The organism is Acetobacter sicerae (assembly GCF_011516765.1).
GTDB classification, from domain to species: Bacteria; Pseudomonadota; Alphaproteobacteria; order Acetobacterales; family Acetobacteraceae; genus Acetobacter; species Acetobacter sicerae.
Genome location: NZ_JAAABN010000013.1, coordinates 1 through 57,671 on the forward strand (window position 1 = coordinate 1; position 57,671 = coordinate 57,671).

45 protein-coding genes and 1 pseudogene (1 of these 46 running past the window's edge) are annotated in these 57,671 nt (G+C 59.1%); 24 read left to right on the forward strand and 22 right to left on the reverse strand.

Going from position 1 to position 57,671, the window contains the following annotated elements:
- A pseudogene (locus GVI59_RS13430) lies at nt 1-101 on the forward strand (IS5-like element ISMex42 family transposase); the annotation flags it as partial.
- A gap of 93 nt (nt 102-194) precedes the next feature.
- Here the strand turns inward: GVI59_RS13430 and GVI59_RS13435 are convergent.
- Nucleotides 195-4,400, reverse strand: coding sequence for a translocation/assembly module TamB domain-containing protein (locus GVI59_RS13435; protein ID WP_173574721.1), 4,206 nt, complete (start codon nt 4,398-4,400; stop codon nt 195-197).
- On the reverse strand, nt 4,400-6,454 hold the full coding sequence (locus GVI59_RS13440; RefSeq protein ID WP_173574722.1) for an autotransporter assembly complex protein TamA: 2,055 nt from the start codon (nt 6,452-6,454) through the stop codon (nt 4,400-4,402). The genes GVI59_RS13435 and GVI59_RS13440 overlap by 1 nt, the downstream gene beginning before the upstream one ends.
- 173 nt (nt 6,455-6,627) lie before the next feature.
- Between GVI59_RS13440 and GVI59_RS13445 the strand changes: the two genes are divergently transcribed.
- The 5 genes from GVI59_RS13445 to GVI59_RS13465 all read left to right on the forward strand — a co-directional run bounded on the left by GVI59_RS13445 (nt 6,628) and on the right by GVI59_RS13465 (nt 11,955).
- Nucleotides 6,628-7,686: a lysophospholipid acyltransferase family protein gene (locus GVI59_RS13445; protein ID WP_173574723.1), complete on the forward strand. Its 1,059-nt coding sequence runs from the start codon at nt 6,628-6,630 to the stop codon at nt 7,684-7,686.
- Between the two features lie 280 nt (nt 7,687-7,966).
- Nucleotides 7,967-9,307 carry a tRNA (N6-isopentenyl adenosine(37)-C2)-methylthiotransferase MiaB gene (gene miaB / locus GVI59_RS13450; RefSeq protein ID WP_194299145.1) on the forward strand — a complete coding sequence of 447 codons (1,341 nt, stop codon included), beginning with the start codon at nt 7,967-7,969 and terminating at the stop codon, nt 9,305-9,307.
- A gap of 68 nt (nt 9,308-9,375) precedes the next feature.
- Nucleotides 9,376-10,455, forward strand: a complete 1,080-nt coding sequence (locus tag GVI59_RS13455) for a PhoH family protein (protein WP_173574773.1) — start codon at nt 9,376-9,378, stop codon at nt 10,453-10,455.
- On the forward strand, nt 10,436-11,029 hold the full coding sequence (ybeY, locus tag GVI59_RS13460) for an rRNA maturation RNase YbeY (protein WP_173574725.1): 594 nt from the start codon (nt 10,436-10,438) through the stop codon (nt 11,027-11,029). Before GVI59_RS13455 ends, ybeY begins: the two co-directional genes overlap by 20 nt.
- Nucleotides 11,026-11,955, forward strand: a complete 930-nt coding sequence (locus GVI59_RS13465; protein WP_173574726.1) for a hemolysin family protein — start codon at nt 11,026-11,028, stop codon at nt 11,953-11,955. Before ybeY ends, GVI59_RS13465 begins: the two co-directional genes overlap by 4 nt.
- 96 nt (nt 11,956-12,051) lie before the next feature.
- Here the strand turns inward: GVI59_RS13465 and GVI59_RS13470 are convergent, their stop codons facing one another.
- The 3 genes from GVI59_RS13470 to GVI59_RS13480 all read right to left on the reverse strand — a co-directional run bounded on the left by GVI59_RS13470 (nt 12,052) and on the right by GVI59_RS13480 (nt 14,089).
- Entirely contained in the window at nt 12,052-12,714 is a 663-nt protein-coding gene (locus GVI59_RS13470; RefSeq protein ID WP_173574727.1) for a hypothetical protein, read from the reverse strand.
- Nucleotides 12,715-12,852: 138 nt separating this feature from the next.
- The gene (locus GVI59_RS13475) at nt 12,853-13,197 is read right to left on the reverse strand and encodes a hypothetical protein (protein WP_173574774.1); all 345 of its coding nucleotides are present in this window, start codon (nt 13,195-13,197) and stop codon (nt 12,853-12,855) included.
- Between the two features lie 310 nt (nt 13,198-13,507).
- Entirely contained in the window at nt 13,508-14,089 is a 582-nt protein-coding gene (locus GVI59_RS13480) for an SbtR family transcriptional regulator (protein WP_173574728.1), read from the reverse strand.
- 119 nt (nt 14,090-14,208) lie between these two features.
- On the opposite strand from GVI59_RS13480, the gene GVI59_RS13485 reads away from it, so the two are divergent.
- Nucleotides 14,209-15,189 (forward strand): SDR family NAD(P)-dependent oxidoreductase, encoded by a 981-nt coding sequence (locus GVI59_RS13485; RefSeq protein ID WP_173574729.1) that lies wholly within the window; start codon nt 14,209-14,211, stop codon nt 15,187-15,189.
- 559 nt (nt 15,190-15,748) lie between these two features.
- On the opposite strand, the gene GVI59_RS13490 is transcribed toward GVI59_RS13485, so the two are convergent.
- A complete protein-coding gene (locus GVI59_RS13490) occupies nt 15,749-16,999 on the reverse strand; it encodes an MFS transporter (protein WP_173574730.1) in 1,251 nt (416 codons plus the stop codon).
- 367 nt (nt 17,000-17,366) lie between these two features.
- Complete coding sequence (locus GVI59_RS13495; RefSeq protein WP_173574731.1) at nt 17,367-18,149, reverse strand: SDR family NAD(P)-dependent oxidoreductase; 783 nt, start codon at nt 18,147-18,149, stop codon at nt 17,367-17,369.
- A 341-nt stretch (nt 18,150-18,490) separates the two neighbouring features.
- Here GVI59_RS13495 and GVI59_RS13500 point away from each other — a divergent pair, with 341 nt between their 5' ends.
- Nucleotides 18,491-19,519: an SDR family oxidoreductase gene (locus GVI59_RS13500; protein ID WP_173574732.1), complete on the forward strand. Its 1,029-nt coding sequence runs from the start codon at nt 18,491-18,493 to the stop codon at nt 19,517-19,519.
- A 264-nt stretch (nt 19,520-19,783) separates the two neighbouring features.
- A complete protein-coding gene (locus GVI59_RS13505; protein ID WP_173574733.1) occupies nt 19,784-20,524 on the forward strand; it encodes a DUF72 domain-containing protein in 741 nt (246 codons plus the stop codon).
- A gap of 482 nt (nt 20,525-21,006) precedes the next feature.
- Here the strand turns inward: GVI59_RS13505 and gyrB are convergent, their stop codons facing one another.
- The 6 genes from gyrB to mutM form a co-directional block, all read right to left on the reverse strand.
- Nucleotides 21,007-23,448, reverse strand: a complete 2,442-nt coding sequence (gene gyrB / locus GVI59_RS13510; RefSeq protein ID WP_173574734.1) for a DNA topoisomerase (ATP-hydrolyzing) subunit B — start codon at nt 23,446-23,448, stop codon at nt 21,007-21,009.
- A 138-nt stretch (nt 23,449-23,586) separates the two neighbouring features.
- Nucleotides 23,587-24,723 carry a DNA replication/repair protein RecF gene (gene recF, locus GVI59_RS13515; protein ID WP_173574735.1) on the reverse strand — a complete coding sequence of 379 codons (1,137 nt, stop codon included), beginning with the start codon at nt 24,721-24,723 and terminating at the stop codon, nt 23,587-23,589.
- 31 nt (nt 24,724-24,754) lie between these two features.
- Nucleotides 24,755-25,879 (reverse strand): DNA polymerase III subunit beta, encoded by a 1,125-nt coding sequence (gene dnaN, locus GVI59_RS13520; RefSeq protein ID WP_010666414.1) that lies wholly within the window; start codon nt 25,877-25,879, stop codon nt 24,755-24,757.
- Between the two features lie 153 nt (nt 25,880-26,032).
- Entirely contained in the window at nt 26,033-27,439 is a 1,407-nt protein-coding gene (gene dnaA, locus GVI59_RS13525; protein WP_173574775.1) for a chromosomal replication initiator protein DnaA, read from the reverse strand.
- Nucleotides 27,440-27,980: 541 nt separating this feature from the next.
- Entirely contained in the window at nt 27,981-28,250 is a 270-nt protein-coding gene (gene rpsT / locus GVI59_RS13530) for a 30S ribosomal protein S20 (RefSeq protein ID WP_173574736.1), read from the reverse strand.
- A gap of 102 nt (nt 28,251-28,352) precedes the next feature.
- Complete coding sequence (gene mutM, locus GVI59_RS13535) at nt 28,353-29,288, reverse strand: bifunctional DNA-formamidopyrimidine glycosylase/DNA-(apurinic or apyrimidinic site) lyase (RefSeq protein ID WP_173574776.1); 936 nt, start codon at nt 29,286-29,288, stop codon at nt 28,353-28,355.
- A 28-nt stretch (nt 29,289-29,316) separates the two neighbouring features.
- Between mutM and GVI59_RS13540 the strand changes: the two genes are divergently transcribed.
- The 5 genes from GVI59_RS13540 (at nt 29,317) to GVI59_RS13560 (ending at nt 35,309) form a co-directional block, all read left to right on the forward strand.
- Nucleotides 29,317-30,135, forward strand: a complete 819-nt coding sequence (locus GVI59_RS13540) for a class I SAM-dependent methyltransferase (RefSeq protein WP_173574737.1) — start codon at nt 29,317-29,319, stop codon at nt 30,133-30,135.
- 3 nt (nt 30,136-30,138) lie between these two features.
- On the forward strand, nt 30,139-31,548 hold the full coding sequence (locus GVI59_RS13545; RefSeq protein WP_173574738.1) for a bifunctional phosphopantothenoylcysteine decarboxylase/phosphopantothenate synthase: 1,410 nt from the start codon (nt 30,139-30,141) through the stop codon (nt 31,546-31,548).
- Nucleotides 31,549-31,588: 40 nt separating this feature from the next.
- Nucleotides 31,589-32,053 carry a dUTP diphosphatase gene (dut, locus tag GVI59_RS13550; protein WP_173574739.1) on the forward strand — a complete coding sequence of 155 codons (465 nt, stop codon included), beginning with the start codon at nt 31,589-31,591 and terminating at the stop codon, nt 32,051-32,053.
- Nucleotides 32,054-32,113: 60 nt separating this feature from the next.
- Nucleotides 32,114-33,838, forward strand: coding sequence for an ABC transporter permease subunit (locus tag GVI59_RS13555; protein ID WP_173574740.1), 1,725 nt, complete (start codon nt 32,114-32,116; stop codon nt 33,836-33,838).
- Nucleotides 33,839-33,935: 97 nt separating this feature from the next.
- Nucleotides 33,936-35,309: an ABC transporter ATP-binding protein gene (locus tag GVI59_RS13560; RefSeq protein ID WP_173574741.1), complete on the forward strand. Its 1,374-nt coding sequence runs from the start codon at nt 33,936-33,938 to the stop codon at nt 35,307-35,309.
- Between the two features lie 118 nt (nt 35,310-35,427).
- Here the strand turns inward: GVI59_RS13560 and GVI59_RS13565 are convergent, their stop codons facing one another.
- The 4 genes from GVI59_RS13565 to GVI59_RS13580 all read right to left on the reverse strand — a co-directional run bounded on the left by GVI59_RS13565 (nt 35,428) and on the right by GVI59_RS13580 (nt 42,464).
- The gene (locus tag GVI59_RS13565) at nt 35,428-36,219 is read right to left on the reverse strand and encodes a class I SAM-dependent methyltransferase (RefSeq protein ID WP_173574742.1); all 792 of its coding nucleotides are present in this window, start codon (nt 36,217-36,219) and stop codon (nt 35,428-35,430) included.
- Between the two features lie 63 nt (nt 36,220-36,282).
- Complete coding sequence (locus GVI59_RS13570) at nt 36,283-39,027, reverse strand: M16 family metallopeptidase (protein WP_173574743.1); 2,745 nt, start codon at nt 39,025-39,027, stop codon at nt 36,283-36,285.
- 130 nt (nt 39,028-39,157) lie between these two features.
- On the reverse strand, nt 39,158-39,997 hold the full coding sequence (locus tag GVI59_RS13575; protein WP_173574744.1) for an SDR family NAD(P)-dependent oxidoreductase: 840 nt from the start codon (nt 39,995-39,997) through the stop codon (nt 39,158-39,160).
- A gap of 46 nt (nt 39,998-40,043) precedes the next feature.
- Nucleotides 40,044-42,464: a mechanosensitive ion channel family protein gene (locus GVI59_RS13580; RefSeq protein ID WP_242013109.1), complete on the reverse strand. Its 2,421-nt coding sequence runs from the start codon at nt 42,462-42,464 to the stop codon at nt 40,044-40,046.
- A 232-nt stretch (nt 42,465-42,696) separates the two neighbouring features.
- Between GVI59_RS13580 and GVI59_RS13585 the strand changes: the two genes are divergently transcribed.
- Nucleotides 42,697-44,640 carry an OPT family oligopeptide transporter gene (locus GVI59_RS13585; RefSeq protein ID WP_173574778.1) on the forward strand — a complete coding sequence of 648 codons (1,944 nt, stop codon included), beginning with the start codon at nt 42,697-42,699 and terminating at the stop codon, nt 44,638-44,640.
- Nucleotides 44,641-44,662: 22 nt separating this feature from the next.
- On the opposite strand, the gene GVI59_RS13590 is transcribed toward GVI59_RS13585, so the two are convergent.
- Nucleotides 44,663-45,214: a TadE/TadG family type IV pilus assembly protein gene (locus GVI59_RS13590; protein ID WP_338422104.1), complete on the reverse strand. Its 552-nt coding sequence runs from the start codon at nt 45,212-45,214 to the stop codon at nt 44,663-44,665.
- Entirely contained in the window at nt 45,211-45,687 is a 477-nt protein-coding gene (locus GVI59_RS13595) for a TadE/TadG family type IV pilus assembly protein (protein WP_338422105.1), read from the reverse strand. Before GVI59_RS13595 ends, GVI59_RS13590 begins: the two co-directional genes overlap by 4 nt.
- A gap of 262 nt (nt 45,688-45,949) precedes the next feature.
- Between GVI59_RS13595 and GVI59_RS13600 the strand changes: the two genes are divergently transcribed.
- The 3 genes from GVI59_RS13600 to GVI59_RS13610 all read left to right on the forward strand — a co-directional run bounded on the left by GVI59_RS13600 (nt 45,950) and on the right by GVI59_RS13610 (nt 49,162).
- The gene (locus tag GVI59_RS13600; RefSeq protein ID WP_242013110.1) at nt 45,950-48,388 is read left to right on the forward strand and encodes a heavy metal translocating P-type ATPase; all 2,439 of its coding nucleotides are present in this window, start codon (nt 45,950-45,952) and stop codon (nt 48,386-48,388) included.
- Between the two features lie 76 nt (nt 48,389-48,464).
- Nucleotides 48,465-48,674: a heavy-metal-associated domain-containing protein gene (locus tag GVI59_RS13605; protein ID WP_173574746.1), complete on the forward strand. Its 210-nt coding sequence runs from the start codon at nt 48,465-48,467 to the stop codon at nt 48,672-48,674.
- Between the two features lie 167 nt (nt 48,675-48,841).
- Entirely contained in the window at nt 48,842-49,162 is a 321-nt protein-coding gene (locus GVI59_RS13610) for a hypothetical protein (protein ID WP_242013115.1), read from the forward strand.
- A 6-nt stretch (nt 49,163-49,168) separates the two neighbouring features.
- Here the strand turns inward: GVI59_RS13610 and GVI59_RS13615 are convergent, their stop codons facing one another.
- The gene (locus GVI59_RS13615) at nt 49,169-49,714 is read right to left on the reverse strand and encodes an HNH endonuclease (protein ID WP_173574782.1); all 546 of its coding nucleotides are present in this window, start codon (nt 49,712-49,714) and stop codon (nt 49,169-49,171) included.
- Nucleotides 49,715-49,932: 218 nt separating this feature from the next.
- Here GVI59_RS13615 and gluQRS point away from each other — a divergent pair, with 218 nt between their 5' ends.
- From gluQRS to GVI59_RS13635, 4 genes are all read left to right on the forward strand, one after another.
- Complete coding sequence (gluQRS, locus tag GVI59_RS13620) at nt 49,933-50,811, forward strand: tRNA glutamyl-Q(34) synthetase GluQRS (RefSeq protein WP_173574747.1); 879 nt, start codon at nt 49,933-49,935, stop codon at nt 50,809-50,811.
- Nucleotides 50,812-50,916: 105 nt separating this feature from the next.
- On the forward strand, nt 50,917-52,224 hold the full coding sequence (locus GVI59_RS13625; protein ID WP_173574748.1) for a glycoside hydrolase family 68 protein: 1,308 nt from the start codon (nt 50,917-50,919) through the stop codon (nt 52,222-52,224).
- A 265-nt stretch (nt 52,225-52,489) separates the two neighbouring features.
- On the forward strand, nt 52,490-53,692 hold the full coding sequence (locus tag GVI59_RS13630; RefSeq protein ID WP_173574749.1) for a pyridoxal phosphate-dependent aminotransferase: 1,203 nt from the start codon (nt 52,490-52,492) through the stop codon (nt 53,690-53,692).
- Between the two features lie 17 nt (nt 53,693-53,709).
- A complete protein-coding gene (locus GVI59_RS13635) occupies nt 53,710-54,930 on the forward strand; it encodes a pyridoxal phosphate-dependent aminotransferase (protein WP_173574750.1) in 1,221 nt (406 codons plus the stop codon).
- 71 nt (nt 54,931-55,001) lie between these two features.
- Here GVI59_RS13635 and GVI59_RS13640 read toward each other — a convergent pair whose 3' ends face one another.
- Complete coding sequence (locus tag GVI59_RS13640; protein ID WP_173574751.1) at nt 55,002-55,814, reverse strand: helix-turn-helix domain-containing protein; 813 nt, start codon at nt 55,812-55,814, stop codon at nt 55,002-55,004.
- Between the two features lie 93 nt (nt 55,815-55,907).
- On the opposite strand from GVI59_RS13640, the gene GVI59_RS13645 reads away from it, so the two are divergent.
- Nucleotides 55,908-56,303, forward strand: coding sequence for a nuclear transport factor 2 family protein (locus GVI59_RS13645; RefSeq protein ID WP_173574752.1), 396 nt, complete (start codon nt 55,908-55,910; stop codon nt 56,301-56,303).
- 117 nt (nt 56,304-56,420) lie between these two features.
- Here GVI59_RS13645 and GVI59_RS13650 read toward each other — a convergent pair whose 3' ends face one another.
- The gene (locus tag GVI59_RS13650; RefSeq protein WP_173574753.1) at nt 56,421-57,263 is read right to left on the reverse strand and encodes a 2OG-Fe(II) oxygenase; all 843 of its coding nucleotides are present in this window, start codon (nt 57,261-57,263) and stop codon (nt 56,421-56,423) included.
- Between the two features lie 189 nt (nt 57,264-57,452).
- Here GVI59_RS13650 and GVI59_RS13655 point away from each other — a divergent pair, with 189 nt between their 5' ends.
- Nucleotides 57,453-57,671: the start of a M3 family oligoendopeptidase gene (locus GVI59_RS13655; RefSeq protein ID WP_173574754.1), read on the forward strand. It continues 1,464 nt past the right edge of the window; only the first 219 of its 1,683 coding nucleotides appear in the window; the start codon lies at nt 57,453-57,455; the stop codon falls past the right edge of the window.

A 57,671-nucleotide genomic window follows, 5' to 3' on the forward strand; every position in this document is an offset into this window, starting at 1 on the left:
TCAAGGAGTGGCGGGCTGTCGCGACCCGATATGAGAAAACCGCCGCATCCTTCCTCTCCGTCATCCTCATCGCTGCTACAGCAGACTATATCAAGACCTAACAGGCCCTAGCGTCTTTCATGCGAATGTCAGCTTTCCGATTATTCTTTCCGACAGCCAACATTCCGTTCTTCCTCCAAAAAGCACCCTCCCCCTCAATACCGATACTGCCACAACACGCCCACGCTGCTTCCCGGATCGTTTTCCGGCGTGGTGAAGCCCGTCACGTTTCCGCCGGTGCCGACCGTTGTGTTGAGTTTCAGGTGCTTGGTCAGATCGACCTGCACCTGCGCCTGAGTGCCGCTACCGGAGGTCGCCTGCTTCGCGCCGACATAGACGCCTTTCATCACATACTTGCCTGCTTCGACACTGGCCCCGCCGTTGCCGACACCTGAACCGCCGCCGATGGCCAGACGATCCAGACCGAGGGTTTTGCGGACGGTCCCAAGCGGATCAAAACCAGCGCCGCCCGCAATGGTCGCCAGAGCCGCGCCAAGTTCCGCCATCTGCGTGGTGGACAGTGAATGCGAGTCCGTTCCGAACAGAAGCATTGCCAGAACCTGATCCTGTGGCAGGGACGGAATGGATTCAAACGTGATCTTCGGGTCGCTGGCGTAACCACCCACTTTCAGCATGGCCGTCTGGCCGCTGACACTGCGTTCCGCGACAAAGTCCAGCGTCGGATCGAGTTTGTGGGTCACGCCCGTGCCGTCAAACCCGACACGGCCTTTTGTAAAGTTCAGCGTGATACCGCCAAGACTGAACAGACCGCGCTTCATGTTGAAGCCGCCTTCCACAACAGGCTGGGCCGCCGTGCCCTTCACGCTCAGAAGTCCGGCCATTTCGGCGTCCAGACCATGACCACGCACGAAGAACTCACCCGGCGAGGTGAGTTTCAGATCCAGCCCGATGACCCGTTCAGCAACCTTGTTTTCAGCCTCCGGCGGTTTGTCGCCGGGTCGGATAACATTCAGCGTCGCGACAGAACTCGGCATGGAATTGGGAATATTGACTTCCACATGAGGCAGCCTGATGCCGCCCACCACATCAATGCGGGTATCAGCCTGTCCTTTAACAGTGATATCCGCATCCATGATCGCGGTCAGCAGATCGCTGGCGACGGGCTGCGCCTTGCTTGCGGTCAGATGCAGATCGACCGGCATGCCGGGTGAGAACACGCCGACCGTTCCGGTGAGAGCCAGAGAGCCTTTTCCGGCCTGAGCGGTGAAGGACTGGATGACCAGCCGGTCATTCTCAGCCAGAACGGACGCCTCGATATCCGAAAGATGCAGACCCTGCGAGAAATCCTGGATATCGCCCTTGTGCAACGTCAGTGAACCGCGCGCCGCTGGACGTGCTGCGGTCCCACCTACGGTCATGTCGAAATTGACCATCCCCAGCGCCTGTCGTCCGCTTGCGCCCAGCATGGCGTTGGCGAGGGACAGATCCAGATTGCCGCGTGTATGCAGATTGATCAGTCCGGTTCTGGATGTCGGAACGGTTCCGTCCGCCGAAAGATTGACCTTCGGACCGGCGCTGGCATGTGCGTTCAGGCGGGCCGTCGCTCCTGCCAGATCGGCTGTGGCGGCAATCTCGGCAGGTGGCAGTGAGGCCGCGTCACCGGACATCATCCTCAGGCCGTGACCATCGAGACGCACATTGCCACGGGGGGCAGCGAGCGTGCCCGTCACCTTGGCGTCAGCGGACAGGGAGCCGGTTGCGTGCAATGTCGGCGCAAAGGGTTTGGCCAGTGCAGGCGTCACATTCCTGATCGTGGCCGTCAGATTCAGCGCGGGCTTGGCTGTGCCGGCAATGTCGATGCTGGCCGGAGCCACGCCGGGTGGCGCGACCGTGGCGCGAAGCCGGTCAACACCCAGCGTCTTGCCGTAGGAAACCCTGACGGGCGCTTCAAGTTTCAGGGATTCGCCCTTGGCGTTGGCTGTCAGACGGCTGACCCGCACAGTCTGTTCCGGAATATCGGCTACGGCGGCGAGATCGAGAGCGGCTGGAGCGCCATACAATTCGGAAAACTTACCGTTCGCATCGACGACAATCGCGTTCTGCGGTCCCTTGACCGTCGCCCGCAGACCGCCCGCAATGGAAGGCGCCGCAACCCTGTCGAGTTGCAGGGACAGGTCCGCACTGGGCGCGCCTTCAGGATCGTTGACGAACCCGGTCAGCTTCAGCGCGCCGATACGGTAAGGAGACATCGCCACATCGCCGGTGACGTTGATCGCGGCTTTCAGCGGACTGCTGTCGGTGGCCGCCGTGCTTTTCAGCGAGGCGGCAAGCGTGCCGCTGACAGGCTGGCCTATCAGGTTCTTCAGATCCGCCAGTCTGGCGACCTTCAGGTCAAATGTGCCGAGCGGGATCTTGCGTTTGGACGGCAGTTCCAGCGCACCATCCCCATGCACGCTGTTCCAGTCCAGTTTGGCGATCTTCAGGGTCCGGTTGCCGTCCCTGTCCTGCGTTGCGGCCAGATCGACGTTCAGCGGCGCTTTATCGAGCGTGCCCCCCGCCGTCAGGTGCGCTGTCGGCGCGGAGGGCAGATGGTCGGCGTCAAGGTCAAGTGTAATCGGACCACGTGGCATCGTGGCCGTGCCGAAGTCACTGGCGAGATGCGCCTTCGCCGAAAGATCATCCGTTGGACCGGAGGCGTCGAGATCAAGTCTGGCCGTGCCGCGCAGCATCTTCGCCGCTGCGGACAGGTCTGTCAGCGACAGGCTGGCCTGTGCGGCATCCAGCGTGGTCCTGCTATCCTTTGTATTCGCTGTGGCGTTGGCCGTGAGATGCAGCTTACGGCCATCAAGCGTGAATGTGTCGAGATGAATGGTCTGCCCGTCATCCTTCCTGGTGAGGGTCGCGTGCGCCGCCAGCTTGCCGGTCGGACCGATCAGACCGACCGCCTGTTCAAGTCCTTTAAGTGCTGCGATATTGCCGGTCAGAGCCACCGTCGTCGTGTCCCCGGAGGCTTCCGGCAACGCGAAGTTGGCTGCAAGATCGGCGTGACCTTCCAGCTTCTGCCCGCCAGCCGCCGCGAGAGGAGCCAGATCAGGCAGGTTGAGGGTCGCATTCCCTCTGATGGCGGGCTTCGTATCGGACTGTGCGTTGAGCTGAAGCAGCGGATGCGTCAGCGCCAGCACAACCGGAGCTGTCGGACTGTTGGGGGCGTATGTGGCGTCCAGCTGCAAGGGCGCACTGGCCAGCAGGGTGGGAGAACTGCCCGGAATGCGCAGTCCGGACGCCGCCGCATGCAGATGCAGCTGATCGAGAGTTTCACCCTGCCCCATCCCGTCGAAGTTCACATCAAGGGCTCCGACCTGCGCGCCGCCAGCCGCAAGCTGCTTCACCGTCAGCGTTCCGGTTCCGGCGGGGGCGGTATAGGGACCACTCAGTTTCGCAGCCAGAGCAATGGACTGCCAACCGATGCTGTCGCTGAGCGACATGGCGGGCGCGTTGAGAGCAGCGGCGACATCAGCCGTATTGGCGACGAGGTTGAGTTTGCCTTTCACCGTGCTGGTGATGCTCCCCGCCTGCGCGCCGAAATCGAGAGCGGCTGCGTCCGTGGGACCAGCCAGATGCAGGGTCAGAGAGACCGGCGTGACCTCCGGCATCTTGCTCAGTCCCGCAACGATGCCGTCCTTGCCGTCCTGAGCGGTCAGATCGAGCGTCAACGCGCGCGCCTGTGTCTTTGCCGCGACCTTCAAGGCTCCGTCTGCATCAAGACGTTTCAGATCGACCAGAATATCGGCCCTCGGAAGATCCTTGAGGGACAGTCCATTGATCAGCGCATCGAGTTCCGGAGCCGCTGCATGACCTTGCAGGGAGAAGGCCGCCGCCAGTCCTGCGACAGGCGCGCCCACCTCGATCCGTCTGGCGTCCACCGCCTTGATGTCGATCCCGAGGCCGGTTTTGGTCGGACCGCTGGAGGGCGTCGCGGGTTTGGAGCTGTCACTGACTGGCAGACGCGGCAGGGCCAGCCGGTCGCAGCTGAGCAGATCGACATGCACCGTGCGGCCGACCATACGGAGCGGCGACCAGTCGAGACGCAGATTTTCGATGGTGAGCCAGACGCCTTTTGTATCACGCAGCTCGATATGCGCGATTTTCAGCGCGTCTGGAAAGCGTCCGCTCAAACCCGTCACGACAACCGTATTACCGGTCAGTGACGCTGCTTCCCGTTCGATGAAGTGACGCCCCGGATCAATATTCGCACCGACAAGAACAACGCCGACAACCAGCGCGGCGAGACCTGCGACGGAGGCGGCGGCGATCCCGCTTCCTCTGGCGATGCGGCGACCAAGGGAACGACGCGGCTTAGGTGGGTTTTTCGGGGGAGTATCAGGTGTCGTTTCGGACATCAGAAGGTTTCTCCCAGACCGATATAGAGTTCCCACTTGTCGCCGCGTGGCTGACGGTTAAGCGGCACGGCGATGTCGAGACGCACGGGTCCGATGGGCGTGAAATACCGTGCCCCCGCACCCGCTCCAACGCGCACGGTGCCGGTAAAGGGCGCGCTTCCCGATCCCACCTGCCCGGCGTCCATAAAGGCCGCAGCCCCCCAGCTTTTGAAAAAACGCTGCCGGAACTCGACTGTTCCGGCATCCAGCGACGTGCCGCCGATTGCATATTTGGAGTTGGGGAACTGCGGTCCTACGCCCTGATACCGGAAACCACGAATGGTCGCCGTGCCACCGCCATACAGCCGCTGATCGGGGGGAATATCGTAGGTGGAAGCCCCCTGCACGCTGCCGACAATTCCTCTAAACGCAAAGACGCTTCGACCCGGTTGTGTGAGGCCCAGTCGCGCAAGATCGAAATAGGTCGAGGCGTTGGCCTGAAGCAGGGCGAAGAAGCTGGTGCCGTGATCGAAGGAAGCGGATGGTGTTGCGCTCAGGGAGATGCGCACGCCATGCGTTGCCGGATCAAGAGGAGAAGGCAGGTCGGTACTGTCATAGTTGGCGCTGATGGGCGCAAAGATAAGCGAATAGTCACGGGTATCACCGAACTGCTCGATCTTTTCCTGTTCCGCCGCCAGTCCGTAGGAAAGATTCCAGCGCTTGCTGAGCTCCCGGACGATACCGCCTCGTAAAATGATGGCTGTCTGGCGATAGGAATAGAAAAGCTGCCGGATTCCTTCGACCCTGAAACTGGCGTTCTGACGACGGCCGGGAAAATCCGGTTTGAAGAGATCGGCATACACATCATAGCCGAACCCCTGCTGGGCCGTGCCGCCGACACCCGTGACCAGAGCCGTCAGTTTCAGACGTTCAGCATTGCCGAAGAGGTTGTGATGCGTCCATGACGCACCAACGCGGCCACCAAGGTCCGTCGAATAGCCGGCCTCGGCTCCGACCGTGTGACGTTTGGCTTCCTTGAAACTGAAGGCCAGCGGCATGCTGCCATCAGGGGCCAGCTTGGGCGCATCCTTCACGCCCACCGTGGAGAAGATTCCAAGAGAAGCCAGATCCTGCCTTGAATCTTCAATTCTGGAAGGCTGGTAGAGCTGTCCCGGCGCAATCGTCAGACGTCTGCGGACAAATCTGGGATTGGTGTAGTCGAGCCCGTTCAGGGTGATCTTTCCGATATCGGCTTTTGGTCCGATGGTGACGGGATACATCAGATCGAGCGTTCTGGAGGTCGGCTGCAGCCATGCGGTCGGCACGTCGACCCTGGCCAGCGGATGCCCTTCCTCCCTGAGCGTATCATTCAGCTGGTTCGCGGCCTGCAACACATCGGTGGCGACCGCAGGCGCGCCAGTCTTCATCCCGAACGCCTTCTGCTCGCTTTCAGAGAGAGACACCGGCTTCTTGGTTTCCGGTTCGACGAGCTTCACGGAACCGACATGATAGAGCGGCCCGGCCTTTGCGGTGATCCTGATGGAAAGGGCCTGTCCTGACGGCATGGAGGCCAGCCAGAGCGGCAGACCGATATCCTGCCCGTCCATGGACATCTGCGGCGGCACCTGAGCGCCCTTCGGGCGGTCCACCGTGATGGTGATCTTGCCGTCATAAAAGCCGAAGCTCTCGAGCGCCGTATTTAGGCGACTGTATTCATTCCTGATTCGCCCCGCGAGGGCGAACGGTCCGACAGCATGCGTTTTCTGGAGACTCAGCAGATCGGACGAAGACGTCAGAGCGGCGTCGATATCACTATTGCCCGTCGGTTCGATCTTCGTCGTATAGGAAACCGTCGGGCCGATCGGCTCCGGCGTCTTTTCCTTCTGCTTCTTGCTGTCCCCGCTGGCTGCAAGGGTGGGTTGCGCCACGTTCAGAAGGACCACGAAAGCAGACGCCACCGTCCACCATGACCTGTCATCACGCAACCAGCGGCGGCGTGCAACTCTGGGCTCTCCGTGTCCGCACTTCTTCTTGTGCGCATGGGAGACTGGCGGAGAGGCTGCGAAGGCGGACATCAAACCCTTAATGACAAGATTTTCCCCAATCGACGAGGTGCATCCAGCCCTTTTTATAATGATCTATGTCGTTTTTTTGGTCCGATTGTCATCCGTTGTCGAAATTCGTGATTTGAGGGTATGGAAAGGGATGCACCCATCACTCCTTCTTTCCCTCCCGGACGGAGAGGTATATGCGCGCCTCCGCTAACCCCTCCTCTTCCCTGTCCCACATGAAAAGACGCGGCGCCCCGTTCCGGATCGACGCCGACGAGCTCGACCGGATCGATGCGAAAGAGCGGGAGCAGGCGCAACGCAGCCTTTTCCGGCGTATCCGCGGCGTGAGCAGACTCCTCGCCATCACGGTATGGGTTCCTCTCTCCGTCGGGTTCGAGGCTGTGCTTCTGCTTGTCCCCGGCAACGCCAAGATCCGCTGGACACGGGTGATCTGGGGCGTCCTGTGCCGACTGCTGTCCCTGAAGATCAACGTCATCGGACGTCGGGCGGGCGGAGTCACGGGACCGAAGTCGCGGGTCCGCGGAGAGCGGCCGATCATCTACATCTCCAACCATTCAAGCTGGATCGACGTGCCGGTTCTCGGCACCGTCCTGCCCTCCGTTTTTGTGGCCAAGGGCGACATCGAGCACTGGCCCATCATGGGGCTGATTTCAAAGATCGGCCGCACCATTTTCGTCAGTCGCCAGCGCAACACGACAGGCCGCGAGCGTGATGAAATGACCTCCCGTCTGGCGAATGGCGACAATCTCGTGCTGTTTCCGGAAGGCACGTCCTCCGACGGATCACGCGTTCTTCCATTCATGTCGGCCTTTTTCGCCATTGCGAAGCCGCCCCGCCTGCGGGAGCCGGAAGCGTCCCAGATGCTCCCGGACTTTCCGCCCGGCATGACGCCTCTGATCCAGCCTGTGTCACTCGTCTATGACAGACTCGATGGATTTCGCATCGGCAAGGCCCGTCGCACCGTGTTTTCCTGGTATGGCGACATGGATCTCGGCCCTCACGTCTGGCAACTGGTGAAGCGGAAATCCATGCGCGCCACCGTGCTGCTGCACCCCCCTCTCGACCCCGATGATTTCCCGAGTCGGAAGGCGCTGGCGCAGGCGACATGGCGCGCCGTAACAAACGGCGCCGCCCGTCTCCGCCAGAATGACGAGCCCGATCCGCCGGAATGGCAGGTGCGGCTCAGGGGACCGGCCAATTCATCACGGAACCGTGAAAACAAAAGGTTTTCTTGACAAACCCTTTGTATCTTTCGCCTGATGGGAACTGAAGGTCTGGCCAAGTCACATTGGTCGCAACCCCAGCGTGAAGAGAGGTCCATGGCTTGATTGCCTTTCGCACTTCTTCTGCTTCTTCGTCCTTTGCCTCCGGCGTCATGAGCTTCTGCCCTTGACCCGGACGCCCGCAATCAGGATTCCTCCCCTCCGTCGCACGGAATGGTCCGGCGGCGTGCCGGAACGAGCCTGAACTGTGACGACTGATCTCCCCACCCGCTCCAACACCCGTGGCCTGCATATGATCACGTGGGGTTGCCAGATGAACGTGTACGATAGCGCCCGCATGACGGATGTCCTGCGCCCGCTTGGCTATGCGCCGGTGGATGACCCCGCGCAGGCGGACATGATCATTCTCAACACCTGTCATATCCGTGACCGCGCCGCCGAGAAGGTATTTTCCGAACTCGGGCGGCTGCGTCACATCAAGGAAGAGCGCAGCACGGAAGGCCGGCAGACCGTTCTGGCCGTGGCGGGCTGTGTCGCGCAGGCGGAAGGTGAGCAGATCCTCAAGCGCGCGCCCTATGTGGACATCGTGCTCGGACCGCAGACCTATCACCGCCTGCCGGAGATGGTGGCCCGCGCCGCTCGCGCCGGTGGGTCCGTGATCGACACGGACTTCCCTGCCGAGCAGAAGTTCGACTTTCTTCCTGATAGCGAAGCGCCCCAGACGGCAGGCAATGTCACAGCCTTCCTCACGGTGCAGGAGGGCTGTGACAAGTTCTGCTCGTTCTGCGTGGTGCCTTACACACGCGGTGCGGAAGCCAGCCGTCCCGTCGCCTCCGTTCTGGCGGAAGCGCGACGCATGGTCGCCAGCGGCGTGCGCGAGCTGACCCTGCTCGGGCAGAACGTCAACGCCTATCATGGCGAAGGTCCGGACGGCGGCACATGGAGCCTCGCCCGACTGGCTTATGCGCTGGCGGAGATTCCGGGACTGGAGCGTATCCGCTACATGACCTCCCACCCACGCGACATGGGCGATGACCTGATCATGGCCCATCGTGATCTGCCCGCGCTGATGCCGTTCCTGCATCTGCCCGTGCAGGCGGGGTCGGATAAAATCCTCAAGGCGATGAACCGGGGACATACGGCGGACGAATATCGCCACCTTGTGGATCGTCTGCGGGCCGTGCGTCCGGATCTGGCCCTGTCCTCCGATTTCATCGTCGGGCATCCGGGTGAGACCGACGAGGACTTCGAGGCGACCATGCAGCTGATCCGCGATGTCGGGTTCGCGCTGGCCTACTCGTTCAAATACTCGATCCGGCCGGGAACGCCTGCGGCAGGTGCGCCGTTGCAGGTAGCGGAAGCCGTCAAGGACGAGCGTCTTCAGGCATTGCAGGCGCTGCTGCGCGAACAACAGGATTCCTTCAACGAGGCTGTTGTCGATGTCGTAGCCCCAGTGCTGTTTACAGGTCGGGGCCGCAAGCCGGGCCAGATGGTCGGCCGGTCCCCATGGCTTCAGCCGGTTCATGTCGATGGACCGGATGATCTGGTCGGCAGGACTCTTCCTGTCCTGATCACAGAACGACGCAGCAATTCGCTGGTCGGAACGCTTGTCGAGGAGTGTATGCCCGCTTGACCCAGCCCATCGCACCCGGAACCTCCCAGCCCCGTCACAAGGGCTCCTCCCCTTCTCCAGCGAGGGACATGTCGCGCACGACAACCCTTCAGTTCGGAGATAACGCCCTTCTGGCGCAGCTGGTCGGTGATCACGACCGGCATCTGCGTCACATGGCGGAAGCTCTGGGAGTGCGCATTGCCTGCAAGGGCAACCGGATTGCGATTGTAGGTGAACCGGGTCGCACGGCGCTCGCCCACTCCGCGCTGACGACCCTCTACCGCAAGCTGGAACGCGGCACGCCGATCAACACGGATGAGATCGACGCCGCCATCCGTCTCTCCGACATTCACGCCGCCCTGCGCGATCAGGTTCCCGGACAAGCACCGGAGGCTGCCACCGAAGTCGAGACGAAGCCGAGCAACGGTCCTCGGCTGATGATCAATGATCTCCCGGCCATCCGGACCCGCCGGGGCGCCATCGAGCCGCGCTCACCGGGTCAGGCCGCCTATATGGAGATGCTGGCCCGCAACGAGATGGTGTTCGGTGTCGGCCCTGCCGGAACCGGCAAGACATATCTTGCGGTCGCGCAGGCAGTCGCCATGTTGCAGTCCGGTCAGGTGGACCGGATCATCCTGTCACGGCCCGCTGTCGAAGCGGGTGAGCGGCTGGGCTTCCTGCCCGGCGACCTGAAAGAAAAGATCGACCCCTATCTGCGCCCGCTCTACGACGCGCTGCATGACATGATGCCCGGCGATCAGGTGACCCGGCGCATGGCGACCGGCGATATCGAGGTCGCGCCCCTCGCCTTCATGCGTGGCCGCACGCTGGCCCATGCCTATGTGATTCTCGATGAGGCGCAGAACACGACGCCCGCGCAGATGAAGATGTTCCTGACCCGTATGGGTAATGGCACACGCATGGTCGTGACTGGTGATCTCAGTCAGGTTGATCTGCCGTCCGGCACGACTTCCGGCCTGCAGGACGCGCTCGATACGCTGGAAGGCGTGCAGGGTATCGCCATCAATCGCTTTGACGCGAGAGACGTTGTGCGGCACAGACTGGTCGCGCGCATTGTTGATGCGTATGATGACAAGAAGACGGTGGAACGGGAGACCTCCCGCAACCAGAGATTCCGCCGGGAGCACAATGGAACCGCCAAGTACTGACAGCTGCGCTCTCCAGAGCGCGGCAGACGGCGAGCCCTCCCCTTTCGGGGCCGGGCTCTTCCCCTTCCCTCCCACCCAGTGGGAGGAGGACACCGGAACAGATGACAATGGTCCCGAGATCATTGTCGAGGACACGGGGTGGCGGGCTGCCGTCCCCCATGTAGAGCGTCTGGTGCGACGCGCCAGCGACGCCAGTCTCGTCTGGATGGAGCGCCGTTTTTCCGGAGTAGCCCTTGTGCTTCCGGAAACGATCGTCCTGTCCTCGGACAGGGTCGTGAAGAAGCTCAATGCGCGTCATCGCGGCCGCAACAAGCCGACCAATGTCCTGACATTCGAGCCGCCGCCCGGTTATCCCGGTGGTGAAATCATCCTTGCTCTGGGTGTTGTGTGCAGGGAAGCCAAGGCTGCCAGAAAACCTGTTGCGCATCATCTGGCGCATCTGATCGCGCACGGTGTCCTTCATCTCAGCGGGCATGATCACCATGAAGCCGGAGATGCGCGACGCATGGAGATGGAGGAAGCCCGCGTTCTGGCAATGATGGGCCTTCCCAACCCGTGGAAATCCCGGACATGAGCGACACAGACCATTCCAACGGCGTGAACGGGTCGCAGAAGACCCGAAAAGGGCTGTTTTCCCTTTTCGGCCGAAAGAAAGAACAGGGCGTCCGGCACTCCATTGCCGCACTGGTGCAGGAAGCGGCTGATGCTGGCGAAGGCGGTGATGAAGCGCCTGAACTGGACCGTCAGGAACGGGCGCTGATCGCCAATGTGCTGCGCCTGCGCGAAACCAGCGCTGATGACGTGATGGTGCCGCGCGCGGACATTGTGGCGATGCCCGTCGATATCAGTCTCGACGACGCACTGGCGATGATGCGGCGTGAGAACCACTCGCGTATGCCGGTCTATCGCGGGCAGCTCGACGATATTGTCGGCATGATCCACGTGAAGGATCTGATCGCCTATGTCGGCACGAGTGAGGCGTTCAATCTTGAAACGCTGCTACGTCAGCCGCTGATGATCGCGCCGCAGATGCCGGTGCTTGATCTGTTGCTGATGATGCGGCAACGACAGGTCCATCTGGCGCTTGTGATCGACGAGTATGGCGGGATCGATGGCGTTGTCACTATTGAAGATCTGGTCGAAACGATTGTCGGAGACATTTCCGACGAACATGACGAACCCACGGTCGCGTTGATTGTCGAACGGCCTGACGGCTCTTTTGACGTGGACGCCCGTTGCCCGGTGGAGACGTTCGAGGAACAGATCGGCCCGATCCTGACGGAAACCGAGCGGGAAGCGGAGATCGAAACCATTGGTGGTCTGGTCTTCCGGCTTGCAGGTCATGTTCCGACACGCGGTGAAGTTTTCAACCATGAAAGCGGTTTCGTTTTCCGCGTTCTGGATGCTGACGCCCGTCATATCCGCAAGGTTCGCGTCAGAAAACCGGCTGAAATTCAGACGCCTTCCGCCAGCACGGGAGCAGGCAGCAGCGAAAGCTGACACAGGAAACGCAGGGACGGACGAGAACCTCATCAAGAGGCTTTCATCCGTCCCCGCAGGATTTCTTTTTCCGAAAGCTGATGCCTTCAGGCTTCCTCAATACAGGAGGTAGCCGCTGATTTCCGCTTCGGGCTCAAGGTAATACGGCACGAAAAATTCCGGATACCCCTCGGAATAGACATGATCAATGCCGCTGGGGGGCACCGCTGGTTTTACACCATGACTGGCGAGGCAACTGTAGAGCGTGCTGCGAAGCTGGTCGGAAGACAGTCCCGTCTGCTTCGTTCCCTGAAACAGATCTTCCGCATAAGGCATGCAGGGAGCAGGCGTATGGGCCAGCTTGTTTGCAATCTGCTTTTTCTTGTAGGCCGCGATATCGGCGTCAGACGCCCAGATTTTCAGCGTATTTGGTGAGGAAGGCTGGAACCACAGATCTCGCCAGCCGATAGGCCCACCGTGGAAACGCGTTACGGCGATACCCGGCTCTTTCGTGCCATCTGCCCGCACGAGAGTGCCGTGGCACGCCAGAACCTGATAATGAGAGCCGAAGAGATGCCCTTTGATGGCGCCATCGGTAAAGGCCGTTGCCGGACTTGCCGGTTTGTTGGTCACTACATCAGGCATTGCTGTTGGCGCATTGGCAATCGCGACGATTGACTGGTCCACTGCCGGTTCAGCGCAATAATTCTTCAGCGGGTCAACGGTATAGGAACATCCGGCCAGAAAGACGGTCAGAACAACGGGAATATAAGATTTCATCGGTTTGACTCGCGGAAATATCCCTGTCAGGCCACAGGAGAAACCCCGCCGCCTTTTGACTGCGAGGCGATAAAAACCTGTTTCTGCCTAACCTTCGGTTTCCCACTGGTCAATCACTCACAGTGTGAAGGGAGCCATTCATTCTCCGGCAAGCTCCCGGAACCGCGCGAAATCCGGCTGCCCGTCAAACAGGAACAGCATGTAATAATCAAGGTAATGCCGCCGGTTGCGCGCCACCTTCGTATAAAAGGGATAGACATCAAACGGACCCAGCATGTCTTCCGGATGAGGTTCACTCTCCAGAATACATCTTGCCCTGAACAACGGGGCGTAGGTGGCGGAATTCTCCGCGTCACGTCTGCGCACGTGATAAAGATTCTTTCGAAAATGCCTCAACCTGTCAGGAAGGATGAACACAATGCCTTTTTCGATGAAGGGGCGAGGCAGATCCTCGGCCCTCATATAACGCAGGCTTTCCGGCATATCGCAGAACCAGGGATGATCCTGAACGATCACGTTTCATCCCCGGTCATTAGAACACAAGTCATATGTTAGGTAACGCATGCGGCGTAATCCAATATCCATAAAATCTGACAAAGCATAGGGTGTCGTGACAGATAAGCCGAACCTGCCCTGAAACATAATACGAGTTCACTTCGCTTACAGAAGACGGGGCAGCCATCGTCTATTTTACGGACAGTTGCATCCCCTAAAAGCGGCTTGATCTCAACCTTTATGAGACGGCCCCATAACTGCACGGTAGATGATTATACCCGGTAGGACTCTCCGTGCATTACGATGCCGAGGTTCGTGATCCGGCGATGAGAATGTCCACAAGGCGCTTCGCACTGTTCTCCCAGCCCGGACCGGCCGAATAGTTCGAAACACCCGCCAGAGCCCTGAGCAGATCGATTGGCTCGACGTCATTACGCATGTCGCCGCTCGCGACTGCGGTCGTCATAAGCTGGTCGATTGCGTTCTGGAGAACCGTGCTGGAGTGGGCATAAAGTGCGCTCGTTCCTCCAACCAGCCCATTGAGGGCAGGAGCGATCATCTGCTTGGCGGCTATATAATCCACAAACAACCGCATCCATGCCCGCAGGGCTTCCACCGGCGGATGCTGCGCGGCAAGGGCCGGCACAGCCTCGGCAAGACGGTCCAGTTCAATCCGATAAACCGCCTCGATCAGCGCATCGCGATTGGGAAAGTGACGGTAAAGCGTTCCGATCCCCACCCCTGCACGACGGGCAATTTCATCCAGCGCGATATCGACTTCCCCCGCAGTGAACGCTGTCCTGGCCACTGTCAGCAGGTTTTCCCTGTTGCGTTGCCCATCGCTGCGCGGCCGGCGGGGCGGCTTTTTTTCGTCGGTCACCAGTTTCCCTCTTGTTAAGCGGAGGATTCCTCCGCATATACAAAGCGGAGCCATGCTCCATATAACATCCTGACTGCCGCCTCGGCAAAAACGGATGTATCCTTTCAAGGAGTCCTTCCATGACACAGATTTTTGGCGCGAGTTCGACAACGGAAGATGTGCTCTCCGGCGTATCCCTGAAGGGCAAACGTGTCCTCGTGACGGGTGTTTCTGCCGGTCTGGGCGTTGAAACCGCGCGCGCTCTTGCTGCGCACGGCGCGCAGGTGGTGGGGGCCGCTCGTAACCTGACAAAGGCAGAACACGCTACCACACAGGTTCGTGCAGACGCGGAGCGTGGAGAAGGGAGTTTTGAACTGGTCGCTCTGGATCTTGCAGACCTGACCAGTGTTCGCGCCTGCGCCGACCAATTGAACGCCACCGGTCTCCCTTTCGATCTGGTGATCGCCAATGCGGGCGTGATGGCCACGCCGTTCGGCCATACCAGGGACGGGTTCGAGACGCAGTTCGGGACCAATCATCTGGGACACTTCGTTCTCATCAACCGGATCGCGGGACTGATACGTACGGGCGCCCGACTGGTCAATGTCTCTTCGGCCGGACATCGCTTCGCGGATGTTGACCTGAACGATCCGAATTTTGAGCATACTCCGTACGATCCATTCATCGCCTACGGGCGCTCGAAGACAGCCAATATCCTGTCTGCCGTTGCTTTCGATGCACGACACCGTGCACGCGGCGTGCGCGCCACAGCGATCCATCCGGGTGGCATCCTGACCGAACTGACGCGCTATATGCCAGCAGGCGGCATTGAGGCGATGGTGGCCAGAATCAACGAACAGGCTGCGGCTGAAGGCAAGCCGCCGTTCCAGTTCAAAACCATTCCACAGGGGGCGGCCACCTCAGTCTGGGCTGGCGTAGTGGCGGAAGCTGACGAGGTTGGCGGTCATTACTGCGAAGACTGCCACGTAAGCCCCATCGTGCCCGATGATCAGTCAAGCAGTCTGGTCAGTGAGGGCGTGCGGGCCTACGCAGTTGATCCCGTGCATGCTGAGGCTTTATGGGCAAAAAGCGAGGAAATGGTTGGGGAAAAATTCTCCTGAGACATGAGCGGCCCCTGTTTCTGGCATTGGCGATACGCCTGATATCCAGACAGATATTTACCGATTTATATGACCGGAGCGCAGGGAGACGGAAAATGTCTTCCTGCGCTTTCCTGCAATGACATGCGTGCAATAGATGACCATGCTCGAAATTTTCGCTTTCCGGGCCAGAGCTACAATTTCAAAACAGCTTACACGTTCCCGGTCTATTCTCTGGCGTCCGCTTTCGCGTTTGCGTCCAACAACATCACGCATACCTGAGTTACAAGCACAACTGAGTCACAGACAACGGTCATGCTTCCTGAAGTCACTTTTCCATTCGTCCAGAGCGAGGTGTGCAATCAGAAAAATCCTGATCATGGCAAGAATTTATCGTGCTGGCGGGGATTAAGCTCAACCATCCTGTATGCAGATACAGGCAAGGAAAACAATAGAACAAAATCCCCTTCGCCGCCTTCCCACAAGCTGGCTAATTTTCCAGATGTCTGAAATCCAGTCGTGACCAGTAATAATCAGCAAGGATATGAAGAATGATCGTCAGGCACCCCACCAGCCGCTCCTAGCGTAATCCAGTCAGAGCAGGCCGCCGCGTCGAGGCAATCTCATCCTCCTGCGTTTCCGGCATCGCAAACAGGAAGAGGAAAAAGACAGCGGTCCCGCTACCTGCCAGCGCCAGAAATGCCGGATTGAACCCATAAGCGGACGTCAACCAGCCTCCGACAAAATTCGAAAGCAAGGCTCCCACGGTGCCAACAGCAAGTCCCACACCAATGAGCAGATTCCGACGTCCCCCCTTCTCCGCCAGATCCGACATGATGGCATAAAAGAGTACCAGAATAATGCCCGAGGAGATGCCATCCAGAATCTGGGCCAGACACATGACGGGCCAGCTGGCGCTCCAGAAAACCATCAGATCACGCAATGGCTGCATCGCCAGAGCAACCAGAAAGAGCGGTTTTCGTCGGCATGATCCGGCAGTCCGTCCAACCAGAAAGGCGACCGGCACCATGGTCGCCTGCGCGACAATAATGCAGACGGCCGTCATGAAAGGCACACTGCCAAAGTGATAGACGGCATGCCGTTCAATCATGAGCGGAACGGTTGCGCCATTCGCCAGATTGAACAGCAGGAGGCAGATCAGAAAGATGAGCAATGGAGCATTGGTCAACACATGGATGACTTTCCGCCCCTTTGCGACACCCGATTCTGGAGCACCCGACGCAGCCTCCTGCGCATCGGCTCGGCCTGTAAGCCGCACCACTAGCAGGAGGCTGATTCCCGCCAGTCCTCCGATGGCCCATAAAGGTGTGAGCGGTCCCGCCATCGTGCCCACGACGCACATGAAGCAGGCGACCAGTGCGTTGCCCATATGGTTGAACGACTCATTGCGCCCCATACGCGCCATATAACCGCCGGGGCCAGCGGTCTCGCGACTGATCGCCGCCAGCAATGGCGAGAACAGGGCTCCCGCGCCGCCGGCAAGAAAATGGATGCAGACAATCTGCCAGAAGCCGGGAAACAGAGCGGCGACCGAGACCGAGAAGATTGTCACAAGGCAGCAGCCTGCCAGGATGAGCCTGCGCGAAGACAGCCTGTCGAGCGCCCATCCCCCCAGCAGACGTGCAATCACCGCTCCTGCGCCACCCGACGCAATCGCCATGCCGATATCGGACGACGGCCATCCATAGGCTGCAAGAAGGCCGGTCAGGAACGCGCCGAGATTGTCCTGTACGTCCGCCAGCAGAAAGCTGATACCATCAAGGGCAAGATTATCCCGACGGCGAAGTGTGTCTGTCTCATGGCTGATCATCGGTCCCCATCATCATTGTCTCTGGACCGCATCTGACTGCTCGATCTCAGCTTGGGCATATATCGCCATAGCGGCTGGCGCGTCGCCATGGCGGTCTGTCTCGCATAGCGAAAACAGAACCGGCAGGACTCCAGACGACCAATCAAAGTGTGTTTAGTGAAGCTGGTTGTCCGGGTCTGGAGCAGCGGTGACAACTGGTGCTGATATGGCGAAGAAACCGGTCGTTCCAGCAAGCATGAATGCTATGCCGTCAATGCAACCTCCCCTTCCCCGCTCTGGTCGAACTCATTGGGTCCGAAGGGCATGTCGTCCGACCAGCGGAGCGCACGCTCTTCGCGCTCCGCTGCTGTCCGCTGATACAGAAAGGTTATTGGGCCAGATATCCGCCATCGACCGGCAGCACGGCGCCCGTGATGAAGGAAGCCTCGTCGGAAGCCAGGAACAGGATCGCGTTGGCAATCTCAACCGGCTTGCCCATCCGGCCCAGCGGGTGCATGGCGACCACCTTTTCAATGCCTTCCTTGCCCATTTTGCCTACGGCTGGCGTGTCGATCGTGCCCGGAGCAACGGCGTTAACACGTACCCCCTTGTCAGCCAGATCAATGGCCAGATGCTTGGTCAAGCCCGAGGCGACGAACTTGGCAGGCCCATACACCGCCTGCCCTTGCTGGCCGGCGAAAGCGGAAATTGAAGACAGGCAGACGATCGCCCCCTTCCCGGCTTTCACCATTTCAGCCGCGGCGTATTTGCAACTGAGGAACATGCCGCGTCCATCGACCGCCATCGTATGGTCCCACAGATCGACTGTGGCGGACGCAAGATCGGCCTCAGGAATGATACCGGCATTGGCGACAAGAATATCAATTCTGCCAAAATGGGAGACGGCCTGATCCATCAGAGCCCGGACATCCGCTTCATGACTGACATCGCCTGTGACACCAATAGCCTGCCCTCCACGGCCAGTTATGTCCGCCACGAGTGTATCCAGCTTTTCCCTATCGAGATCGGCCAGCACCAGTCGCGCGCCTTCGCTCGCAAAACGTTCCGTTGTTGCGCGGCCTATGCCACTCGCCGCCCCGGTAATGACGGCGACCTTGTCCTGAATACGTCCAGAGGTCGAATGATCCGGACGTGTTTCATTTACGGACATTTTCATCTCCTGCGATGTGGGATGGGTAATGCCAATTAACGAAAGCAGGTCCCGTTAGGTTTCTTTTTCAGATGGATGTCCAGCGGCAGCCACTCCGGAAAATCGATAAAAGACAACGATCAGCCCATCAGATGCATGGCGGCTTTGCCCTGTCGGACCGGAACGAATGCCGACGCTCTGCGTATGAAAAACAGCAACAATTTTTCGGGGAGCCGCAGGCGATCACTTGCAAGCGGCTCTTTCCCACAGTGTCCCTGATACAAAGTCGGGGACGGATGTCGCTTGTTCGGGCGGTGGAATTACACCGTGAAATGGCGACACCCAACACGAAAGGAATGTCGATGACCGACGATAGCAACAGCCGCAATCATGATTCTTCACGCCGCCAGCTGTTCAAGGCCGCTGGCATTGCGGCTGTGGCAGGAGCATCGACCTTCGGCCAGCGCACAGCAGCAGCGGCGGAACCAACCGCACCCGGCGGAACCGCCATTCCGCTTGCCGATCCCAGAAACCTTTTCCCGCACCCGCCTTTCAACGCACAGTCCCAACCCTGGCCCGGACTGGCCTCGAAAATGACACCCCGTCCCGACCATGGAGAGCAGAGCTATCGCGGTAACGGACGTCTCGCCGGACGAAAAGCCCTGATTACCGGAGGAGATTCCGGTCTTGGGCGCGCCGCCGCGATCGCATACGCACGGGAAGGAGCGGACGTCGCCATCAACTATCTGCCTGAGGAAGAAAGTGACGCGAAGGAAGTTCAGGCGCTGGTGCAACAGGCCGGTCGTAAATTTGTTGGCCTGCCCGGCGACATTCGTGACGAAGCGTTCTGCAAGGAGCTCATCTCCAGGGCTGTAACGCAGCTTGGTGGTCTCGATATCTTCGTAAACTGCGCTGGCCGACAGCATACGCATGATGACATTCTTGATGTCAGCACGGAGGATTTCGACTGGACGCTCAAGACCAATCTCTATGCGCTTTTCTGGCTGACCAAGGCAGCGATCCCGCATATGCAGCCCGGTTCGTCCATCATCTTCACCTCGTCGACAAACGCCTATAATCCATCGACCAACATTCTCGATTATTCGATAACCAAGGCTGGAATCGCCAATTTTGCGAAAGGACTGGCGAAGCAGCTCATCAAGCGCGGCATCCGGGTCAACGCCATTGCCCCCGGTCCGTTCTGGACAGCCCTACAGGTCAGTGGCGGCCAGACGACCGCAAATGTCGAGAAAATGGGCGGAGATGTGCCAATGGGTCGCCCGGGCCAGCCGGTCGAGATCGCGCCTGTTTACGTTCAGCTGGCTTCCACTGAGTCCAGCTATATGACGGGTCAGGTCATCGGCGTGAATGGCGGCGTCGGGCTTCCATAATCCTGACTTACATTGACACTCTGTTTCTGGAAAATCCTTGATCACACAAGACAATCCCCATAGCACCGGCATGCCGTGACATTGGGATTCCTGTGAAATCGACAAGAGAAAAATATTGCCGTTACCGACAGCAAAGTATTCGGCAGTATTTTCTTCTACCTGAACAGTTTCAATATACACTTGCAGCTTCTGGCAGGATCGCAAAACCTCCGCGCTTGGAGCAGCATGTTCCATCACCGGGGCCCGTCACAGGAGAAACCGCCCATGTCCATCCATGTCGGCGTCGCAGGCTGGTCGATCCCGTCCGCGCTTGCCGACCGGTTTCCCTCGACCGGCACACATCTTGAACGTTATGGCGCACTTTTCTCGGCTGTTGAAATTAACAGCAGTTTTTACCGACCGCATCGACGCACGACTTATGAGCGCTGGGCAGCGAGCGTACCTCCCTCGTTCCGCTTTTCCGTCAAACTGCCCAAAACAATCACGCATGAACGTCGTCTGATCGATTGTGGAGCACTCATCGAACGCTTTGCAGAGGAAACAGGCGGCCTTGGCGAAAAGCGTGGGTCCATTCTGGTTCAGTTGCCTCCAAGTTTCGCCTATCCCGGAAATGTGGCTGAACACTTCATCGACGAATTGAAAGGCATGATTTCCAGCCCTATCGTTTTGGAACCGCGACACGCCAGTTGGTTCCTGCCTGAGGTAGACCATATGCTGGAAACACACCACGTCTCACGGGTCGCGGCGGATCCGGCCAAACCTCTGCTTGCAGCGCAACCGGGCGGCTGGAAGGGCCTTGTCTATTTCCGGCTGCATGGCTCACCTCGTATGTATGAGTCCCCCTATGGAGAAAAGGCCATTGAAGCACAGGCGAAAGTCACTAATTCGCTTTCCTTACTCGGCACCGATGTTTGGACAATCTACGATAATACGACCTATGGCGCTGCCCCACAGAATGCACTTCAACTGATAGAGAGGCTTGCTGGGCACACACACACACACTGACCTCGCTCTCAACGTGCGCCAACGGTGTCTTTCGAACCACGCTGACCAGACTCAGAACTCATAGTCAGAACATAACTTGGGCAGCGAGACGGATAGCCGAGAAGGAGACGACTGAGAATTTGCCATAGCGTATGACAACAAGACGCCAGTTCTTGAAATAGCTCACACCGATCAAGATAGTGATCTGTGGTTCAGCCGCTTTACCCGTCAGACCGCTCAATCATCCGCATAAATGTCTGCATGACATTCAAGCATTTTGTGTGGGCCATACTTTCGTGATGTGTCCCACCAGCGCAAACCATCGCAGTTCACGAAAATGATCGACACCCGGCAAGCAGCGATCATTCACTGGACGGCGACCATGAATGCTTGAAAAAATGACTACAGACGGGCCATCTGCCCATCCTTGAGTCAGTATAGGCCGTTCATCTTCAGGCTCCTCACAGAGCCTGAAGCAAAAAACCTTTTAAAACCAATCAGACTCAGACGTCGAGATTGGCGACCTTGAGGGCGTTACCGACGATGAAATCACGACGCGGCTCAACCACGTCACCCATCAGCGTCGAGAACACTGCACCGGCTTCTTCTGTGTCCTCGACGCGTACCTGAAGAAGGGTCCGGGTCGCAGGGTCGAGCGTGGTGTCCCAAAGCTGTTCGTCGTTCATCTCGCCTAGACCTTTGAAGCGGTTGATCGCCAGCCCCTTGCGCCCCTGCGCCAGCAGACGGGCGAACGCCTCCGCCGGTCCGGCGACGGTGACTTCCGTGCCGGCATCGAGCCTGAGATGAATACCGTTGGAATAATCACGCACAAACCGCTCCAGATTGGCGGCGAGCCAGCGGGCGTCATTCCCGGCCAGCGTGGAGGCTTCCATGCGATAGGTCTCACCAATCCCGCGCACGCTGCGGCCCATTTCCAGACCGGAATCGTTGAGCGAAATCTTCCAGCCGCGCTCGGATTCACGGGAGGCGGCGTCCAGACGCCGCTGCAATTCCGGAACCTGCGCCAGAGCGGCATCGCGGTCGGTGTTGAAGATTCCCGCAATGGCCGCCTGTTCCACAACCCAGAGCGGGATACGGGATGAAAGACGCCCGATCACACGGGAGGCATCCCGCATGAAGTTGATCTCTGCGAGCAGATCAGCGCCTTCCAGAACGCGGCCCGATCCCAGCGTCAGCGAGGCATTTCCCAACGCCTTGTCGAGAAGATACTGCTCCAGCGCTGCATCATCCTTGAGATAGCGCTCTTCATTGCCACGCTTGGCGCGATAAAGCGGCGGCTGCGCGATGTAGAGATAGCCTTTCTCGATCAACTCCGGCATCTGACGGAAGAAGAAGGTCAGGAGCAGCGTGCGGATATGCGAGCCGTCCACGTCAGCGTCAGTCATGATGACGATGCGATGATAGCGGAGCTTGCTGATGTCGAAGCCGCCCTGATCCGCCTCGCCTCGCCCGATGCCCGTTCCGAGCGCCGTGATCAGCGTGCCGATTTCAGCTGAACCGAGCATGCGGTCAAACCGTGCGCGCTCGACATTCAGGATCTTGCCCTTGAGAGGCAGAATGGCCTGAAAACGACGATCACGCCCCTGCTTGGCCGTTCCACCGGCGGAGTCACCCTCAACGATGAAGACTTCGGCCTTGGAAGCGTCGCGCTCCTGACAGTCAGCCAGTTTGCCGGGCAGTGAGGAAATATCCAGCACACCCTTGCGACGGGTCAGTTCGCGGGCACGCCGGGCCGCTTCACGCGCGGAAGCGGCATCGAGCACCTTGGCGACAACGAGCTTCGCCTCTTTCGGGTGCGTCTCGAACCAGTGACCGATCATGTCGGCAGCAGCCGTATGCACGACTGGCTGCACCTCGGACGAAACCAGCTTATCCTTGGTCTGTGAAGAGAATTTCGGATCAGGCACTTTCACCGACAGCACGGCGGTCAGACCTTCGCGCATGTCCTCGCCCACCAGCGAAGCCGAATCTTTCTTCGCTATGCTTTCGGCGTATTTGCCAACGATGCGTGTCAGCGCCTGCCGGAAACCGGCCAGATGCGAACCGCCATCCCGCTGGGGAATGTTGTTCGTGAAGCACAGCATCGTCTCGTGATAGCTGTCGTTCCAGGTCAGGGCGAACTCGACCTTGATGCCATTTTCCGGGTTTTCGAGACTGCCCGAAATGGGCGGAACGATGATCGGCGTGCGGGCGCGGTCGAGCCACTCCACGAATGCGATCAGGCCGCCGTCATAATGAAAGACTTCTTCCTTGAAAGGCTCCGTACGTTCATCGCGCAGAGTGATTTTCAAACCGGAATTCAGGAACGCCAGCTCACGCAGACGGCGCTCCAGCACGGGAAATTCAAAGATTGTCTTGGCAAATGTCGCAGCGCTTGGCTTGAACGTCACCTGAGTGCCGCGCTCTTCATCCGACGGCCCAACGACCGTGAGAGGCTCGACACGCTCGCCGTGGGCGAAGCGGATCACATGCTCCAGTCCCTGTCGCCAGATGCGCACTTCCATCCACTCGGACAGGGCGTTCACCACCGCAGCGCCGACGCCATGCAGACCGCCGGAGACCTTGTAGGAATTCTGGTTGAACTTTCCGCCTGCATGAAGCTTCGTCAGAACGACTTCCGCCGCACTGATCCCTTCTTCCTCATGCATATCAGTCGGGATGCCGCGCCCGTTATCCCTTACGGTCACGCTGCCATCGGCGTTCAGAATCAGTTCGCAGTGCGTGGCGAACCCTGCCTGCGCCTCGTCAACGGCGTTATCAATGATTTCAAAGGCCATGTGGTGAAGGCCGGACCCGTCATCCGTATCACCGATATACATGCCCGGACGTTTGCGTACTGCGTCCAGTCCCTTGAGCACCGAAATGGAGGACGCGCCGTAGTCGTCATTTTCGGCGGAAGAAACAGAACTGGAAGTTTCGGTCATAACGGGATGAGTACTCCGGTCGTTCGCATATGGTGCAGCGGAGACTGTTTATAGCCTCTTATCGCGGTCACGACCAGCATGTGAGGTGGCCATGCACGCCTTCATCTGAGGTTTTTCCGCCTTTTCCCGGCGTATTTTTCAGTCAGTGTGCGCCGTGACAAGCTGGCCGTCCCGGAGCGTGACGAAACTGGCCTGATCTGTCAGTGGCGCGAAGGGAGAGCAGTCCGTTCCCGTCAACAGAACCGGCGTCTGAAAATCGAGCAGCGTCGCCAGCAAGGCCTCCCGCCGCCGCTGGTCAAGATGAACCAGAGGCTCATCAAGCAGAAGCATCGGCGCGGTTCCGCCCCCCTCACCCATCAGGCGGGCGTGCGCCAGAATGATGCCGATCAGAAGAGCCTTCTGCTGTCCCGTACTGGCCTCCGCCGCCTGTCGTCCCGTATCGAGATCCTGGAGTGTGAAATCGCTGCGATGCGCTCCGACAATCGCATGACCACGTTGCCTGTCCGCTGCGCGGCCTTCCCGCAGAACGCTCCGCAACCAGTCTTCCACCGCAAGCGCCGGTTCATTATCGAGCCGGACAGCGATGGGACAGAGCAATGAAAGGTGAGCAGAAGGAAAGGCTCCCTGCGGATCAGCACCCATGAGGTTCAGGCGCGACACCATCTCCCGCCTTGCCGCGACAACGGCCACGCCATGTCGCGCCATGGCGTCCTCGATCCCCGACAGCCAGACATCATCCGTCCGTCCTTCGGACAGAAAACGATTCCGCTGCGCCGTCGCCCGTTCGCAGGCGGCCAGTTCAGGCGCGTGTTGCGGCACCATCGCCACCACAAGACGATCGAGAAAGCGGCGGCGTCCGCTCGCGCTCTCACCAAACAGCCGGTCCATCTGCGGGGTGAGCCAGACAGCGGAAAGGTTGGCCGCTGCAACGTCTCGTGCGCGCATCTGCACGCCGTCGAGCAGAAATTTGCGCGCACCGGACTGCCCGGCCTCCATACCGGTGGAGACCTCGAAATCGCTGGTGTTATCTGAAAAACGGGCGGTGACGCCCCAGCCGGGCAGAACTGGCTCATCGGATGCTTCCCGCAAGGGGAGATCGGCATTTCTGGCCCCGCGCAGGCCACGTCCGGGAACCAGCAGCGACAATGCTTCCAGAAGATTGGTCTTGCCGCTGCCGTTCTCACCGGTGATCACAACCGGTGAGCGCTCAGGTTCCCATACAAACCTTCGATAATTCCGGAAACCGGCCAGAACGAGACGATCAAGAGACGTCATGGCTGCGACCGGTCAGAAGAAATGGTCCAGATCAGACCCGCATGGGCATCAGAACGTAAAGCGCCGAGGGGCTGTCCACGTCGCGTACGATGGTCGGAGCCGAACTGTCGGCGAAGACAAACTCGACATCCTTGCTCACCTGATCGGTGATGTCGTTCAGGTAGCGGGCCTGAAACCCGATCTCCATGTCGTCGCCGTCATAGGTGACACGGGTATCGTCCAGCTCTTCCTTCGCCGTGCCCTGATCGGCGCTTGTGGCGGAGAGGATGAGCAGATCACGTGACAGCACCAGCTTCACGGGACGCGAGCGTTCCTGACTGATGGCCGCGACACGACCGACCGCATCCGAGAAATCCTTCTTGCCGACGCGCAGGGTGCGATTGTTCCCAGAGGGAATGACACGCTGATATTCCGGGAACGTGCCGTCGATCAGCTTGGAGGTCAGTGTTATGGACCCTACCCCGAACTGGATACGGGTATCAGAGACGGAAACATCCACCTCATCCGGCGCTTCGTCCAGCAGCTTGCGGATTTCACCAATGGTCTTACGCGGGATGATCACGCCCGGCATGCCGGAAGCCCCGGCAGGAACCTCGGTCTCGACACGAGCCAGACGGTGTCCGTCTGTAGCCACGGCGCGCAGCAGACCGCCCGCCTCACCCTCTGTGACGTGCATGTAGATGCCGTTCAGGTAGTAACGGGTTTCTTCCGTGGAAATGGCGAAGCGGGAACGGTCGATCAGGGATTTCAGCACGCCGCTGTTCAGCTTGAACTGATGCGGGAGATCACCGGCCACCATGGAGGGGAAATCATCCACCGGCAGCGCGTTCATACGCGTCGTATAGCGACCGGCGCGGAGGTCAAGCTGCGCTTCACCACCGGGATGGCTCAGTTCAACTTCGACGCCGTCCGGCAGCTTGCGGACGATTTCGTACAGCACGGCCGCAGGAGCTGTGACCGCGCCCGGTGTGTGGATTTCAGCAGGCACTTCCTCAACGACCGCAATTTCCATGTCTGTGGCTGTCAGACTCAGATGGCCGTTGTTGGCGTCAATCAGCACGTTGGCGAGGATGGGAATTGTGTTCCGCTTCTCGGCAACGCTCTGAATATGTGCAAGAGCCTTGAGCAGCGTTGCGCGATCGGCCGTAAACTTCATCGACACCAGTTCCCCTGTCCTGCGGACATTGTTTCCGCGTTCCAACCCTGATCAAGCAGATCGGAAATCAAGGCGGGCAATCTAGCAGGGGACACGCCCGGGGCAAAGAGTCGGAGTCCGGTTTTCTTTATGGAACAGCGTGTTTTCTGCCCGTCAGCTCTCAAGCATCCGGCGCAGAAGCTCGACATCCTCGGCGAACGCCGTATCCCGCTCCATCAGTTCCTGCACGCGTGAGACAGCATGCATGACGGTGGTGTGGTCACGGTTACCGAATTTACGTCCGATTTCCGGTAGGGAACGACTGGTCAGCTGCTTGGCCAGATACATGGCGACCTGCCGGGGACGCGCCACCGCACGGGCACGACGGGCGGAAGACATGTCGGTCAGACGGATGTTCCAGTGCTCGGAAACCTTGCGCTGGATTTCCTCGATCGTCACCCGGCGATCATGGGCCTTGAGGATATCGTGCAGAACGTCCTGCGTGGATTCCAGCGTGATCGGGCGTCCGAACAGGTTGGCATGAGCGATCAGGCGGTTCAGCGCACCCTCAAGCTCACGCACGTTGGTCGTGATCTTGTGCGCAAGGAACTCAAGCACCTTACCCGGAACAACTACGCCGGAGGCGGTGGCTTTCGCCTCCAGAATGGAGATGCGCAGTTCAAATGTCGTCGCGTGAATATCCGCGACCATGCCACAGCCAAGCCGCGTCCGCAGACGATCCTCCAGACCGGATAGATCGGACGGCGATTTGTCCGCGGACACGACGATCTGTCGCCCCGCATCGACCAGCGCATTGAAGGTGTGGAAGAATTCTTCCTGCGTATTGTCCTTGCCGATCAGGAACTGAAGATCGTCGATCATCAGCACATCAACAGAGCGCAGGTGGTCCTTGAACTCGACAGTCGACTGGGAGCGGATGGCGGCGATGAAGCGGTACATGAACTTCTCGGCCGACATATACGCCACCGAAATACCACCCCGACGCAACAGCTCAGCACCGATGGAATGCATGAGATGCGTCTTACCGAGGCCAACGCCACCATACAGAAACAGCGGATTAAAGCCGACACTGGACGGTTTCTCGGCCACGCGGCGCGCGCAGGCGTAAGCGAATTCGTTGGGCTTTCCGACGATAAACGTATCAAACGTGAAACGCTGGTCGAGCGGAGCAGCGAGGTCGGCTCTCGTATCGGAAACACGTTCGGCTGGGGCAGACGACCGGGCCGCCGGAGCGGGCGTCACTTCAGCAGCAGCAGGTTTGTCCCCTTCCCCATCCACCGGAGCAGCAGACGGCGCGGCGGCATCACCCGGACGCATGACCTGAAGCTCGACACGGCGGATGGCCGGGATTTCCTGATTCCACAGCGTGCTCAGCCGGTCACCATACTGACTCCGGACCCAGTCACGCAGAAAGCGTGTGGGGAGCATGAGGGTGACTTCATCACCATCGACAGGTCCAAGAACGATCTGCTGAAGCCAGGTCCGATACTCAACGTCCCCGACCTCCGATCTCATACGACCGGAAATTCTGTCCCATGCTTCTGTGAGCAGACCGGACATACCAGTTGAAGCAGACTGCAATCCGGCACCTTCATCTGAACTCAACGGCATTTCGGAGGATGGGGTTACCGGCATTGTTTCTGCACACTCACTTCCCCGATCATTGCCGGATCAGAGCGGCCCGGCAGGACCATTCCAGCAACTTCGGCGATCAAACATAAAGACACGCCCGCATCATGCGGCAAAGCACACCTTCGGGGACAATCCCGAGGTTTATTTCGGACAAAAACAGCCGTTTGACGGCAGGATACCGAGTTCGCGAACAGCCTTCCCGTTTCAAGGGAAGGACGGACATCCGCGGCCCCAGCGAAGTTGCCAGACTAGGCAAACGCGCCCGTGAAAGCAACGCATTTATGCCCGCAAACCTGCATACAAAATCACCATTTATTCTGAAACCATTCCTCACTCAGCAACAATGCGCGACCTGACGATAAAGCAAAAATAAGCCGGACTCCTTTTACGGAAATCCGGCTTATTTCTCAGGCATCGAAGATGCTGAAAGAAGAGCAGACTGCTTCAGGAAAACGGCTGATGCAGGTCTTCAGGCCGTTGCGATGGCCTTGATACGGGCAGACAGACGGGAGATCTTGCGAGCCGCAAGGTTGTGGTGCACCACGCCCTTGGTTGCTGCGCGCTGGATTTCCGGCTGAGCGACCTTCAGGGCTGCGTTCGCCTCTTCCTTGTTACCGCTTGCAATGGCCGTCTCGACCTTCTTGAGGAAGGTGCGCATGCGGGACATGCGAGCTGTGTTGCGGGCAGTGCGGCGCTCCGTCTGACGGATGCGCTTACGGGCAGATGCGATGTTCGCCATTGTGTCTATCTGATCCAGAAGTCGATATGGTTATACGCGCTCCACCCGAAAGCGGCCGCGCTGAATTAGGTGCGGTTCTCTAAGCCAACGAAAGCCCGCGCGTCAAGCAGAGTTCTTGCTTTTCCGCGAGATTCTGCCCTGCCTGTTGCCTGCAGTCACACTCACCGGAGCCGGATTATCCACAGCGGGCTGCTGTTGTGGACAAAAAAACGTGGAGCGTCCGGCCTGCGTGATCTGCGCCACACCCGGACAACCTGACTTGCCCCTGCAGTCCGGACATGGCTGTCCGGCACGACCGTAAACACGCCAGGCATGCTGAAAATATCCCAGTTCACCATCGGGCTGGACATAATCCCGCAAACTGGAACCGCCAGCGTCGATAGCTTCCTGCAACACCGCACGGATAGCCACGACCAGCCGCTTCAGTACTGGCCGCCCCAGCAGACCGGCGGGCGTTTCCGGATGGATACGCGCACGGAACAGGGCTTCACACACATAGATATTACCCAGCCCCGCCACGATCCGCTGATCCAGTAGCATCACTTTCACCGGACTGCGCCGGCCCGAGAAGGCTCTTAGCAGAGTATCAGCGGTGAAGGCGGGATCGAACGGCTCCGGTCCCATGGCCGCAACCAGAGGGTGCTCATCCTCGGCGTCCGTCTCGACAAGATCGAGCGCGCCGAACCGACGCGGATCGACCAGCCCGAAACGCTGCCCGCCCTCCGTGGTGAAGGCGACGTGCTCGTGACGCAGTTTGCCCTCCCCCACTTCCAGCGTTGCATCGGCGTCATCCAACATCACCCGGCCAGACATGCCGAGATGCAGCAGGACTGACTGGCCACCGGAAACACGGATGAAAATATATTTCCCCCGCCGACGGAAACTTTCGATTGTCCGGCCTTTAAGTGCCTGTCCCAGACCCGGGGGCAGAGGCCAGCGGAGATCTGGACGACGCACGACGATGGCGTGGATACGTTCGCCAAGAAGGCGTCCCATCATTCCACGCATCACGGTTTCTACTTCGGGGAGTTCTGGCATGACGCTAAACACGCTATAGAGTGCAGCCATGACCGACAATGCCCCCCCCAGCCCCCTTCATGACCTCCACGCCGCACCGCATTCCACCGGGACTACCCCCGGGACTGCTGGCGACGACACCGCCGATTTCGGCTTCCGCGCTGTGCCCAGAGAAGAGAAGAAACCTCTCGTCCGGGCGGTCTTCGACAGTGTGGCGAGTCGCTATGATGTGATGAACGACCTCATGTCTCTGGGGGTCCATCGAGTCTGGAAACGGATTTTCAACGCCGAGCTCGCGCCGCAACCCGGCCTGAAGCTGCTTGATCTTGCTGGCGGCACCGGCGACGTGACGTTCGGCTGGCTTGCCGGCGGTGGTGGGCCAGCCATCATGACAGACATCAACGAGAGCATGCTGTCTGTAGGTCGGGATCGCGCCATCTCGCGCGGCTATGTGTCCGACCTGTCCTTCTGCGTGGTGGACGCGGAACAGATTCCGCTTCCCGACCGCTGCATGGATCGCGTGACCATCTCTTTCGGCCTGCGCAACTGTACGGATAAACTGGCCGTTCTCCGGGAAGCACGTCGCGTGCTCAAGCCGGGCGGGCGCTTCCTGTGCCTCGAATTCTCCCGCGTGCAGGTGGCCGCTCTGGCGCCAATTTACGACGCCTGGTCGTTCAAGGTTCTCCCCACAATGGGATCGCTGATCGCCAAGGATCGTGACAGCTACCAGTATCTGGCCGAGAGCATCCGCATGTTCCCCGATCAGGAAACGCTGGCCGACATGTTCCGGGAAGCCGGTTTCTCCCATGTCCGCTACCAGTCGCTCTCAGGCGGGATTGCCGCCATCCATTCCGGCTGGAGACTCTGATCGATGGCCGCCGCGACGACCCAGACGCAACCGCCCCGGCGGGTTCTGCTCATCGTCAGCGGCGGGATCGCGGCTTATAAAGCGCTCGAACTGGTTCGCCTTCTCAAAACGGCGGGGGTTGGAGTCCGATGTGTCCTTACCCGCGCTGCGAGTGAGTTTGTCACACCGCTCTCGCTACAGGCGCTGAGTGGTGAACCCGTCCATCAGGACCTGTTCTCCCTGACCGATGAGCAGGAAATGGGGCACATCGCCCTCTCCCGTTCGGCGGATCTTGTGGTTGTCGCGCCTGCCACGGCCAACATTCTGGCCAAAATGGCGTCCGGCCTCGCTGACGATCTGGCCAGTACCCTGCTGCTGGCGACCGATACCCCCGTCATGGTGGCGCCAGCCATGAATGTGCGGATGTGGGAGCACCCGGCAACGCGCGCGAACATACACACGTTGCAGCAGCGGGGCGTAATTGTCGTAGGCCCCGACGACGGCCAAATGGCGTGCGGCGAATACGGACCTGGTCGTCTGGTGGAACCGACGGTCCTGTGTGACGCCATTCTCGCCCAGCTTGAGACGGCTTCCTCCAGCCCTTCCGGTGAGCCCCCTTCTTCGTCTGTTTCGTGTTCTCAGACTCCGCCCATGCAGGCTTCCTGTGCCTCCGTTGTCAACCTGCGCAACGGGTCTCTGTCTCACCGTGAACAGGGGGCATCCCCCGAAACTTCGTCACACTGGCATCCTCTGGTCGGCAAACATGCGCTGGTGACGGCCGGACCGACGTATGAGCCGATTGATCCGGTGCGCTATCTCGGCAATCGCTCATCCGGCCTGCAGGGCTACGCAATCGCCAGTGCGCTTGCCGATCTGGGCGCGCAGGTGACGCTCATCAGCGGGCCAACCTCTCTGCTTGCTCCCTCCAGCGTCTCCCTGATCCGGGTTGAAACGGCGCAGCAGATGGAAGCGGCCGTCATGAGCTCGCTTCCGGCTGACATCGCTGTCTGCACGGCGGCTGTGGCCGACTGGCGTGTGGCGGACCCGGTTTCGTCCAAGATCAAGAAGCAGGCCGGCTCGCCCCCACCGTCCCTCGTCCTCGAACCGAATCCGGATATCCTCGCCCGCATTTCCCGACCGGGCCAGACCCGCCCCACGCTGGTGGTCGGCTTTGCCGCCGAAACCGATGATGTCGAGGCCAACGCCATCGCCAAGCGTCAGCGCAAGGGCTGCGACTGGATCGTCGCCAATGACGTTTCGGCAGGCACGAATGTCATGGGCGGAACGGAAAACAGGGTTATCCTGATCACTGAAGATGGCGTGGAGCACTGGCCGCTGATGGCCAAAACGACTCTCGCGCTCAATCTGGCCCGACGTATCGCCCTCCGTTTCGGGGCTCCAGCTCTTGCAACCACGGAAGAAGCCCGTCAATGACGCAACCTTCTCCACCACTCTTTGAAACGGATCTCTTTTTGTGAACGCACCGGTTGTTCAGGTCGCCGTCCGGCGTCTGCCCCGCTCGGAAGGGCTTCCCCTGCCATCCTATGCCACCGCCGGTGCCGCGGGCATGGATCTTCTCGCCGCTGTCGACAGCACGGTCACTGTGCCTCCCGGGGAACGGACCCTGATTCCAACGGGGCTCTGCATCGCCCTGCCGGCCGGTTACGAGTTGCAGATCCGTCCCCGCTCCGGCCTTGCCCTGAAGCACGGTATCACCCTGCCGAATTCACCCGGCACGATAGACGAAGATTATCGTGGTGAATTATGCGTTATTCTGATGAACACCGGACAGGAAGCCTTTACGGTGGAACGGGGCATGCGGATCGCACAGGCGGTCGTTGCTCCTGTTTTTCGGGTTGCATGGAATGAGGTTGATGACCTTGAGGCGACGGAACGTGGCGCTGGTGGCTTTGGCAGCACAGGCACGCACTCTTCCTGACAATGACATGAAACGACCCTGTCCCACCGGACGATACCGCGTCAGACGCCGCATATTCCGATGAGCAGCACCTCCTTTTTCGCCGATGCGGCAGGATTTACCAGAAGAGTCAGTCACGACTCTCCTCGTCTGGCGATGATTGTGGCGATGCTCTGTGTTGTGGGCGTCATGCTGGGCTTCGGCTCCAACGCCACGACATGGTTCGGCATCGTCTTTTCCGGAACGCAGCAACCCTCGCAGGCTTTACCGCTTACCGCGTTACCTTTCGCACTGGCCGTAACAGCTGCGCGCGCCGTGATGTGGTTCGCTGTTTCCTTTCTGTGTGCGCTCGCCGGTGCGGCGCTGGTCTTTGGACGGGAAAAACCCGGACGGGTGGCGCTCGCACTCCTTGAAATCGTGCAGGCGGTCCCGATTCCAGCATTCATGGTGCTCGTCCTGCCTGTCTGTTTCGGCGTCCATGGCTGGCTTACCGGACATGCGCTCGCAGGCGAGGTTCTGATCGGGGCTCCCGCCTTCGCCGCACTCACCTTTCCCATGATGGACGCAGCCATCCGCGCCCATCAGGAGGTGCCGTCTCACCTTGTGCTGGCGGCGCGCAGCTTCGGCCTCCGGCCCTGGCCGCTTTTCTGGAGGCTTTACGCGCCGTTCGGCCTGCCTGCGGTTGTCCGCAGCATCGGGCGCGCCATGCCGAATGTCTGGCTGGGCCTGACTTTCGCCGAAGTCTATGCGGGCATGAAGGACCTGCCTCTCCCACCGGGACTGGGCGGCTACGCGGTGTCCTCCATCAGAAACCATGCCTCCATGGGTTTCACGCTGACACTTCTGGTCACGGGATGCCTTGTCATGGTCACGGACCTTCTGATTGTCCGTCCCATGAAAAAATGGGGGCAGCGTTTTGACAAAAACTCTCCCGGACGTTCCGCGTCCGCTCTTTTCGGAGATGTTCCTCTGATCGGACGCATGCTCACCGATGGGTCACGATTTCTGAGGATTGTCGGCAACCTGCCGCTTGGTCCCAAACCACGGGCCACAGTGCTGGATGATCCCGAGAAAACCCCACGGATCATCGCGCTGATTATCCCGGCTTTTCTGGGTGTTGCAGGTCTTCTGGCCTGTGCAGCTTCGCCAGACGGCCTTCCCGATCCCGACGAATGGCTGCGAGCCGGACTCCTCGGGATCGGCGAGATGCTGACGCTGCTTGTGCCGCTGGGCATCTGCTCCGTTGTTCTGCTTCCCATCGCCGTTGGTCTGAAGCGCTGGGCTGATCCGATCCTACCGGTTTTCCGGTTTTTGACGCTTTTTCCTGCGGTTCTTCTGTTTCCGCTTGTTGTCGCTCTGGTCGGACCTGAATCTGCGCTGTCACCTCTGCTGTTTGTCGGACTGCCGTTTTTCCTCGCCTTCCATCTGCTCATCGGCGTCCGGGATTTCCCGCGGAACCTACAGGAAGTTACACGCGCCTATCGCATACGGGGATGGCTCAGATGGAGGACCATCCTGTTGCCCGGTCTGGCGCAGTCATGGCTCAAAGGCGTCCACAGGGCGTTCTTCTGGGGCTGGAACGCCGTCATTGCTGCCGACATGACGTTATGGGGCAGTCATATTTCCGAACACGGTCTGATCGGCCGGTCCATCATCGACGCCACCAGCAGAGGCGACATGGCGCAGGCCTCGCTTGGCGTCATGGTCATGACGCTGCTGGCCATGGCGAGTGAAGCGCTGATCTGGCGACCTCTGGGTCTTTACGTCAGACGCCGCACCGCCGGACAGGCGATGGAGATGCCCTGATCATGCGCTCTCACTGTATTCGGGGTTTTTCTACCCCAGATGACTTGTTAGGCTGCCATCAGATGATTTCCAGACATCAATGTGCAGGATAAGCACCATGTTTTCCGCTGACGCGCTGCCCTCTCTGGAAGAAAAACCTTCCTCTGCACCGAAGTCTGAGACGCCGCTGCTATCGCTGCGCGACGTGGGACAGTCCTATCATCGGGATTCCTCAACGGACGTTCAGATTCTCGATGGGGTTTCTCTGGATGTGAAACCCGGTGAAATCGTCGGGCTTCTCGGTCGCTCCGGATCGGGGAAGTCGATGCTGCTGCGCATCATGGCCGGTCTTCTCATTCCCAGCAGCGGCACAGTGCTCTGGCGCGGCACTCCGCTGAAACGTCCCATAGCCGGACTGGCGATGGTGTTTCAGTCCCCCTCCCTGTTTCCATGGCTGAACCTGCAGGACAATGTCGAACTGGCGCTGGAAGCCGATGGCATGAAGGGAAAAGACCGGGAACTGCGGGCGGAAGAAGCCATCGATCTGATCGGTCTTGGCGGTTATGAAAACGCATGGCCGCACGAACTGTCCGGCGGCCTTTCCCAGCGGGCCGGACTGGCGCGCGCTCTTGCGGTTCATCCCGATCTTCTCCTGATGGATGAGCCTTTTTCCTCGCTTGATGTTCTGACAGCAGAAAATCTTCGCACGGATCTTGTCGAACTGTGGTGCGAGAAAAAACTGCCAGTTCAATCGATACTGATGGTGACACACAGTATCGAGGAAGCCGTGCTGATGTGTGACCGCATCCTTGTCTTTGCGGCCAACCCCGGCCGCATTGAGCATGAAGTTATCGTTCCTCTTGCTCACCCCCGCCTGCGCGATGATCCTTCGTTTCTGGAAATCGTTGATTATATCTACACATTGATGACACGTCGCACGCCAGTCATCTCGGAAGCCGATCTGCCTGACATGACGGTCGTGCAGACTGTCCAGCCACAGCATCTCCCGATTGCGGCTGTTTCAGTAGGCAGTATGGTGGGGCTGATCGAGGCGCTGGCCGCCCCTCCCGTAAACGGTCGGGCCGATCTTCCACTTCTTGCCGCAAAAGCGCATCTAGAACTCGACGATCTGTTTCCTCTTGTCGAGGCGCTGCAAATCCTCGAACTCGCAGAAGTTGAAGACGGTGATCTGCTGCTGACACATGAAGCCCAGCGTTTTGCGGAAAGCGATTTTGACGAGCGCAAAACGATCCTGCGTCACGCCCTGCTCAACGCCGTGCCTCTGGTCAAAACCATCTGCGCCGTTCTGGATGAACGTCCAAGCCATACGGTCGGCGCAGATCGGTTCCGGGATGAACTGGGCGAAAGCATGTCCGCCGCTTATGCGCAGCAGACCCTGCAAACCATTATCTCATGGGCACGCTACGCGGAGCTGTTTGATTACAACGAAGAATCTGACCAGCTTTTTCTGAACAAGGGCAGCGCGACCTGAAACTTAAGGAAAGTGCTGCTCAAAACAGGCAGTGACACGTCCTGCACAATTGATCAGAGCGTGCTGCGCAGTCCAGACGCGGCACGCCCTGATCATCGCTTTTCACAAGATACCTATTTTATCGCGCAGGCTTGCGAAACTTGTAAACAACCTGATCCGTGTGTCCTTTTATGGTCTCATCGAAGACCGAAGCGGAATGTGTATCCTGTGCATTCCGCAGGGCGCTGCTCTCACTTTCAAAAACAAAGCCAGCCTTTTCCACCTGAGAACGGATCAGGGCGGGATCAATACGATGTAATGTCTTTGCGGTATCCGGCGTGCTACCGGAGGCCGCCACGTGATCAATCACGATATACACGCCACCGGGCCGCAGAAGATTGAAGACAGACCGGTCGAAAGCCAGCGCAGCTTCAGCGCCCCGACCGTAAACATCGTGATAGTTCTGGGAAGTCCAGGCCATATCGACGGATGTAGGAAGCGACAGGGCCTGCATTGACTCCGTCAGAACCGAGACGTTGGGGAATGCGGGATCTGCTGCGATCGCTTTCACCGCATCGGCGGCATCGGGTTTTTCAGCGACCCGCTCTGCTGCGACAAGTGCATAGACATGCCCTGACTTCCCAACAACATTACTGAAAATACGGGTAAAATAACCTTGTCCGGGCATGAGATCCGCAACTTTCATGCCCGGTCCCATTCCGGCAAACGCCAGTAGTTCAGCCGGCTTGCGGACCTTGTCCCGTGCTCGATCAGAAGCAGGACGATCCCTGTCAGAAAGCGCTGCTGCAATCGGCAATGTTCTGACCTGACTTCCCTTGAAGGCAGGCTGTGCCTGTAGAGTATGCGAGACGCTCAGGCCCGTTCCAGCCAGCAGCCCCATGAGTGAGCACATGATGATTTTTCTGCGCATTTTTTATCTCCTCCCGAACAGAAAAGCCCCGCTTCAACGTGAAGCAGGGCCATTTCCTTAAACTTACCAGCGTGGCTCAGGTCCTTTGACAATCTCGGACAGATCGTCAGGTCTGACCCACTTGCTGAAGGCCGCCTGCACATCGGCGGCTGTCGCCTTGTAATAGGCATGCGCGGCAATATCGGGTGTATCGAGAGGCAGACCCAGTTCGATCAGACGCAGATATTCGCCTGCGATCGCTGCAAGACTGGCGCGGCCCAGCGGAATACCACGCAGAAGCGAGGATTTGGCGACAGTCAGTTCATCATCGGTCACCGGAGCGACCTGCATGGCGTGAATGTCCCGCAGCGCCGCTTTCCGCGCATCGCCGACCTTGTCCGGATCAGCGCCGTAGGACACCGAATAGGCGCCACGATTGCGGCTCCAGTCAAAGCTGCTGCTGACGGAATAGACATAGCCCGTTTTCACACGCAGATCGCGATACAGGCGGGATGAGAAACCGCCACCCAGCACTTCATTCCCCAGCGTCAGCAGGAAATGATCCGGATTGGTGGGCGTCAGTCCGAGGCTTTCCGGCAGAACAACCGTATCCTGCACGTTGCTCTTGTCCGGGACATGGGAACGCGAAGTCCTGCTGTCCGGCCTTGCCGACAGATCGACAACGGGCTTCGGACCCGTCGCCTTCCATGACCCGAATGTCTTCTCCACGACGGTCCGCGCCTGTCCCGGCGTCACATCGCCGGTTACGACAATGGTCGTCATATCCGGCCGCCAGACAGCGCCGTAATAGGCTTTCACGTCATCGAGCGAGAGACCCATCAATGTTTTCGGAGTGGCTTCACGCAGGCTCGGGTCACCCTTTGGCGAGACTGCGCCCATGATGGCGCGACTGAAGAGATAGCCGGGTGACTGCAACTGCCCGGCCTGTTCCTGCGCCGCCTGCTGCCTGACGATCTGGAAGGCCTGATCCGGGAAGGCTGGCTGAAGTTCATTTTCAGCAAGCAGGCTCATGCCCTGTTCGAATCTGTTCGATGGCACACGCAGCGAAAATTCCGCTCCGGCGCTTTCCCACGCAGGCACATCGTCGAGCGCCTTGCGGAACGCCAGACGGTCATGTTTCTGCGTGCCGTAGCCGAACAGTTCCTCCGTAACGTCGGAGACCCCTTCCTTGCCCTGAGGTTCCTGAAGGTCCGAATTATGGCGGATCAGACCAGCAACCTCGATTGTCTGACTGACGTGCGATGGATGCACGATCAGGGTCAGACCATTCGGGAGCGTCTGCACTACCGGCGCTTTCGCCGGTTCCGGAATATCGAGACGGGCCAGCGCTTTTTCAGCCCAGTCTGGCAGTTTGACCGGTTTGTCAGGAGCCGAGGCGAACGATTCAGCCCCGCCAAACCCTTTGCCTTCGATCGGCTTGCCGGAATTTTCCGGCGTCAGGATGGCCGTCACGGCACGATCCGGGTCCAGCAGTTGTGCGGCCAGCCGGTTGACATCTTCCGGCGTGACGGCGCGATAGGCCGCGATCATGTCGTCAGGTGACTGAAGATTTTTGAAGGCCAGCGCTTCCGACCAGCTTTCGGCAAGCCCGCTTACGGAATTGGCCGAGAAACCGAGCTGGGCGATTTCCTTGGTCTTCGCCGCTTCAACAAGTTCGGCTGGAACACCGTTTTTCCGGATGTCCGCCAGAATGGTACGAACATCCGTCAGAACCTTGCTGGAATCGCCACCTTTCGGGAACGCGGCAAGAGCCAGTCCGAAACCGGCAGATTTCTTCGGCGCAAATTCAAATCCGGCGAAAAGCGCCTTACCCGCAGGCACAAGCTGGTAGAGCGCACCACGCTGACTGGCCAGAACATCGGAAAGAATATCAGCAGCAGCGAAGTCTTTCGCATTCTGACCCGGCATCGGGAAAGCGATTGTCGCAAAACCTACTGGATAATCCGTGGGGAAGGTCAGTGTCTGCGCGGGCGCCGGTGCGGGCTTTACTGGCGTGCGCTCGGGCAATGTCTTGCTGGGGATGGTACCGAAAATATCCCGGATCCTGGCGATCGTCGCTTCCGGATCAACATCACCCGCAATCACGAGGATGGCGTTGTTCGGCGCATACCACTGTTCGTAAAACTTCCTGAGCAGCGCTGCATCCGTCTTGTTGAAGGACGGACGCGTTCCCAGCGCGTCATGTTCGTATGGCGTTCCCTTGAACAGGATCGACTGCAACTGCGAGATATACCGATAAGCCGGGCTGGAGAGATCGCGGGATACTTCCTGCTCGATCGCGCCACGCTCCTTGTCCCAGTCAGCCTCGGACAGGGTCAGACCCTTCATGCGCAGGGCTTCAATCCGCAGCAGTACGTCCAGATCCTCGGCGGGCGCCGTGTAGTAATATTGTGTGACGTCTTCCGTCGTGTCGGCGTTATAACTACCGCCAATACGCGCACCGAGAGCAGCGAGCTGATCCTTGTCCAGCCCATTGCTGCCACGGAACATCATGTGTTCCAGCGCATGCGCTGTACCCGGGAAACCGGCTGGCGCTTCGGACGAACCCACCAGATAATTCAGCTCAGTCGTCACGACCGGCGCGAGCCTGTCCTGCACGACGACGACACGCAGTCCGTTCGGCAGAGTGGCTCTGGTGACTGACGGCGCCTGCCTGATGGGGGCTTCCGGCGCACGGGCGAGCGCCTGAGGGAACAGCGCAACCCCGCTCACCATACCGGCTTCCGTCATACAGCCGCCGAGTGTGGTTCCGGCGAGCAGCGCAGCGCAGAAGAATGGACGAAATGAGCCGAAGGTCTTGAAAAACATCGTGCAGTTGCAATCCCATAGCATCTAACTGCGCGGGATCATGCAGGCTGCGGACTGATCTGTCACCTCTTGGAGTCTTCTAAAATCCGGTCATGAAATATTCTTCATGAAGAGAAAAAAGCAGCCCCCGTCAGCAGCCGGACCTTCTTTTGAAGCGTTCATGCTTTTTCACGCCCCTTTTTCCGATCCAGGTAAAGAGAGGCAGCACGAAACGTAAAAGTTCCGGCCAGCACATGCAGATCCGTCCGAATATTCCGTCAATCGCGGGCCGGAAATATTCCCCTCCATGAGAGCGGCTGATTGCTCTGATGACCGTCGCCGCTACGCTTTCGGGCGTTGCAGGCGGATTGACGAAGTTCAGGACCGAGCCGCCGCTTTGCATCTCCTGCTCAAGCATCGGCGTGTCCACAGCACCGGGAAAGACCGACGACACAGAAATTTTCCGTGGCTTGACCTCGATCGTCAGCGCCAGCGCAAAACTGCGCAGGGCCGCTTTCGCCGCAGCATAAACAGAACTCTCGGGGAGCGGATAAACTGCCGCCAACGAGTTGACGAACGCGATATGCCCTCCCCGTTTCATGACTGGCAGCAGAAGAGAAGTCAGAAAAACAGGCGCCGTGAGATTGACGGCGAGCTGTCTCTGAAGGGCATCCGCCTTCAGACCTTCAATGGCTCCCGGCTCAATGATTCCAGCACAGTGAACCAGAGCCGCAATGGGCACGTTTGCCTTCACGATTTCCGAACCGGCGCGCTCAATGTCGGCCGTATCAGCCAGATCGCAGACAATGTGGGACAGATGTGGATCAGACAGCGGCGGCGCACGACGACTGAGCGCCACGACTTCATAACCAAGCCCGAGCAGGTCACGAACGACAAGATGCCCGATTCCCCCTGATCCTCCGGTCACAACCGCACGGGGCAGTTGCGCCCCGGAGCGCGGTGTTTCGCAGAAATCAGTCGCCTTGGTCATAATCCGTCCCTGAAAAACCGGGCTGTATGTCCGGTCGGAGCACACCTTAGCCGCTGCTTTCCTGACTGGCGACTATTCCATTTTTCTCAAGCGCATCCCACACCGCAAGACGGGCCTTGTTTGCAATACCATCGACACTCCGGGGGGAGGAAGTCGTGCCGGAAATCTTCACGACCACCTTGTCAAACTGGATGTCCGCAATCGTGACGGAAGGAGCCGGACTCGTCAGCAGCCCATCCACCTTTTCCAGCACTGCGGCCATCATGGGAATGATCTTCGAAAGATCCGTGCCTACAGGAAGACCGACGGTGAACGACATGGCTCCGGTGGGACGACCGAACGTGGCGTTTCTGACCGCGGAGGTGATGAACTGCGAGTTCGGCACGATCAGGGTCGAGCCGTCAGACAGTCCGATGTCCGTCGAACGCACGCTGATCCGACGAATATCGCCGGTCTTGCCTCCGATCTCCACCAGATCACCAATGGTCACAGGACGCTCGGCCAGAAGAATGATGCCGGACACGAAATTCTGCACAATCGACTGAAGACCAAAACCGATACCGACCGACAGGGCGCTGACGACCCATGTCATGCTGCTGACCGTCACGCCGATGGACGACATGACAATCAGAATGATCCCGATCCATGAAGCATAGGTGAAAATTGTCAGGATCGACGTCTGTCCGCCTTTATCCAGCGCAGTGGTGGGAAAAAGGCGTTTCGTCAGCCAGCGTCTTACAATTTTGATGAAATAGTGTCCGGCAATCGGAATCACGAGGCATTTCAGCAAAACATCGAACGAGAGCGTGACACCACCGATGCTCTGCCCAAGCACGACCTTGCCGATATTCCCGAAAATCACGTTGAAATCGAAATCGCCGCCGGACTGCGCCACGGCAACGGCGACGAAAAGCAGAAAGACGCTGAACAGGCCGGACATGACGGTCATCATCTGATCAATGATCCGATCCGGCAGGCCCATTGAAACGAAATAGCGACCGATCCGGCCGGTGCTCAGCAGTTCTGTCTTGGAGAAATCGTTGACCAGCAAATAGACCAGCGCGAGGCCAAAAAGCGTGATGACCATGGAGCAGACCCATGACAGGATCGTATAGCCCAACGGAATATAGCCGATCAGCATGGCGATGATGCTGAAAACAGAGACAAGGGCCAGCAGCACCCGCGTCACCCGCCCCAGCATGCCCTGACGCACAACACCACCTTCCGCGATCGGAGCGGGATGGCGTTCGATCTGGAGCGGGATCGACAGCAGCAGCGGGGCGGCGAGGAGGATGAAGCCGGCGTCCAGCAACTGCACCGTCGTCTGGCCCAGCCCAGCTTCCATATCAAAATACCGTAGCGCGCCCCGGAAGAAGATCAGCAGCGCGAACCACACCACATGCCAGCGGAGCGCTTTCGCCGCATTGTCGCTGATCGGGAGCACCCGCCAGTCCGGGTTGGTGGGAGAAAGCGTGGCGAACCCAGCCCCCAGAATGAAGCCAACCAGCGGAATCTGCGTGCTGATCATGCTCGCCATACTGGAGAGGGCGCTTCCATCCGGCATGTCCCCGTCTGTCGCGCCCAGCCACAGAACAGCAGCGGACAGCGTGGCGCAAATGAGGCAGAGCGGCGCGAAAATGGCGGCAGCCGTGACGCGACGCAACCTTCCGTCAGGCAACATTCTGGCGGCGGCCCGTCTGACCTGACGCAAAAGAAAAAACGGCGCCGTGATCAGACTGCCAATGGCGACTAAAGCCCCAAGCAGAGCGGCGATCCTCCAACCGCGCAAATCCTGAAAAACCGTTCTGAGGGTTTCCGAGTAGAGAGTCATGACGCTCTGTTCGGTCGCCGGAAATTCGTTCGACACATGTCCCCAGAATGTCGGTGTGACAGGAGATGCGAAGCTCTGGAACAGCAGGGCCTGCTGCACCGCATCCGTCCGCTGGCTGAGGATTTCCGCAAGGGCATGCGCCTCCAGCGCATAAAGGCGCGCGCGCATAAGGCGGCTATGCAGATCATTCTGAGCCTGCAGGATCAGCTGACGTTGCCGGGTGATTGAAGCCGGTTCCGCCGGTGCGTCTTTCGCGGGAGCCGTCCCGAGAACATCCAGAAGATTTTTGTAGGTTTTCTCGTATGGTTCGAGTTTGGTCACCATGCCCTGCGCAGCAACCTCGTCCGCCGCCGCCTGCTGCGCCAGTTCGTTCACGGTGATCCTGTGAACACCGGTCGCTTTCTTCACATCGATTCGGGCCTGATAAACATTCCGAATGGATGTTTCCAGACCGTTCAGGGCGTTGTCAGAGACAACGGTCGCAGGCACGGCAATGAGGGAGTCCTGATCCGGAGCGTTATCCGCAAATGCCGGAGACATCATGAACAGCGCCATCAGCCACAGGATGAGACTCAGAAACAGACCATTTTTCAACCGAAAGAGTTCACCATCCCGCTGCGTACGTATCCCAAACATCAATAACCCTGCCTGCCCGTTCCCACTCGCACCGATGTCGCAGACCATGGGTCACACACATCAGATGATCTCATTGATAACTCACAGAAAGCATTTTCGTTCGCTTCGAGCCATCGGTCATTCCCACAGGTTCGTCTTTTCGCCATGATGAGACAGTCTCACGATGACCGTTGCGACGTGCGCACAAGCGCCTTTGGGCGCTGATTTTCCTTCTGTCTGGCTGGGAGGCCCGATGCCGCATTCCGATACGTCGCGCGAACTGACTGTGCGTGGCCTTGTTCTGGGCGCTCTGATCACCGTCGTCTTCACTGCCTCCAACACCTATCTGGGCCTGAAAATCGGGCTGACCTTCGCCTCCTCAATCCCGGCCGCCGTGATTTCCATGGCCGTCCTGAGGTTGCTGGGAGGCGGGAGCATCCTTGAGAACAACATGGTCCAGAGTCAGGCCTCCGCCGCCGGGACCATCTCGACCGTCTTCGCCGTGTTCCCTGCCCTGATCCTGATCGGGCACTGGAACCATTTTCCTTTTCTGGAAACGGCGGGTCTGACGGCTGTCGGCGGAATGGCCGGCGTTCTGTTCACCATTCCGCTGCGTCGGGCTCTCGTGAACGACAGTCCTCTCCCCTACCCTGAGGGTGTCGCTGCCGCTGAAATCCTGCGCGCCGGCCATGAAAGCGCTTCCGGTGAGACGTCACATCGCGGTCTGACCGCCCTGATCAGTGGCGCTGCCGTATCCGGCGCAGTTTCCTTTGCATCGGGAGGACTGCGTCTCCTCGCCGACAGCGCGACCACCACCTTCGCTCTGGGATCTGGTGTTTTCCGCCTGTCCACCGGCTTTTCCCTCGCACTTCTGGGCGCGGGTTATCTTGTCGGCGCGGCGGGAGGGCTGGCGATGCTGTTCGGCTACGTGCTGTCGTGGATCGTGGCCGTTCCCTGGCTGACCTCCATCACGCCCAACACGGACCATCTTGACGCCGCATCCTTCGCAACATCGGTCTGGGTGCACAAGGTCAGATTCATCGGTGCCGGAGCCATCGCCACAGCCTCCCTCTGGACGCTTGGAGAACTCGCTCTTCCGGTATTCCGAGGCATCACAGGCGCTCTCGGGAACGCTGCGATCAGCGAAGATGGCGGGAAAGATCTGTCTCCCCGCACAATCATGGTGACAGGCACGCTGCTATCAGTCGCCCTGTTTCTGCTGCTCAGCCTCTTTCTCTATCCCTTCACCTCGCATTTTGTCGTGCCTGCGTTGTTCGGCACGGCCTTTCTCGGCGTGTTCGGTTTTCTGACGGCCGCGACCTGCGGCTATATGGCGGGACTGGTCGGATCATCGTCCTCTCCCATCTCCGGCATTGTGCTGCTGGCGACCGTGCTGGTCTGCTCGCTCCTCATGCTGATGGAACATCTCGCACTGCTTCCGTCGGTCTTTGCCGCCGACAATCACCATCTGGCCATCGCCTTTGCGATGGTCATCCTGTCAGCAATTGTGGCGGCGGCTTCCATCTCCAATGACAATTTGCAGGATCTGAAAACGGGGCAACTGGTCGGCGCATCCCCGTGGCGACAGGAAGGCGTCCTCCTGCTGGGATGCGCCGTTGGCGCGCTTGTCGTGCCTCCCGTGCTGAACCTGCTTTATCAGGCCTATGGCTTTACCGGAGCCATGCCACGGGCGGAAATGGATCCGACGCATGTTCTCGCGGCTCCTCAGCCCGCCATCGTCACCATGATCGCTTCTGGAATTTTCAGGCAGAATCTCGACTGGAGCATGCTCTCGATCGGAGCCGCCATCGGCATGGCGCTGGTGGCGCTGGACCGGATACTGCGTTTCCGCAGGCTGGCCCTGCCGCCGCTGGCCGTCGGGATCGGCATCTATCTGCCTCCCTCCGTCTCGACAACGCTCGCTGTCGGGGCCTGTCTCGGGTGGGTTGTGAAAAAGGCCGCTTCCCGTCGGACAGAACAGTCAGACGAAGGCACCATGATCGCCTCCGGACTGATTGTGGGAGAAAGCCTGACGGGCGTTGCTCTTGCCGCCGTGTCCGGTCTGAGCGGGAATGATGGAGTCCTGGCGATCGGCGGAGGCCTGTCTGCTCCCTGGAATGGGATTGCCGGTCTGCTGGTTTTTAGCGTTGTCTGTCTGTGGTTTGCCCGCCGCATTCTGAAATCTGCGACTTTGTGAGAACGCCTTTCTCCTGAAACCATCAATCTGACGACGACGATTCCAAGGGAATTGACGTGGAGCGCCGGGGCACCATGAAAAGACTTTGGTAGAAAGTAATGCCCGGCACGATGTTGTTTGCGACACGGGGGGTATAATTGTACGAGACCTCCCCCAGAATCAGATATGTACCGCTGGAAGTTGCCGTGGTGGAACCACTCGGAATCGAAACACTCGAGCCTACGGCACGCGGATCTGTGTTGAGGGCCTGACTCCAGACCACCGTCCCGCTGCCTCCGCCTGACGCCACCATGATTTCCGAGACCGTCATTTTGGCGGAGGCAGAGGGATATGGCTCCAGCACCAGCGTGGATGCCTGCAGCACCAGAGCCAGATCCGTCTCCGCCACAGTGGTATACTGCGTCGTCACGTCGGCAAGGGAGTGAGATGCGGCCGTCACTTTACGCGACACCACGACCGCTTCCTCCAGAGCGGTGCCACCAATCAGCATGATCAGCAGAATGGGCGCCATGAGAGCGAACTCAACGGCTGCGACGCCCTCCCGCGCCCGAAGGAATAGAGCCCGGAACCTCACGAAGAAGGCTCCACCTTGATCACGGACGTCGAAATGATCAGCCGCGATCCGTTGTTGAGCGTTGCCGCAGCAAATCCATCGAAATTTTTCAGGACAGGCAGCATGTACATCAGTTCAAACACGACAACGCTGCCGGCGGTGCCCGGATCATAACTCATGGAGTTCGTCACCGCCCCGGAGGAATCAAACGACAGCTGCGGCGCTGTCGTGCTGGCGTCTGCAAAACTGCTGACGGAACGCACGTTCACCAGAAGATTGGAACAGCTCATGTATGCTGGCAGAATCGCACAGGCCTGATTTTTGAATTCGCCCGCATTCCCCGATGCTGGAGCCTGTCCCGTCAGAAGCTCTCGTGACATCTCATCGGAAACGGCGTCGAGTGCGCTTTGCGTAAAATAGACGACGCTCATGACCAGCGCGGACAGCATCAGTGCGAAAAGAGGCACGCAGATGAGAGCAAACTCAACTGCCACAACCCCTTTCTGATCGGATATCCCTCTTTTCATCTGACCAGACAGCAGCAGGTGGCGAGCCTCTCTGTGATCTGATTTGCGAGAGGGAGATTCTGTCTGGCTGTTCATGCAGCATTCCAGACAATGACCCTGTGAAAGCGCACGGGATAAGACTACCGTTTTATTGAAAGCAGAGCGTTTATAAGCCCCATATCCCTTAACAATGGGTTTACGACCGCCAGACAGTCTGCATTCCGAAAGGAATGAGTCTGAGGACACACATATGACCAATGCCCCGGACACTTCGCAGGACACAGTGAAACCGATGACAACAGCGTTCGCCCTGTCAGTGGAAGGCATGACCTGCGCGGCCTGCGCGGCTCGGCTGGAAAAGGTCCTGAATCGCCTTCCGGGCGTGGCCGCTCACGTCAGTTTCGCGACGCACAGGGCAGCACTCACGCTCGCTCCAGACCACGCGGCTCTGAAAGATGTGACGGACGCCGTGGCGCGGGCCGGATTCAGCGTCGTTCCTGAACACGTGACCCTCGCAATCGAGGGCATGACCTGCGCCTCCTGCAGCGCCCGCCTCACCAGGGTTCTTGAGCGTCAGGAAGGCGTGTCCGCCAACATCAATCTGGCGACAGGAAAGGCCGAGATCGACTTCATCCCCGGCGCTGTCTCGGTCAATGATCTGATCGGCACCGTTACAAAAGCCGGATTCAGCGCCACAGTCGCCGGGACCGACGACACGGCCCGCAAGGCGCGACGTGAGCAGGAAAAACGCCGCCTGCAACTGGAACTGGCTGCTGGCATCCTACTGACCGCGCCACTGCTGCTGGACATGGTGGGCGGTATGCATCTCATGCTGCCGCGATGGATACAGCTTGTGCTGGCCACGCTGGTCCAGTTCGGCCTCGGTGCAAAATTCTACCGGGGAGCCTGGGCGGCGCTGCGCGGCGGTGGCGCAAACATGGATGTCCTCGTCGCCCTCGGTACAACGGTCGCGTGGTTCGCAAGCGCCGTCATCACCGTGTTCGGACTGCCCGAGCAGGTCTGGTTCGAGTCCGGTGCGACCGTTCTGACGCTGGTGACAGCAGGGCGACTGATGGAAGCAGGGGCTCGCAACCGGGCAGCGGCAGGTGTGGAGCGGCTTGCCCGTCTCCAGCCGGTCACGGCTCATGTCGAAACGCCGCAGGGCGTGCAGGATCGACCGGCGGCTTCTCTCGCTGTTGGCGATGTATTCGTCATTCGCCCCGGTGAGGCCGTGCCGACAGACGGTGTGATCCTGACCGGTGAATCCAGCCTCGATGAAGCGATGCTGACCGGGGAAAGCATGCCGGTCGGACGCGGCCCCGATGATCCGGTGCGGGGCGGCACGATTAACGGCGCCGGGGTGCTGCGAGTCCGGGCCACAGCGGTCGGCGCGGATACGGCGCTGGCGCGGATCACCCGCATGGTGGATGAGGCCGAGGGCTCGAAAGCGCCGATAGAACGGCTGGTTGATCGGGTCTCCGGAATTTTCGTGCCGGTCATCCTTGTCATCGCCCTGCTGACGCTGGCAGGCGGCTGGCTCGTCACCGGATCGTTCGACCGCAGCCTGATCAACACCGTGGCCGTGCTGGTGGTGGCCTGCCCGTGTGCGCTGGGTCTCGCCACACCGACGGCGATCATGGTGGGAGCCGGTCGTGGGGCGGCGGCGGGTCTGCTGTTCCGTTCCGCCGAAGCGCTGGAACAGACGGGACGTATCGGCGTCCTGCTGATGGACAAGACCGGCACCCTGACGGAAGGACGACCGCAGGTTGCAGGCGTATTTCCGCAAGGTGACGCGACAGAGATTTCGCTGCTCGCCCTGGCGGCAGGGCTGGAAGGCGATTCCTCACATCCGTTGGCCAGAGCCGTGCGGGAGACCGCGACTGCACGGCAGATCGCGCCTGAAGTGATTGAGGGAAACAGGGCCGTCGCCGGACATGGTCTGGAAGGTCTTCATGAAGGCGTTGTCGTCCGACTGGGCTCGGCACGTTTCCTTGAGAAAACACCGTCCGGTGCAGCCGAGGAAGCAATGTTGTCAGGACAAACGCTGATCGGCGTCGAAAGAGATGGCCAGCTTCTGGGCTGGATTGCTGTTGCCGATACCATCCGGCCCGACGCGGCTCAGGCTATTGGCCTGCTGAAACGATACGGCATTCTCCCCATCATGGTGACCGGTGACACACAGGCAGCCGCACGCCGGGTCGCGGAAGCCGTGGGAATTTCCGACATACGGGCCGAGGTGCTCCCCGGCGACAAGGCGGACGCCGTGAAACAGGCACGGGCTGACGCCGCCTCCGGCACGCTGATCGGTATGGTTGGCGATGGGATCAACGACGCCCCTGCCCTTGCCAGCGCCGATGTGGGCATCGCGATGGGCGGCGGCACTGATGTCGCACTGGAAACGGCGGATGTCGTACTGATGCGCTCCCGTCTTCTGGCGCTGGTGGATGCCGTCAGTCTCTCGCGGGCGACGTCGCTCAAGATACGTCAGAATCTCTTTTTCGCCTGTATCTACAATGCGTTGGGCGTTCCCCTCGCCGCCTTCGGTGTCCTGCCTCCCATGCTTTCGGGAGCCGCCATGGCGATGAGTTCCGTTTCTGTCGTAACCAGCGCGCTGCTTCTGAACCGATGGAAGCCGCTTCCCAACCCTGAATACGGACCACCGGGAATGACGGGTCACGCTCAGGAGTAGACAAGCCCGCCCTGTCTGTGGATGCTTGCAGAAAGCTGATCGGAAGATCGGACGCCAGTTTTCAGGGAGAACGACCATGGAATCCACAACACTCATGGTGGAAGGCATGACCTGCGAGGGATGTGTGTCATCCATCAAACATGCGCTGGAAGGTATTCCCGGTGTGAAATCGGCCGTGCCGTCTCTGGAAAAAGGCACTGTGAAGATTGACTATGATCCCAAGGAAACGGGGCCACGCAATTTCGCGCCTTCCATCGAAGCCGCAGGGTTCGAAGTGGTCGGCTGATTTCCGGGCGTATCACGCTGCGATATCATGCGGGCGTCATGCGGACAGCACGCGGGGGGAATGCCGTCATCCGTCTTCCCCGATGCTGGTAGTCATGGCAGAAGCCGTGAGAGGATGGCATGAACGCAAGTCCGATCTGCCTGACCAGAATTCGAGACGAACGAGGAATGACTGTGGCGTCTTCAACCAGTTCCAGCCTGCGCAGAAACGTCAGAAAGTGGCTTGTTCCAGGCGTAATTCTCTGTCTTTCGGGCTGTGCCGCCGAGACCGGGCGGATGTGGAACGACACAGACGTGTCATGCCTTCGCAAGCAGATGGGCAGCGCCGTCCATCTGTCATTCCCACTGGCTGCGAACACCTGCCAGCGGATGACCAATCATGGCTTCATGTTTGGTGAGGCGACCGCGAAACCCATTCCGCTTGAGCTGCACAATGCGCCAGATCTGCAGGCGTTGGCGGAAGAATATAACTACAGCTACAAGAAGTAAGCGGCCTCAGCTTTCCAGTTCGACATCCCAATAGAGATAGTCGCGCCAGCTATCGTGCAGATAGTTTGGCGGGAAAGCGCGTCCGTTATCCTGTAATTCCCATGAAGACGGCTGTGCAGGCTGCCTGCGGGGAAACATGCGGATTTCATGTGGCATCCGCGATCCTTTGAGCAGATTGCAGGAACTGCACGCGGTCACGATATTTTCCCACGTTGTTCGTCCGCCGCGACTGCGGGGGATGACATGATCGAATGTCAGGTCATGGGTGGGAAGCTGGTCATGGCAATACTGGCAGGAGAAATTGTCCCGCAGAAAAAGATTGAAGCGGGTAAAGGCCGGCCTGCGCGCTGTCGGAACATATTCCTTTAGTGCGATGACGCTCGGAAGCCGCATGCTACAGCTTGGAGAATGTACTTCCTCATCATATTCGCTCAGAACCGATACACGGTCGAGGCAGACAGCCTTGATCGTGTCCTGCCATGACCAGAGCGAAAGCGGAAAGTAGGAAAGTGGTCTGAAATCTGCGTTCAAAACGAGCGATGGATAGTGCATACTGCCAGCCGACAAGGCGCGCTTCCTTTTCCCGGAGACGGCTCATGATCCGCTTTTGGCAAACTCGAAACTGCACACCAAAGGGTCACGCGTCGTCGAGAAGTGTTATTAAAATATAAGCGCAGCTTTTTTCAGACTGCAAGGAAAGTTCGCGCGACAAAACATGAGGTTTCCGTGACAGTCGGTCGGAACACCCTTTTTCCGTTCAGTGCCGGAGCATGACAACGCCAGCTTTTTGCAAGCAGGACCATTGGGTTACGCGCTTTGCGCCAAGTCCCACCGGCCCCCTGCACCTCGGTCATATTGCCGCTGCTTTTTTTGCCCGGCGCCATGCGGATCACGGCGGGCAGTTCCTGCTGCGTATCGAAGACATCGATACGGTGCGCTGTCGCGAGACTTTCATTCAGGAAGCACTGGACGATCTGGCGTGGACCGGACTGCACTGGGAAAAAGAGGTTCTCCGCCAGTCGGAACGCATGCCGCTCTATCAGGAAACCCTTGATACCCTCCGGCACAAGGGACTGGTCTATCCCTGCTTCTGCACACGGGCGGATGTAGCGCGGGAAGCGGCGGCGGCATTTTCCGCTCCCCATCATGCCCCGGACGGCAGCCTGCTTTACCCCGGCACATGCCGTCTGCTGGATGACGCCGAGCGCGCCCGACGGATCGCGGCCGGCACGCCTTACGCTTTGCGGCTCGACGTGCAGAAGGCGTTAGACAGGCTGGGCACGCCGTCCCTCTCCTATCATGAACTGGGTCGCGGGCCTGTCACCTGTCATCCCGGCCTGTTCGGAGATGTGGTGCTGGCGCGGAAAGATATTCCCGCATCCTACCATCTGTGCGTCACACATGATGACGCCGCTCAGGGCGTGACACTCGTAACCCGAGGGGAAGAACTTCGGGATGTCACGGCCATTCATCGCCTGTTGCAGGAACTGATGAAATGGCCGGAACCCGTTTACGCCTTTCACCCGCTTCTCGTGGATTCGACAGGTAAAAAACTGTCCAAACGCGATGGCGCTCTGTCCATCAGGGCCATGCGTGAGAGCGGCATGAGCCCTGAGGAAGTGCGCAAGGCAGCAGGCGTTACGCTCTGAGGGGCCAGGACCTGTTACACAGAAACACTGAAATCGCTCGTAAGGACAGTCATTCTCCGCCGTGTCGTAACCCGACATGATTTAATACGGAGATTTAAGAGTTAAATGACTTCTTACACGTCACGCTGGACCATTGCAGACGCCCTCAAGGTACACGCGGACGACCCGACTACCACCATGCCCGTGATTGACCAGAACTTCCCGACAATGGATGAGTCGGTGATGATCTGGGACACAGGCGCACTTCGCAACATTCACGGCCAGACCGTCACATTTAAGGGGTGGCACGTTATCTGGTCGCTCGCGGTCGACAAGATCGACCTGAACAATGATGACATTTATGACGAATGGCATTCCCGCAACGACCGCGCCTATATCGGTTACTGGTATTCCCGTACGGGCAATGGCGCTGACTGGCAGTGGGGCGGCCGCCTCCTGAACACCTCCGCCGATCTCCGTCCGCATGAATGGTCCGGTGGACTGGTCATGCGCGAAGGCACGGGCAATGTCGTCGACATGTTCTATACATCAGAAGCGGATTCCCCGATCAACCAGTCCGTTCCGTCTGTTTCCACGGGACAGATCTTCGCTGATGCAAACGGCGTCTGGTTCGGAGGCTTCAAGACCACGACGGAAATGTTCTCGGCTGACGGCATTCACAACGCCAATTCCCAGCAGGACGAATATTTTGACTTCCGCGACCCGCATCCGTTCGTAAATCCGGCAGATGGCCGCGTCTATTGCCTCTATGAGAGCAATGTCGCCGGTATGCGCGGTGAATTTACAATTGGCAGCGAAGAACAGGGTGTTCTCCCTCCCGGTTTTGCTGTCGATGCCGGCGCACAGTATGGCGCTGCCTCCATCGGCATCGCGGTGCTGGATGACGGCGCTTACAAGAGTGGTGATTTTTCCGCCACACGCTGGACACAGCTTGACCCGCTGGTCACGGCTCTGGGTGTGAACGATCAGATGGAACGTCCGCATATCGTGTTCCGTGACAACCTGACCTATCTGTTCACGATCAGTCATCACAGCACTTACAGCGGTGGTCTGTCCGGCCCGGACGGCGTTTACGGCTTTGTCTCCGAAGACGGTCTCTTCGGTCCCTACAAGCCGCTGAACTCCTCCGGTCTGGTTCTGGGCAATCCGTCGAGCGCACCTTACGAAACCTATTCCCACTTCGTGGACCCGGATGGTTACGTGCAGGCGTTCATCGACACACTCCCGGCTCCGGGAGAAGACCCCAACACCCCCTCGACTTTCCGGATTGGCGCGACCCTTTCACCAACCGTGAAACTCGAACTCGACGGTGACCGCACCTTCATCTCGGAAGTTCACGGTTATGGTCAGGTCTATGCGCAGGCTGCGTGGCCGGTAGGCAATGCGTGGGATCATCGTCCGGCAACGGTCTGATCTTCCTGCATCGCTGCAGCGGGTCATGATTCCGTGATCTGACTGTGTTTTTTACAGGAACCGGAGACCGGCGTTGCCATGCAGCGCCGGTTTTCTGGTGTCTGTTGAATCCTGACGAAGTGTTTCCCGTTGGACGCAGCACCGTGCCTCTCACAGGAACCGGTTCCGCATTCCGGAAAAAACCTCTATCGTGCCGCGCCGTCGGCGTGGGGCCGACCACCGGAGCCGAAAGAACCCCGGACTTCATTTCCCAGGATCGAAACCTATGTCCTTCATTGCCGACCGCCTGAACAAGATCAGCCCGAGCCAGACCATTGCCATTTCGGCAAAAGCGCGCGCGCTCAAGGCGGAAGGTCGGGACATTATCAGCCTCTCGGCAGGCGAGCCGGATTTTGATACCCCGGCCAGCATCAAGGCGGCGGCGATCAAAGCCATCGAGACGGGGCAGACAAAATATACGGACGTCGCTGGCACCCCAGCCCTCCGCGCCGCCGTCGCCGAGCGTTTCCGGCTGGATTCCGGGCTGGATTACAAGCCCGAGGAAATCATCGTTTCCACCGGCGGCAAGCAGGTGATCTACAATGCGATGGTCGCCACCATCAACAAGGGTGACGAGGCGATCATTCCCGCACCATGCTGGGTGTCCTATCCCGACATCGTGGCGCTGGCCGATGGCATCCCGGTAATCGTTCCCTGCCACGCCAAAAACGGTTTCAAGCTGACGGCTGAAGATCTCGAAGCGGCCATCACGCCAAAGACCAAATGGTTCTTCCTGAACTCGCCCTGCAACCCGACGGGCGCGACCTACTCGGCTGAAGACCTCCGCCCACTGTGCGACGTGCTGCTGAAGCACCCGCATGTCTGGATCTTCACCGACGATATCTATGACAAGCTGGTTTATGACGGATTCAAACCTGCGACGATCGTGCAGGTGGAGCCGCGTCTGCGCGACCGCACCGTCACCATGAACGGCGTGTCCAAGGCCTATGCCATGACCGGCTGGCGCATCGGTTTCTCCGGCGCACCGCTGGAACTGACCAGGGCGATGAACAAGCTCCAGGGACAGTCCACGTCCAACCCCTGCTCCATCGCGCAGGCGGCGGCGCTTGAGGCTGTCAGCGGCCCGCAGGACTTTATCGGCACAATGTGCGAGACCTACCGCGAACGCCGTGATCTGGTCGTATCCATGCTCAATCAGGCCTCCGGCATCACATGCGGTCGTCCGGAAGGCGCGTTTTACGTCTTCCCGTCGATGAGCGGATGCCTTGGCAAGCGCACCCAGAAGGGCGTGATCATCGACAGGGACGAGGCGTTTGTGACGGCTCTGCTGGATGAAGAAGGCGTCGCCGCTGTGCATGGCTCCGCGTTCATGTTCGCCGGATATTTCCGTGTGTCTTACGCGACCGACACGGAAAGCCTGCGTGAAGCCTGCACCCGCATCCAGCGCTTCTGCGCCAGCCTGAGCTGAAAGGAGACAGGCTCGCCATGACTGCTACTGCCTCGGGGCCGACGCTTGCCCATCGTCTTGAAGGACTTCCCGCTCCCGCGACCATCGAAATGGCGCGACGGGCCAGAGAACTGAGAGCCGAAGGGCACGGGGTTATTTCGCTGGCGCTCGGCGAGCCTGATTTTCCAACGCCTGCCGTTGCTATTGAGGCAGCGCATCAGGCCGCGCTGGCGGGCAAGACAAAATACCCGCCAGTGGACGGCACGCCGGAACTGAAAGCCGCCGTCGCCCGCAAGTTCAGCCGTGAAAACGGGCTGGACTTCGCCGCCGACGAACTGATGGTCTCAAACGGCGGCAAACAGGTGATCTTCAACGCCTTCATGGCGACGATCAATCCCGGTGACGAAGTCGTGGTCCCTGCCCCTTACTGGGTGAGCTATCCCCTGATCGCCAGAATGTTCGGTGGCGTACCGGTCCATCCAGTCTGCGACGAAGCGGATGGTTTCAGTCTGAAGCCTGAGCGTCTCGCTGCTGTCATGACGCCGCGCACCAAATGGCTGGTGCTAAATTTTCCGAACAACCCAACGGGAGGGCTGTGTTCGGAAGACGACCTGCGCGGGATTGCCGAAGTCCTGCGCGCTTATCCAGCTGTCTGGATTCTGTCTGACGAGATCTATGAGCATCTCGTCTTCGACAATAATCGTTTCACTTCTTTCGCCGCGATTGCACCTGACCTGAAAGACCGCATCGTCACCATGAATGGTGTCGCCAAGGCCTATGCCATGACCGGCTGGCGCGTGGGTTATGCTGGTGGTCCCAAGCGTCTGATCGCCGCGATGCGCAGCGTCCAGAGCAACGCAACATCAGGCGTCTGTACGGTCGCGCAGGCGGCCGCGGCGGCGGCGCTGGACAGTGCGCCGGATCTGATCCGGGACATGGTCGCTACCTATGAACGTCGGCGGAACCTGATGGTCGCCGCCCTGCGCGACATTCCCGGTCTGACCTGCGCCAATCCTGCGGGCGCTTTCTATGTCTATCCGGGTATCGCCGGGTGCCTCGGCCGCGTTACTGCCGGAGGACGCAGGCTGGACACCGATACCGATTTCGCCATGGCGTTACTGGAAGAAGCACATGTCGCCACTGTGCCGGGCAGCGCCTTCGGGCTGGCGCCGTATCTGCGGTTGTCCTGTGCGACGGCGGATGCTGCACTGAAAGAAGCGTGTAAGCGGGTAGAAGGGTTTGTTGGGGCGTTGCGCTAGGGGCCGGTTTGGGGGGAGAGCGGCATGTCGGCTATCAGAATAAACCATGACAAAGCCTGCCAGCTTCGTGTTCACATTGAAGCCGTTGCTCCACTGCGGCAGCGTTGTGCATAGGCGCTGGGGCTGTATCCAGTGCCTTTTCTAAAAGCCGCAGCAAACGCGCCCAGACTTTCGTAACCGACTGCGGCGGCGACATCGGTCACACGCTCGCGTCGCGCCAGCCTTTCCTGCGCATTAAGAATACGCAGGCGCTGTCGCCAGACTGAAAACTGCATGCCCGTATCGGCGGTAAAATGCCGAATGAACGACCGCAAAGACATTCCTGCCATATCCGCCCACTCCTGCTGCCCTCGTGAATCAGAGGGAGTGACGCTCAGGGCTTCTGCGACCCGCTTTAGCCGGGCATCTTCGGGAAAAGGCAGTGAAACAGAATGACGCGGAATGGACAGGAATTCATCCCAGAAGCTTTCGGCCAGCCTTGTAAAACTGTCCTGCCATGCTTCCTCTTTGGCATTTTGCGACAGACGTTCAACCTGAGCCATCAGTAATCGCGTGCAGTCCGCCAGAAAAGGCCTGTGTGCAACTGAAGAATACCTCTCAGCAGCAATATACAGACTCCAGCCTGCAATAGCGCCGTGGGAGCGCGCCTCATGAAAAAAGCCGGGAGGCAGCCAGAGAAGCTGCCCCGGCCCGATCAGCCAATAGGAATTTTGAATCATCACGGCCATAACACCGCTTTTCACAACGAATATCTGCCCCTTTTCGTGAACATGCAGGTCAGTGGTCCGGCGGTTCGTCTGTCTTACGGGACTTCCAGATAGCCAGGGAGCGCCACATGACGGAGCAGGATTTTCTGATAAAAAGGAAAACGATTTGGCGTGCATGAGTCGAATTATGGCCTACAGTCGACAGAATGCCAAAAGCATCTCCTTTAAAATCTTCTGGTCCACTCAATCCACAAGATTAAAAGGTGTCCCATGTCCTCCACACACCACGAGCAGATCATCCGGGAAATGTTCGCCACATTTACGGATTTTGGCTCAACTCCGGATAGGCTGTTTGATTTCATGACGTCGGATTATCGGCAATATGTCGATGGACGTGAAATGACGTTGGGCGATTTCCAGGCCCATACACATGCCTTGCGCAACACTCTTAGCGCGTTGGAAATAGATATTCAGCATATTGTATGTGAAGGCGATAAAGCAGCCACCGTTCACATGGCGCGTGCAACACGTCGCTCCGGCGAGCAAAGTCTGATCAAGGTCGTTGCCTTTTATCAGTTCCGAGAAGGACGCATCTGTCTTGTGGATGAACTGACGCACGTTCTGGAAGGAAGTGAAAGCGATCAGGCGCTTGGAGCATTACAATGAGGGAACCCGGTCAATACGAGTAGATGTTCTCTTTCCGGATATGGAGTGTCAGCTTTCGGAAAACGCAAACGAACCGCTGAACGGCAGACAGGATACGCCCCGCAGAAAGCTCCTGCGTTATTTCTGCCTGAGGTAGACAAGACGCGACCGGAGACGACGGAGCGCGGACACAGCAGGATTCGGCAGATAATCCCTGAGCGTCATCTGTAAACGCCGGTCTGCGGGCAGGCCCGGTCGCCGCAGGTAATGTGTGTTCTCGAACTGCTGTTCAAACACCTGCAAGTCATGTCTATAAAAATAGGTGATCAGGGCGCGTCGTGATCCGGTGACAAGCGGGCGCGGATACCCATGAAGCGCAATTTCTGACTGCTCCATGATCAGCGTACGACCGAACAGAGGAGCAACCTGAACCTCCGGCTTACAGGCCAAGGCGTCCCAAAGCTCCAGTTCTCCGCCATCTCCTTCCTGCCACCCTTCGTTGAGATAGGTAATCACCACCAGCGCATTCCGCAGCTTCGTGTCCGGATGCTTCTGAAAATCGACGTGAATTTCGAAATGTCCATCATGGCGGGCTTCATGAAGGCCGCCACCATATAACGTCAGGTCCGGCTGAAGGGCGGAAAGACCAGTCAGCGATTCCAGAAAAGAGACAAAGGCGGTAGAATGGAGAGTCTCGAAATACGCCAGAAGCGCAGGCGGCATATCTTCAAGGCTGTTCAGAATTCTCTTGCTCTGCAGACGCGTATAATGAGGTTTCCACGCTTCGTGCCGGATGTCCGGACTTTCCTTCAGGATGTCTGACAGATGGACCGGATCAAACAGGCGCTCCATCACGAGATGAGGGTAAGGCCGGGCTGACCGAAACTGTTTCGCAAGTTCAGCCACTGAATCCGGATCAGGGGGTGTCCACAGCCCGTCCCTGATCTTGCCACACTCTGCTGCGGATAGAATTGTATTCATCTGCGTCCGCCTCTCGGCCTCATCGTTTTCTGCACGGGCTTTCCTTCAGAGACGAACGTACGACCCTGACCCGCATCACCACGAACATTTTTTAGACGGCAGATGTTAAGAGAGAACGTAAATGCTCCCATTCGGTTGCCTTTAAAAATCAGGATGGACGTCGGATCGTCATCCATGCACGATCATACCATGACCCAAAGTTTCACATCCCTGTCCTTTCCCCGTCCCACTGAAGCCAGTCTCGCAGATGGTTTCGGCGCAGTCGCTGATCTGCTCGATAGAAATGACCTTGAAGGCGCTCTGTCACGCTTTGATCGCGAACGCCGCAGCTTTGAAAGCTGGGCAGCGCTTGTCTATCTGCGTTTTGCCCAGGACACGACAAGCGAAAAAGCAAAGCAGGATCGCGAT

Bases quoted from the DNA above. Each gene is read 5' to 3' on its own strand.
- GVI59_RS13650 (WP_173574753.1), bottom strand. From the start codon at position 57,263: ATGAATACAATTCTATCCGCAGCAGAGTGTGGCAAGATCAGGGACGGG.
- GVI59_RS13495 (WP_173574731.1), bottom strand. From the start codon at position 18,149: ATGTCCGTAAATGAAACACGTCCGGATCATTCGACCTCTGGACGTATT.
- dnaA (WP_173574775.1), bottom strand. From the start codon at position 27,439: ATGTCCGGTCTGCTCACAGAAGCATGGGACAGAATTTCCGGTCGTATG.
- dnaN (WP_010666414.1), bottom strand. From the start codon at position 25,879: ATGAAGTTTACGGCCGATCGCGCAACGCTGCTCAAGGCTCTTGCACAT.
- GVI59_RS13500 (WP_173574732.1), top strand. From the start codon at position 18,491: ATGACCGACGATAGCAACAGCCGCAATCATGATTCTTCACGCCGCCAG.
- GVI59_RS13485 (WP_173574729.1), top strand. From the start codon at position 14,209: ATGACACAGATTTTTGGCGCGAGTTCGACAACGGAAGATGTGCTCTCC.
- GVI59_RS13635 (WP_173574750.1), top strand. From the start codon at position 53,710: ATGACTGCTACTGCCTCGGGGCCGACGCTTGCCCATCGTCTTGAAGGA.
- gluQRS (WP_173574747.1), top strand. From the start codon at position 49,933: ATGACAACGCCAGCTTTTTGCAAGCAGGACCATTGGGTTACGCGCTTT.
- GVI59_RS13640 (WP_173574751.1), bottom strand. From the start codon at position 55,814: ATGCACGCCAAATCGTTTTCCTTTTTATCAGAAAATCCTGCTCCGTCA.
- gyrB (WP_173574734.1), bottom strand. From the start codon at position 23,448: ATGACCGAAACTTCCAGTTCTGTTTCTTCCGCCGAAAATGACGACTAC.
- recF (WP_173574735.1), bottom strand. From the start codon at position 24,723: ATGACGTCTCTTGATCGTCTCGTTCTGGCCGGTTTCCGGAATTATCGA.
- GVI59_RS13470 (WP_173574727.1), bottom strand. From the start codon at position 12,714: ATGAAATCTTATATTCCCGTTGTTCTGACCGTCTTTCTGGCCGGATGT.
- rpsT (WP_173574736.1), bottom strand. From the start codon at position 28,250: ATGGCGAACATCGCATCTGCCCGTAAGCGCATCCGTCAGACGGAGCGC.
- GVI59_RS13555 (WP_173574740.1), top strand. From the start codon at position 32,114: ATGAGCAGCACCTCCTTTTTCGCCGATGCGGCAGGATTTACCAGAAGA.
- mutM (WP_173574776.1), bottom strand. From the start codon at position 29,288: ATGCCAGAACTCCCCGAAGTAGAAACCGTGATGCGTGGAATGATGGGA.
- GVI59_RS13625 (WP_173574748.1), top strand. From the start codon at position 50,917: ATGACTTCTTACACGTCACGCTGGACCATTGCAGACGCCCTCAAGGTA.
- GVI59_RS13560 (WP_173574741.1), top strand. From the start codon at position 33,936: ATGTTTTCCGCTGACGCGCTGCCCTCTCTGGAAGAAAAACCTTCCTCT.
- GVI59_RS13615 (WP_173574782.1), bottom strand. From the start codon at position 49,714: ATGCACTATCCATCGCTCGTTTTGAACGCAGATTTCAGACCACTTTCC.
- GVI59_RS13645 (WP_173574752.1), top strand. From the start codon at position 55,908: ATGTCCTCCACACACCACGAGCAGATCATCCGGGAAATGTTCGCCACA.
- GVI59_RS13565 (WP_173574742.1), bottom strand. From the start codon at position 36,219: ATGCGCAGAAAAATCATCATGTGCTCACTCATGGGGCTGCTGGCTGGA.
- GVI59_RS13545 (WP_173574738.1), top strand. From the start codon at position 30,139: ATGGCCGCCGCGACGACCCAGACGCAACCGCCCCGGCGGGTTCTGCTC.
- GVI59_RS13440 (WP_173574722.1), bottom strand. From the start codon at position 6,454: ATGTCCGCCTTCGCAGCCTCTCCGCCAGTCTCCCATGCGCACAAGAAG.
- GVI59_RS13580 (WP_242013109.1), bottom strand. From the start codon at position 42,464: ATGTTTGGGATACGTACGCAGCGGGATGGTGAACTCTTTCGGTTGAAA.
- GVI59_RS13585 (WP_173574778.1), top strand. From the start codon at position 42,697: ATGCCGCATTCCGATACGTCGCGCGAACTGACTGTGCGTGGCCTTGTT.
- GVI59_RS13505 (WP_173574733.1), top strand. From the start codon at position 19,784: ATGTCCATCCATGTCGGCGTCGCAGGCTGGTCGATCCCGTCCGCGCTT.
- ybeY (WP_173574725.1), top strand. From the start codon at position 10,436: ATGGAACCGCCAAGTACTGACAGCTGCGCTCTCCAGAGCGCGGCAGAC.
- GVI59_RS13490 (WP_173574730.1), bottom strand. From the start codon at position 16,999: ATGATCAGCCATGAGACAGACACACTTCGCCGTCGGGATAATCTTGCC.
- GVI59_RS13475 (WP_173574774.1), bottom strand. From the start codon at position 13,197: ATGCCGGAAAGCCTGCGTTATATGAGGGCCGAGGATCTGCCTCGCCCC.
- GVI59_RS13540 (WP_173574737.1), top strand. From the start codon at position 29,317: ATGACCGACAATGCCCCCCCCAGCCCCCTTCATGACCTCCACGCCGCA.
- GVI59_RS13445 (WP_173574723.1), top strand. From the start codon at position 6,628: ATGCGCGCCTCCGCTAACCCCTCCTCTTCCCTGTCCCACATGAAAAGA.
- miaB (WP_194299145.1), top strand. From the start codon at position 7,967: ATGATCACGTGGGGTTGCCAGATGAACGTGTACGATAGCGCCCGCATG.
- GVI59_RS13575 (WP_173574744.1), bottom strand. From the start codon at position 39,997: ATGACCAAGGCGACTGATTTCTGCGAAACACCGCGCTCCGGGGCGCAA.
- GVI59_RS13610 (WP_242013115.1), top strand. From the start codon at position 48,842: ATGACTGTGGCGTCTTCAACCAGTTCCAGCCTGCGCAGAAACGTCAGA.
- GVI59_RS13600 (WP_242013110.1), top strand. From the start codon at position 45,950: ATGACCAATGCCCCGGACACTTCGCAGGACACAGTGAAACCGATGACA.
- GVI59_RS13630 (WP_173574749.1), top strand. From the start codon at position 52,490: ATGTCCTTCATTGCCGACCGCCTGAACAAGATCAGCCCGAGCCAGACC.
- GVI59_RS13455 (WP_173574773.1), top strand. From the start codon at position 9,376: ATGTCGCGCACGACAACCCTTCAGTTCGGAGATAACGCCCTTCTGGCG.
- GVI59_RS13570 (WP_173574743.1), bottom strand. From the start codon at position 39,027: ATGTTTTTCAAGACCTTCGGCTCATTTCGTCCATTCTTCTGCGCTGCG.
- GVI59_RS13605 (WP_173574746.1), top strand. From the start codon at position 48,465: ATGGAATCCACAACACTCATGGTGGAAGGCATGACCTGCGAGGGATGT.
- GVI59_RS13465 (WP_173574726.1), top strand. From the start codon at position 11,026: ATGAGCGACACAGACCATTCCAACGGCGTGAACGGGTCGCAGAAGACC.
- GVI59_RS13435 (WP_173574721.1), bottom strand. From the start codon at position 4,400: ATGTCCGAAACGACACCTGATACTCCCCCGAAAAACCCACCTAAGCCG.